The following is a 57,671-nucleotide window of genomic DNA, read 5'->3' as shown; positions in this document are numbered from 1 at the left end:
TAGCCGCCTCCAGCCACTTAATCTCGCTCTTGCAGTCCGTCATCAATCCGGGAGAAAGGACCGCAAGATTTATATCCATCGTCGACAGTAGGGACCAAAACGCTACCGGATCTCGGATCAAGTCGACCTTGATTATACGGTCTGCGTAATGAGAAAAACTATCATCCAGCGCCAAATGGCCCACGACAACAAACTCGACTTGCGGGAAGGTGTCTAATACGTGTCGAATTGCATGGCCGGCGATGTCGTGAAAATCTTGATTATGCGCTAGGGTTGCAGATCCGTAGACAATCCTAACCTTTCCGTCTCCTCGTCGCCTGGCACTACGACCGTCACCAAAGACGTTGCGCGGATCGAGACCATTGCGGACGACAAAACACTCTTTGGATACGACTTCTGCGCCCATGCGCGCAGCAAGCGTAGGCGTGGAAGCAATGCCGTATTCGCAAAGCCGCATAGCGGAACGATACAATGTCGTCCCGTATATCAATCCCTGATAAATTCCCCGATCAATCTGCCCTTGGAAGCTTTCGAATGCATCAGGGTAATTTTCCGCATCAAATATTAGATCATCAATCTCGTAGTATGTCTTCAACCCAAGTCGTTTTGCCTGCAAAATGCAGCGTATCACAGATGGGAACGCAGGAACCCTATAGAAAATACACGCCGAAGCGTCTGAAATAGAACTTAGAAAATCGCCAGATTCTGACCACTCTATTATTTCAAAATCCCAACCATTAAGATCGAAAAGGTATTTTTTCTGATCGACCCTATAGTATGTGCATTGGTCGAGGCTTTTATTAGCAAATATAATAACTTTTTTCTTTTTGCTATTAATTGCTGCCGGAAAGTCTAACCCTCGCTCAAATGCGTCAGAGATCCATTTCACAGAATCTTCCATCACCTCGTCACCTTCAGCCCGTCGCTCAACGCTGTAGAGCGCTCGCGCCTTGACTGTCGCGTACTGAAATTCTTGGGCAATGACTGAGTCTAGGGTGGAAAGCCAAGGCTGCTCGCCGCCGAATTCCGCTTTTGTGCTGAGAAGCACAGCGAGCGCGTCGGTCGTTTTTCCAGCCTTGGCCGCAGTCTCGGCGCCAAGCACTACGGACCAGAGTTTGGGATCACCCGCACTGTTCGCCTTGTTGTAATGGTCAGAGGCAGCGCCCCAAAGCCCCAGACCATGATAGGCGTCGCCCATCGCATGCGAGATCGCAGGCGTCTCGAAGCCCATAGCGATGGCGCGCTGCAGCGCGCCTACAGCAGCGGCATGATCATGCTTCGATAGCCTGAACCGCGCAATCGCCAGCAGGAAGGACTCGGCCTCCTCGCCCAGCACTGGCCATGTAGAAGCTCCCATGGGATCGTGATCGAGCAGGTGCTTAAGCGCCACCCAACGGTTCTGCCGGTCTCTGCTTTCAAGATGAGCTGCGGCATATTCTTCCCACACAAAGCCTTGCGGATAGGCAAGCAGATCCAGGCCATGCACGGCCATCCATTCCTTGGGCGAGCCAGGCTCGCCTCGCTCCATGCCCTCGAATAGCCAATGGCGATAAGCGGTCTCCGGCGGCGCGCCGGCCAGCAAGGGGTGGACTTCGCGATAGAAGTTTAGATCGAAGCGCTTCGTGAAACTGAAGTCGGCAAGCCTAGCGATACCTTCGGTTATAAAGCGGACTTTGGCCTTTGCGCCCTCAACAGATTCTCCTAGCCAATCAAAGTTCAGTAGTGAGAATGCGCGATCGGAAAAATTCTCTTGCCACGCATTATATTTGACGTTGTTTGCGCTAAGAAATTCAGGGAAGGACGCATGGAAGCCCGTCTTTTTTTCGTTCTCCCGAAAGTGCGCACCAATGTCGCTGTCGCTCCAAAAGCCTGCCCCCATATAGATTTCAGAATAAAACTTGGGGTCTAAATTCGAGAAGGGACGCTTCTCGTCACGTCCGTGACGGATGTAGTGCAAATAGACATCCCAATCGTCGTCGATCGCTTTATCGACGTCCGGGTTCAGGCGGCGATATTCACCAATTGAGAACAGCGGCGGTAGCGACGCCATGAGCGAACTGTCTTCGAATCGAGCTTTGGCGTTCGGTTTTCGACCTTCCAAACGGCCATGGCTTTCATAGTGCGCCAATGCTTGTCGATCCGACAAACCGCCAAGATCTGAATACCGCCTACGGTAGAAATCTGGGTCAAAACCGGAAGCTGCTCCGCTTTGGTTACGTTTCATCGTGTGACCCTTCGAATCTTGCCCGCACTCCTAAACCTAATCGTGAGTTGGGATGCAACCCTCCTAATTTCAGGCCATTCAGCGAAGCCTGTGCAGCTTACAACTAGCACCACGTCGCAAAAGCTCACCCTTTGCCTTGTCACCGCCATGGGCAGGCGATACCCCGGAGGAAACATGGGATATTGCAACTTGAGCATCAGTCCAGTCGTCCTTCAGCCCCGTCGGTTCGGCGATTCTCGGGGTTGGTTCATGGAAACCTATTCTGAGGTCGCAGCGCTGGCGGCAGGCATCGACGTGCGATTCGTACAAGACAATCAGTCGTTTTCGGCGACGGAAGGCACGGTCCGTGGGTTGCACTTTCAGCGTCCGCCGCATGCCCAGGCTAAGCTGGTGCGCTGCGTACGCGGGTCGATCATGGATTACGCCGTGGATGTGCGTCGAGGTTCGCCGACTTATGGTCAGTATGTCGCCGCCGAATTGACCGCCGCGGGCGGCGAGCAGTTGTTTGTACCTGTCGGGTTTGCCCACGGGTTCGTCACGCTCGAGCCTGATGTAGAAATCGCCTATAAGGTATCAGGCCTCTATGCCCCGGACTGCGACGGCGGCATCATCTGGAACGATCCTATGATCGGCATTGAATGGCCTTTACCGGGTTCGGGGGCTGTGTTGTCTGACAAGGACAAACTTCTGCCGACCCTGGCTGAGTTCGACAGCCCCTTTGAGTATGACGGCCGGCCGCTTGAGCCGCTGCCCTCGCTCTGACGGAGAAACCCTTAATGCGTATTCTGGTCACCGGCGGCGCCGGTTTTATCGGCTCGGCGCTGGTGCGGCACCTTATTGAGCACACGGACCACGAAGTTCTGGTGTTCGACAAGCTGACCTATGCGGGCGTGCTCAGTTCGCTGGAACCCGTGGCGTCCAGCAATCGCTATTCTTTCGTTCAGGCTGACATCTGCGACGCAGACGCGGTGTCCAAGGCCCTGCAAGAATTCAGGCCGGACGTGGTCGCCCACCTGGCGGCCGAGAGCCATGTCGATCGGTCGATCGACGGGCCGGGCGAGTTCATCCAGACCAATATGGTCGGCACCTTCGTCATGCTGAACCAGGCGCTGGGTTACTGGCGCGGCCTGGACGAGGACGCCAAGGCGGCGTTCCGCTTCCACCACATCTCGACCGACGAGGTGTTTGGCTCGCTGGGCGAGGACGGCTTCTTCACCGAGACCACCCCCTATGATCCGCGCTCGCCCTATTCGGCGTCCAAGGCGGGGTCGGATCATCTGGTGCGCGCCTGGGGCCACACCTACGGCCTGCCCGTGCTGGTGACCAACTGCTCCAACAACTACGGCCCCTATCATTTCCCCGAGAAGCTGATCCCGCTGATCATCATCCGCGCCCTGAACGGCGAGCCCCTGCCGGTCTATGGCGACGGGTCGAACGTGCGCGACTGGCTGTTCGTCGACGACCACGCCCGCGCGCTTCAAGCCGTGTTCGAGACCGGCGCGCCGGGCGAGACCTATAATGTTGGGGGCAATGCCGAGCGTAAGAATATCGAGGTGGTCACGGCCATCTGCTCGATCCTGGACCGGTTGCGGCCCAAGGCCGAGGGGCAATACGCTGACCAGATCACCTATGTGACCGACCGGCCGGGCCACGACCATCGCTACGCTATCGACGCCTCCAAAATTCGCTCCGATCTGGACTGGACCCCGTCGGTGACCTTCGAGGAGGGGATCGAGCGGACCGTGACCTGGTATCTGGAGAACCAGTTCTGGTGGCAAGACATTCTGGACGCCCGCTATTCGACCCAGCGTCTGGGTGTCGCCAATGGCTGATCCGATCCACATCCTGATCACGGGCGGGGCCGGTCAGGTAGGACTGGAGCTCCAGGCCGCCGCCTGGCCGGAAGGCGTCGTGCTGCACGCCCTGACTCGGGCGGAGCTGGATCTGGGCGACGCCGCCTCGGTGCGCGCCGCCTTCGCCGCCACCCCCTACGCCGCCGTGATCAACTCCGGCGCCCACACCGCCGTGGACAAGGCCGAGAGCGAGGTCGCCGCCGCCTTCGCCGCCAACGCCATGGGGCCGGCGGTCCTGGCCGACGCCACGCGCGAGGCCGGGATCCCGCTGATCCAGGTCTCGACCGACTATGTGTTCGACGGGTCCAAGGACGGTCCCTATGTCGAGACCGATCCGGTCGGCCCGCTGGGTGTCTATGGCGCATCCAAGCTGGCCGGCGAACTGGCGGTGCGCGCCGGCAATCCCCGCTCGGTCGTGCTGAGGACGGCCTGGGTGTTGAGCGTCCACCGCGCCAACTTCCTCAAGACCATGCTGCGGCTCGCAGCCGACCGGCCGGCGCTGCGGGTGGTAGGCGATCAGCACGGCTGCCCGACCTCGGCGCGCGACATCGCCCAGGCGCTGAAGACCATCGCCCTGACGATGATCGCCGACGCGGACGCCCCCACCGGCGTCTATCAGTTCGTCAATGCCGGCGAGACGACCTGGGCCGGACTGGCCAGCGAGATTTTCGCCCTCAGCGCCGCAACCGGCGGCCCGTCCGCCACGGTCGAGGCCATCCCCGCATCCGAATACCCGACACCGGCCCGGCGCCCGACCAATTCGCGCCTGTCGACCGAGAAACTGACCCGTGACTACGGTATCGCGCCCCGCCCGTGGCAGGCCGCCGTTGCCGAGATCGTCCACGAACTCCACGCCGAAAGGACCCTCCCATGAAGGGCATCATCCTGGCCGGAGGATCGGGCACCCGCCTGCATCCGATGACACTGGTCACCTCCAAGCAGCTGATGCCGGTCTACGACAAGCCGATGATCTATTATCCGCTGTCGACTTTGATGCTGGCCGGCATCCGCGAGGTGCTGATCATCTCCACACCGCGCGACGTGCCCAGCTTCCAGGCTCTGCTCGGTGACGGCTCGCAGTGGGGCATGGAGATCCAGTATGCGGTCCAGCCCAGTCCCGACGGTCTGGCCCAAGCCTACATCATCGGCGCGGACTTCGTCGGCGACAATCCCTCGGCCCTGATCCTGGGCGACAACATCTACTACGGCCACGGCATCACCGACCTGTTCACCTCGGCCATGAGCCGGTCGGGGGGGGCGACGGTGTTCGCCTATCACGTCAACGATCCGGAACGTTACGGTGTGGTCGAGTTCGACGGCAACATGCGGGCCCTGTCGATCGAGGAAAAGCCCCGGGCGCCGCGCTCGAACTGGGCCGTGACGGGCCTCTATTTCTACGACGCCGACGCCGTCAAGATCGCCCGCGACTTGAAGCCATCGCCCCGTGGCGAGCTCGAGATCACCGACGTAAACCGCATCTATCTCGAACGGGACAAGCTGTCGGTCGAGATCATGGGGCGCGGCTACGCTTGGCTCGACACGGGCACACCCGACAGTTTGCTGGAAGCCGCCGAGTTCGTCCGCGTCTTGGAAAAACGCCAAGGATTCAAGATTGCCTGTCCTGAGGAAATCGCTTTCCAGAAGGGCTTCATCGACGCAAACCAGCTGGAAAAGCTCGCTGCCAATCTCGGTAAGAGCACTTATGGTTTATATCTGCGGAGTCGACTCCAGGAGGCCAAATAGGATGCTGATTTACTCCGCAAGTAGCCGAAATATCCGATCTCTGTTTGAAATGGCGAGTTGGAAAAACGCCAACTGATCCAACTGGAGTTTCCGAAGCTCTGCGCGGTCAATAACAGTTGGAGGTTTCTCCAAACTCAAAAAGAATTCGAACTTCCCTTCGATAGTCGGATGGAAATCTCGGAGAAGATAATCAAACAGACCAAGACCACATGCCCCGGTCAACAAATTTAAGAAAGACCGTGGAGTGAAAGCCCAACAGTGGCTATCGAAGTATTCGCCATCAATGGCGCGTCGTGCCTGATCGAACGCAAGCTGTGGCGCGATTGCTCCTGAATACGGCGGCGTATTTGAGAGGTCGATATCTGAAAACCAAGGCTCTCCTGGCTCTACGGCCTTTCCGTAGTAGCAGGAATCAAAGACTTGTCTTGCACTAGGCCGAACAAACGACTGGAGATCAGCCTCGATCAACTCCCCCAAGGAACTCTCGGGACAAGCTATGTCGAAAGTGAACCTTTTGTCTGGTATAGCGAGGTTGAAGACCCCTCCAGGGATCAAGACCTCTCCAACGCCGCGAAACCAGCCAAGTGGATTTGGGACATGTTCGATTACATGACTTGCTATTGCATATTGGAATCGCTGGCTTCCCACGACAGCAGATAACGATCCAGACCCAGGCCAAACATAGTCGATGTCGACGACGCTGTCCGCGTGGGCGTACCCGGAATTTCTAAGGCGGTCTTTTATCGTATCGGTATCCGCATAATCGACAAACTTGCACCGTGCAGAACCGAGGATGGGATTATTCGCGGCCCCGATCTCTAAGCCAATTCCAAGGAGATCCGCGCCCCTCGTTAGGTGGACATCTCGATAACTGCTAGGAGCCCAAGATGGACTGTCCGCAAACGTGTTCATGCCGATCCCCCGCCATTCCGAACCAGGATAGCCGAGCCACATTCGTACGAGCTTTTCGGTCGGCCCTCAACCATAACTAGCGTCGCGCTCAACCCCGCGCGCGGCTATCTCAAATCTACAAAAGCAACTTTTGCGCCGCCGAAGCCGACTTCACCGCCCACACAACCGTGCACAACAGTGATCGTGAACTCCATTCCATCGATCTCAGGCCAGTCAGCCTCAAGCACGACTTCGTAACGACCAGACTTGTCCGGCCTAACGTTATGTATAGTAGGAGTAAGCGGCGGGCCCCACCGGAACTGAAACTCGTGCGAGGCTGCATCCTCATCGAACGATATTTCAGCAGAGATGCGCCACCGCCCTTTCGGCGCCCATAGATAGGGCCCCCTTAGCAAGGGTCGCGGCGGCCCCGTCATATCCAGTAAAGCTTCGTCGCCAGACAGGACCAAAGGCAGCCTATCGTAAATGAATAGACGCGGCCCCCACCGTGTTGGAGCCGATCCAACATCCGCACCAATGTAGGTTAGGGACTGAGCGGCTTGGATATCCCCTTCTCCGGTTCCAGAGGGGTCAAGGGAGGGCGGAGCAACCTCAAGACCCACGAACTGCAGCGGCGATCCATTACGCGCTGCATCAGCAGCAGCGCTGGTCACTACCACTCCGCCCTTCGCCCATTCCTGGGCCTCAACCGCATGTCGGGTGATTTCGATCACATGAACGCGCGCGTCGTCCGAGGGTATGAGGTCCAGACCCGAAAACCGTTCGAGGCCATCGAGTATCGAAACACGCGCACATTCTGGCGTGGTGACAAAGTTACGGTGGTCGGAGGATACAAAAATCCGATTCCTATCTCCATCACTTCGGCTGGAAGGTCTGTCCTCCAAAAACACCACCTCGGCTTGACCGGCAGCCGCAGCGATCCGCAACGCTGATGTCCAACCTTCAACCTGCCTGATCGATCCGAGAAGGACACAACGATTCATCCATCCCGCCTCTTCATCAGAACGGATCACGCTGTCCTCAACCATTTGTAGATTTCAACCGCCTCGTTGATATCCTCGAAGACTTTCGCCTTACCGCCCTCGATGAGAAGCGCACGGTCGCAGTTGGACTGGATTAGACCCGTGTCGTGGGAGGCCATGAGAAAAGCCCGATTTGCTCGTTGTTCGAACAATTCATACTGGCATTTCCGCTGGAACCGCGCGTCGCCGACGGCGACAAGCTCATCAATCAAATAACAATCGAACTCGATAGCCAGCGACAGGCCAAATGCCAACCGAGCCCTCATGCCAGAGGAGTAGTGCCGAACAGGAAGACGGAGAGATCGCCCCAGTTCGGCGAAATCATCGACACGTTCCCTCACTTCCGTGAAGTCACGACCGTATATACGCGCGAGGAAGCGAATGTTGTCCAAGCCGGATAGGCTGCCTTGGAACCCTCCGTTGAAGCCGATTGGCCATGACTGGCTCATGCCCCAGCTGATCCGGCCGCTCGACGGCGACATTATGCCGCCGAGAAGCTTGATTAGCGTCGACTTTCCCTGTCCATTGCGCCCCAACAAGGCTAACCGCCCCCCTTTCGACAAGTCGAAGGAAAGGTTTTGAAAGACGGGTCTATGGGCCGTCCGGTAGGTCAGACTGACGTCTTCAACCCTTAGCCCCGGCTGCAGAGGCGACGACATCAGTCCTGCCTATGCTCGCGAACACCGGCCCAGATCAGCCATCCTAGACCATAAAGCAGAAGGGTTGTCGCAAAGACGGCAAGGATCGACAGCCAGCGTCGCGGCTCTGTCGATGAGTCCGGCAAACTGGGAGAAACCACGCGCTCGAGATAGACCTGCTGTCTGCGCGCATCCTGTTCCGCCGCAAGCAGGGCCGTCGTCGTTGCTGCCAGCTCCCGTGTCGCCAACTCCCTGTTGAACGTCAGCTCCTCATAAGCCCCGACGCGAGGCGCAAGAGTGCCGGCTCCACCTGACATCTTGGCGCGCTCCGCTTGAACCTGCCGTTCGTAGGCGGCGATTCGCGAGTCGATGATGGAAAGCTGTGGGCTTTGAGGCGCCTGGGCGGCGAGCTGGCTGCGTTCGGCGCGCAGCTGGGCGACTGTGGCGTTCAACTGACCAATCAATTGCGCATTTTCCGCAACGGCGCTTTCAGGGTCGATGAATTCTTCCCGGTTGCGGAAGGCCGTCAGTTTTTGCTGAGTTTCCGTCAAACGCGTCATCGCAGTCTCACGGGCTAACCGCGAATCCGCGACCGCATCCTGTACCGAACGCGCATTCAGGCGGTTAACCAAGGTCTCGCCGCCGTCCAACATCGCAGATGCGAGGGCCTGGGCGTCTTTAGGACGAAATGCTTCCACTCTCAGCGTACTGATTCCCGTCGTTGAATCGTATCCGACAGTAACAAAACGCTTGAGCGCCTTCTGGAGGCCCTCCCCGCTCCGGCTCTCCCCCGGACGGGGATAGCGCGAAAGAATATCTGCTCCTGGGCGATTGAGAACCTGTGCGACATCGAACCGCCGTTGGAGATCGCTCAAACCGTCTGAGGACGTAATGTATTCGTGGACGGCGAACGCATCGGTTTGACCGGAGGATAGACCAACGCCTTGCAAGGCGACTCCAAAGGCGCTGGGCGAATGGCCGGCGGACCTAACGATAAATCGTGCCTCGGACACATAAAGCGGAGACGCGATCAGCAAGAAATAGATTGAGGCCAAGAGGGTAGGCAGCACGACAACGATAAGGAAGCCGAGTGGAATCCGACGCCACAATGGCACCTTGCGATCGTAGGTCAGCGCCTGGGGGAGTGGGCCAATGTAGTTGAGTTTGGGCTCGGTCATAAAAGGTCCATCGCCATGCTGTTGGCGTGCGGTAACAGGTTATTCCACATCAACACGGTCCCTCGCGTCAGCGAGAAGAATCAAAGCAAGGAAGTTCAAAATGCAGGCCCAAGTGAGCGCGTAGCCAACGTGGTAGTGGGTTTTGACAAACTCGCCAAACACTCCCGCCCGAACCATCTCTATGCCATGAGGAATGGGAATGAGCAGGTACATCTCCTGAAAGCGGTGCGGCAACCAGTCGACCATAAAAAACGCACCCGACAACGGAATGAGGGCGTAGGTGAGAAGTGGAACAAGCCGCTCCATAACTTCCCACCGCAGCGCCAAAGCGGCCAGAGTCATGGCAAGCCCTGAACTGATTAAGGCTAGTATCACCCATCCAACGTAAACTAAGAGAATATCATGCGGCCAAGTCACCTGGCCCAACGCAGCCAAAACGACGTAAACAATCATAAAGGCCGCCGAGGCCCCCATGAATTCTAAAAGATTTCGCGCCAAGAACACATGCAGAACTTTTATCTGCCTGTGAAAGAGAAGCCCTATATTGCCTTGAATCGCATTCTGAGAGTAGCTGATCTGGTGACGGAGTAGCAAAAGACACATGTAGCCCGTCATCACAAATGGGCCGAGACGAACGCCATGTTCATAAGCCGGCTTGATGATAGACCACATAATCAAGACGCCGAGGCAAAACAGCAGTGGCTCGCCGATTAGCCAAGCAAACCCGAGCCCCTCACGTCCGAAGCGGGTTATGGTTTCCCGCATCATTAAGGCGCCGATAATGCGGCTGTTCTTTGGAACCGAAACCGGCGTACTCATCTATTGACACCAAGGTCCACGGTTACACCAGCGCGCTGCGCCACAGATTGGAGCGACAATAGCGACGCTACGGCCTTAAACAAGAGGTTCGGTAAGCAGGCGGAGATTTTGATCAACTGCCTCTTTCGAACACAGCAACTGTCTGGCCATCGCCCGTGTGCGGCAATCCGTAATCGTAGCTGACGACCCACATATTAAGATGCCTGGCCCAAACCTCAATCTGAGACCGCTCGGTAAACATGTTCAACTGATCGTCTTTTTGTCCGGCACGCGCGCGATCCACCATCCCCCTGAAGATCGGCCAGTTGCCCTCACTCTCTAGGAACGAAAACACCACTCGTCCGCCAGGCCGAAGAACGCGCCGTGCCTGCTCAAGGTAGAGATAACTCTCCTGATGAAGCAAATGGGTCACCACACTGAAGATCGCCACCATGTCCGCAGAGGCGTCTGGGGCAGGCAGTGTCAGGTCATGATTGAGAAGAAAACGATACTCAGCCGGCGACTGACTGCGGGCGTAGTCTAAAAGCTCCTGAACGATATCAATGCCGAGATATTCTAGGTTTTCAAACTTGAGGCCAAGGTGCTTTGCCAAGCGCCCGCTTCCGCACCCAAGGTCAACCACCGACATGCCGTCTCGTAAGCCTGCTCGCTCCAGCACCTCAACCAACAGCGACCCCGTAAGATCATAGGACCCGCCAACTGCGTACGACATAGCGTCGTCAAGCGAATGACGCTCCATCAGCTCACGAACGTAAGCGGTATAATCCGTCACGAAATGCGGCTGGTCGTCCCGACGCGCTAGCGCGGCTTTCAGGTCGCGAATCTCGGCAAGAAGAGAATTTCTCTCTTGGCTGCCAAAGCCCTTGGTCTTCGTCGTACCGCGTCCAAACATACTTGATCCCATCAAAATCTTGCACTCCTTAACAACTCGGAGGGCTGCGGCAAACCCGTCAAAACCGCCAAGTGTTCGAAGACTTCACAAATTCAATAGCGCCGGGTCCCCGCCTTGGGCGGCGATGTTCACGCTGATCGCCTTTTCTGCAGCATAACGGATAAGGCTGTTGGGGCCGCCCGCCTTGGGGCCGGTGCCCGACAATCCTTCACCGCCGAACGGCTGAACCCCGACCACCGCGCCGGTGATCGAGCGGTTCACATAGACGTTGCCGGCGGGGACCAGATCGACCACTTCGGCGGCGAAGGCTTCGATGCGGCTGTGGACGCCCAGGGTCAGGCCGTAGCCGCGCGCGGCCAGCTTGCCGGCAACCGCCTTCAGGTCGGACGGGGCATAGCGGTAGATGTGCAGGATCGGGCCGAACACCTCGCGTTCCAGGAAGTCGGGCGTGGGGATTTCGGCGATGGTGGGGGCGAACAGGTCGCCTTTTTCGGCGCCGAGCGGCAGGTCGGCGCGGGCGATCATCTTCGCTTCCTTCGACAGGCGTTCGACGTGAGCTTCCAATGCGCGGCGCGATTCCGGGTCGATGACGGGGCCGATGTCGGTCTTGGGATCGGCGGGATCGCCGACGGTCTGAACGGCCAAGGCGCCCTTCAGGCCCTCGATCAAGGCGTCGGCCGAATCCTTGGGCACATAGAGGACGCGCAGGGCCGAGCAGCGCTGGCCGGCCGAGCCGAAGGCCGACTGGATCACGTCGTCGATGACCTGTTCCTTCAGCGCCGTGGTGTCGATGAACATGCCGTTCAGGCCGCCGGTCTCGGCGATGAAGGGGATGATGGCGCCGGGGCGGGCGGCGATGGAGCGGTTGATCGCGGCGGCCGTGTCGGTGCCGCCGGTGAAGGCGACGCCGTCGATCCCCGGATGCGTGACCAGGGCTGCGCCCACCGTCTCGCCGCGACCCGGGACCAGGGCCAGCAGGTCCGGGTTCAGCCCCGCCTTGTGATACAGGCGCACGGCCTCGGCGGCGATCAGCGGCGTCTGTTCGGCCGGCTTGGCCAGGACAGCGTTTCCGGCGGCCAGGGCGGCCGCGATCTGGCCGGTGAAGATGGCCAGGGGGAAGTTCCACGGCGAGATACAGGCGAAGACGCCGCGCCCGTGCAGGATCAGCTGATTGGTCTCGCCCGTGGGGCCCTTCAGCGTCTGGGGAACGGTGAAGTCGCGCTCGGCCAGCGGGGCGTAGTAGCGGCAGAAATCGGCGGCCTCGCGCACCTCGGCGACGCCGTCGTTCAGGGTCTTGCCGGCCTCGCGGCTGAGCAGGGCGACCAGGCGGTCAAGATCGGCTTCCAGCGCGTCGGCCATGGCGCGCAGGACGACGGCGCGTTTGGCGCCGCCCTGACGGTCCCACTGGATCTGGGCGCGCGCGGCAGCCTCGACGGCGGCGTCGATGTCGGCCGCCTCGGCTTCGGAGACATGGCCGAGCACCTGTGACCGGTCGAAGGGATTGGTCACGGCCTGGGCGTCGATCCCGGCGCGCAGCTTGCCGCCGACGATGGGGCCGGAGGTCAGCTTTTCGCGATCGACGAGCTCCAGCGCCTTGGCGTGGGCTTCACGGTCGGCGGCCTGGGAGTAGTCGCGGCCGAGGGAGTTCTGACGATCGCCGTACATGTCTTGCGGAACCGGAATCTTGGGGTGACGGTCGGGCGCTTGCTCGACCAGAAAAATGGGATCGGCCGCGACGGCCGAGGCGGGTACGCGCTCGTCCAGCAGGGCGTGGACGAAGGAGGAGTTGGCGCCGTTTTCCAGCAGGCGCCGCACCAGATAGGGGAGCAGTTCCTCATGCCCGCCGACCGGAGCGTAGGCGCGCACGATGACAGTCTCATCGGCCCAGGCCTCGCGCGCGGCGTCGTAGAGCGCCTCGCCCATGCCGTGCAGGCGCTGGTGTTCGACGGTGACGCCCTGGTCACGCGCCATGCGCCGCACGGCGGCCAGGGTGTGGGCGTTGTGGCTGGCGAACTGGCTGTAGATCGCCGGCGCTGCCTTGATCATGGCGCGTGCGCAGACGAGGTAGTTCAGGTCGGTCGCCGCCTTGGTCGTATAGACGGGGTAGTCCGTGCGGCCGAAGACCTGGGCGCGCTTGATCTCGGTGTCCCAATAGGCGCCCTTGACCAGGCGCACCATCAGGCGGCGGCCCGAGCGACGCGCCAGGTTGGCGACCCGTTCGATCGTCTCCAGACCCCGCTTCTGATAGGCTTGAACCGCCAGACCCAGGCCGGTCCAGCCGCCCAGGCTGGGTTCATGCGCCAGCCGGTCCAGCAGTTTCAGCGACAGAGCAAGGCGGTCCGCCTCTTCGGCGTCCATCGTGTAGTTGATGTCGTATCTGGCCGCGATCTGGGCCAGGCGCAGGATCCGGGGATAGAGGGTCGCCCAGACGTCGTCCTCATGCGCCGCCTCATAGCGGGGCGACAGGGCCGACAGTTTCACCGACACGCCATGACCGTGTTCCGGTCCCTGGCCCTTCGAGGTCTTGCCCACCGCCTCGATGGCGTCGGCGTAGATCTTCTCGTACCGGTCTGCGTCGGCGACGGTGCGGGCGCCCTCGCCCAGCATGTCGAAACTGCACAGCCAGCCCTCCTTGTTCGACCGTTTCAACGCCCCCTGGATGGTGCGGCCGACCACGAACTGTTCGCCCATGATCTTGACCGCCGTCGCCACGGCCTGGCGGATGACCGGCTCGCCCAGCCGTCCGGCGATCCGTTTCAGGAAGCCGGACAGGTCGCTGCGCGCCTCGTCGTCCACGTCCACCAGCTTGCCGGTCAACATCAGGCCCCAGGTCGAGGCGTTGACGAACAGGCTGTCGGACTGGCCCAGATGGCTGGCCCAGTCGGCCGAGCCGATCTTCTCGGCGATCAGTCGGTCGCGCGTCTCCTCGTCCGGCACGCGCAGCAGGGCCTCGGCCAGACACATCAGGGCCAACCCTTCGCGGGTGCCCAGGGAGAACTGCTGCAGGAAGCTTTCGACCACCCCCTGCTTCTTCTGACTGCGGCGGGCGTGTTCGACCAGGGCCGTCGCCTCCGCTACCACGGCGGCGCGTTCGGCGGCGTCCAGCGGCGTTCGGGCCAAGTTGGCGGCCACGGCCTCGCGCTCATCGCGGAACTTCTGCGCGTCCAGGCCGTCCCAGGCGGCCAGGCTCGAAGGCGTGAAGGCGGGCGAGGTCATGGGCGGGAAAATCCTGTGGATTTCCGCCGTATAGGCCGGAGTTCATTGAAGGTGCTTCGTATGATACGAGGCGTGACCGAAGATCGTTCGGTGCAGAGCCTCGATTTCCGATGATCGATATAGACCCCGTCGACCGCCGCATCCTGCGGGTGCTCCAGGCCGACGGCAGACTGTCCAATGCGGAGCTGGCGCGCCAGTGCAACCTGTCGCCCGCCGCCTGTTTCGAACGGGTCCGACGCCTGCGTGAGAAGAAGATCATCACCGGCTACGCCGCCATGATCGACCCCGCCAAGGTCGGGCGCGACCTGCTGATCTTCGTCGAGGTCCTGCTGGACCGCACCACCGGCGACGTCTTCGAGGCCTTCGCCGCCGCCGTGCGCAGCCAGCCCGAAGTGCTGGAATGCCACATGGTCGCCGGCGGCTTCGACTATCTGATCAAGGCCCGCGTCGGCGACATGGACGCCTATCGCGCCTTCCTGGGCGACGTGCTGGTGCGCATGCCGGGTGTGCGCGAAACACGGACCTATGCGGTTCTGGAAGAAGTGAAGTCGACGACGGTGTTGCCGCTTTAAAGCGGGACCGACGAGCTCAAAACAACCTCTGCGCGCCCCTCCGCAATGATGGATTTCGGCAACTCCGCAAACTAAAGACGCGTCCTACTGGACTTGCACGATCCAATCGGAGCAGCTTTGACCATGGCGATGATTTATCCGGTTATCATGTGCGGCGGAGCGGGCACGCGCCTCTGGCCCGCTTCTCGCCCCTCACGCCCCAAGCAGTTCATTCCGTTGGCCGGCAATCGGTCCCTGTTCCAAGACGCCGTGGAGCGCGCCCTTCCGCTGATGGAGCAGGGTGGCGAACTGATCGTCGTGGGAGGAGCGCAGCATCGCCTGGAGATTCTGGCCCAACTGGACGAGGTCGGCGCTACGGCCACCATCTTCCTGGAGCCCGAGGGCCGCGACTCCGCTGCGGCAATGGCTGTCGCAGCCCTGTGGACCGCCCGACAGCATCCGCAAGCCGTCAATCTCTTCGTCGCCTCCGACCACCACATTCCCGACCATGGCGCATTTCACGCAGCAGTGCAGGAAGCCGCCGCAGCTGCAGACAAGGGTCGCATCGTCACCTTGGGGGTCGTGCCGACAGAACCGTCCTCGGCCTATGGCTACATCGAACCGTCTGGCCCCGGCCTATCGGATGTAGCGGCCTTTGTCGAAAAGCCAGATGCGGTTACGGCGGAACGGCACATTCAAAACGGCTATCTGTGGAACAGCGGCAACTTCATCGTGCGCGCAGATGTGCTGATCGAGGAACTGTCCCAACAGGCGCCCGCCGTCATGACAGCCGCTAGGGACGCCCTTGAGCATGCGGAATTCAATGGGCGATACCGGTTGCTTGGGGCGCAGTTCTCCAACGCACCGAAGATTTCGATCGACTATGCGGTGATGGAAAAGACAAGCCGAGCGTCGGTCCTTCCCGTGCGGTTTTCCTGGTCCGACCTCGGGGCCTGGGACGCCGTACAGGCCTCCGGCGAAGGCAGCGTCGGGCTGCATCTTCTGGAAGACTCCGAGGGTTGTCTGGTGCGGTCATCCGACGGCGTCATGGTCGCAGTTATCGGCCTGCGAGACGTGGGCATCATCGTGGAACGCGATGCCGTGCTGGTCACAGACCTGAGGCGCAGCCAAGACGTCAGGAAAGTCGTGGAGCGGCTCGGGAAACTGTCACCGACGCATCTCGATTTTCCGACGCCCGCCCCGGAGTCGCTGAAAAGCGGCGCTGAGCGGCTGGCGACATGGTTGCGTCAGTCTGCGCTTCCGGTTTGGTGCACATTGGGACAGGGGACGTCCGGGGTGTTCGAAACGCTGCTGAGCATGAGCGGGCGTCGCATTGCGACATCGCCTCAGCTTCAAGTTCAGGCGGCGCAGCTGGAAGCCTACGCCGAAGCCGGTCGCCAGGACTGGTCTGGACCATGGCGGGCGGTGATCGAAAAAGGTCTGCCCCACTTGCCATTGGACAGCGATCACCCCGAACAAGGCGATCATAGCGGCTTGCCTGTCGCCTTGGCGGCTATTTTCGCAGTGACAGGCGCCCCCTCGGTGGAGCGCGACGCCATACTCTTTCGCGACCGTCTTTTACGCGACGAGAACGAACCACCCGAACAAGCGAAGTCTCTCATCCTGCTGGAAGGCGCGCTTGCTTGGGCAGGCATAAGCGCCGATCCAGGCTGGCGCCGGGCTGCAGACCAGATCGTCAGCCTGATGCAAGACGGATCGGACAGTGATCATCCGGCGTCGCCTGGCGACCTGTTCCATCGGACCTGGCTGCTGGCCCGCTACAGCCGATTGACATCCGACACCGCCGCCCTCGTGAACGCCCGCAAGTTCTTCAAGGCTGGGCTTCAAGGCATCGACTTGAAACGCGGAGTCGCCGTGGAGGCCGTGAGCGACCAAGGCCTCATCCAAAGGGGGCGCGCCCGGCTTTGGTCACAGACGCAATGGCTCAAGGCGTCGCTGATCCTTGCGTCTATGGCTGACGACGCCCCCTGCGCGGCCTCGCTGGAACAGGCAGGCTGTGCGCTGCGCGCCGTATGGCTTTTCCTTACGCCTCAGGGCCTGTGGCGCGACGCCATGCTCGAAAGCGGCGACTTTATAGACGAACCATCACCGGCCTTATCGCTCCGCTCGATCATGATGGCTCATATCCAGCTTCGAGAAACGCTGGGGGCCTTGGCTCACGATGGGGACAATGCCCTTCAACTGTCCTGAGTCGAACGACAGCCACACTGCGACGATGGAAATCGCTGTCTCGCCTTCGTCATTCGAACCGTCTAGAAGTTCCGCCCTTACTTAACGGCTCAGGGTCCGCCCGCCTCAATGCGCATCGTTCTGGCCACCGACGCCTGGGAGCCGCAGGTCAATGGCGTCGTCCGCACCCTGACCCGCACGGTCGCGGAATGCCGCGGCATGGGCCATGAGGTCGAGGTCATCGAGCCCAGCCTGTTCAAGACCATTCCCTGCCCCACATACCCGGAAATCCGGCTGGCGCTGGGGGCTGAAGAAGAGATCCGCGAGATGCTGCGCGCCTTCGAGCCGGAGGCCGTGCATATCGCCACCGAGGGTCCGATCGGCATCGCCACGCGTCGCATCTGCGTAGAATGGAAACTGCCTTTCACGACCAGCTACCACACCAAATTCCCCGAATATGTCTCGGCCAGGTTCCCGATCCCGGTCCAGGTCGGCTACGCCTATATGAAGTGGTTCCACAAGCCGTCGGGCCGGCTGATGGTGGCGACCCCGACCCTGCGCGACGAACTGGTCGAGCATGGGTTCAAGAACGTTTCCCCCTGGTCGCGCGGCGTGGATACCGACGTGTTCAACCCCGACCTGGAACGCATCTACGACGAGCTTGGGGGCAAGGACTGGCCGCGCCCCTTCTTCCTGAACGTCGGTCGCGTAGCGGTCGAAAAGAACATCGAGTCTTTCCTTCAGCTCGACCTGCCCGGCACCAAGATCGTAGTCGGCGACGGACCCGCCCGTGCGGAGCTTCAGGAGAAATATCCCGAGGCCAAGTTCCTGGGCGCCCGGTTCGGCGACGAACTGGCTCGATGCTTCCGCGACGCCGATGTCTTTGTCTTCCCCAGCTGGACCGACACCTTCGGCCTGGTGATCCTGGAAGCCATGGCCGCCGGCACGCCGGTCGCCGCCTATCCGGCCCACGGCCCGATCGACATCATTCCAGGCTCGAACGCAGGCGCGATCGACAAGGACCTCAGGACCGCCTGCCTGAAATGCCTAGAACTCGACCGCAAGGTCGTGCGCGCCTATGCGGAGAAGTTCAGCTGGCGCGCCTCAGCCGATCAGTTCGTCGAGAACCTGCAGCCCTATCCCGAGCCGGAGCGCGGCCGTTTCTGGCGCCGCCTGCGCCGCATCGCCCGCATCCGCAAGCGCGCTGCAGCCTGAGCCCCACAAAATGCTCAAGCCACGGCAGGACCTCACGCCGAACACGGCGAACTACGAAAACTTGGCCTTTGTTAAGCCCACTGGTTTCCGCGAATACGACGCGCGCTGGATTCTGGAAAAGGAGATCAATCTCCTCGGCATCCAGGCCCTGGGCCTGGGCCTGGCGAGCTACATCCACGAAATCGGCGTCGCGCCCAGGATCGTCACAGGCCATGACTTCCGCAGCTACAGCCTGAGCGTCAAACAAGCCTTGATCCTGGGACTGCTGGAAGGCGGGATGGAGGTTCTGGATGTCGGTCTGGCCCTGTCGCCCATGGCCTATTTCGGTCAGTTCGAACTGGACGCGCCCTGCGTCGCGATGGTCACCGCCAGCCACAACGAGAACGGCTGGACCGGTGTGAAGATGGGCGCAAACAAGCCCCTGACCTTCGGCCCCGAGGAGATGAGCCGACTGAAAGAGATCGTGCTGAACGGCCAAGGCGTCGCCCGCCCGGGCGGGAAGCTGGTTCGAGTCGAGGACTTCCGCGAAACCTATGTCGCCGACGTCGCCTCCAAGGTTCAGATCAAGCGGCCGCTGAAGGTGGTCTGCGCCTGCGGCAACGGGACGGCCGGCGCCTTCGCGCCCGACGCCTTGCGCCGGATGGGCGTCGATGTGATCGAGATGGACACCGCCCTCGACTACACCTTCCCCAAATACAATCCGAACCCGGAAGATCACGCCATGCTGGTGCAGATGGCCCAGCGGGTGCGCGAGACGGGCGCCGATCTGGCCCTGGGCTTTGACGGCGACGGCGACCGCTGCGGCGTGGTGGACGACACCGGCGAAGAGATCTTCGCCGACAAGATCGGTCTGATGCTGGCCCGCGACCTGTCCAAGGTCTATCCGGACAGCACCTTCGTCGTCGATGTGAAGTCGACCGGCCTCTACAAGACCGACGAGATCCTCAAGGCCAATGGCGCCGAGGTGGTCTACTGGAAGACGGGCCACTCCTACATCAAGCGCAAGACAGCCGAACTGGGCGCCCTGGCCGGGTTCGAGAAGTCGGGCCACTTCGTCATGGCCGGTGACCTGGGCCACGGCTATGACGACGGCCTGGTCGCGGCCGGCGCGGTCCTGGCCATGTTGGATCGCAATCCGGGCAAGAAACTGAGCGAGCTGAAAGCCGCCCTGCCCGACGCCTGGACCAGCCTGACCATGTCGCCCCATTGCGACGATGAGCTGAAGTACGGGGTGCTGGAGCGAATCGTGAAGGAATATTCCGACCTGGCAGAAGCCGGCGGGGAAATCCTGGGCCGCAAGATCCTTGAGGCCATCACCGTCAACGGCGTGCGGGTGCATCTGGACGACGGGTCCTGGGTGCTGGTCCGTGCCTCGTCGAACAAGCCGGAACTGGTGGTGGTGGTCGAGAGCATGCGGTCGGAAGACGACATGCGCGATCTCTTCCGCAAAGAGATCAAACCCCGCCTGGCCGCCTATCCGGAAATCGGCGCCTTCAACCAGGAAATCTGAAAGATCACAGAGGGCTGAACCAATCGGCCCCGTGACCGCTTCCTCCCTCGGCTGCTGCCAGGAGGAAAGATTGCCGCGCTACTTTTTCCATACCCAGAACGGCGATTGCATCCGCGACGACCAGGGCGAGGTGCTGAAGAGCGTCGATGCCGCCAGAGAGGAAGCCGTCGCCGTTCTGGGCGAAATCCTGCGTTATCGTGGGGCCTCCTTCTGGACGACCCGAGCCTTCAGCGTCATCGTCACGGATGCGGACGGCCAGACGGTCGTCAGCGTCACCGCAGCCGCTTCCGACGATGCGCCTGACGGCTGGAGCCTGATGGACAGCGCCAAATGAGCAGACTTCAAGCCACGCCCAAGATCACGACCCTGGTCGAGAAACTGTCCCTGCGTGACCGCATCTCTCCCGAAGAGATCGAGGCCCTGCAGAAGGCGCTGGAACCGCCCAAGACGGTCGCGGCCGGTTCGGACATCGTGCGCGAACATAGCCGACCGCTGCACAGCACGCTTCTGATCTCCGGCTTTTCCGCCCGCTATTCGACGCTGGAAGATGGCGCCCGCCAGATCACCGAGATCAATGTCGCTGGCGACTTCATCGACCTGCACAGCCTGTTGATGAAGCAGATGGATCACGGAGTCGTCGCCCTGACCGAATGCGTCATCGCCGAGGCGCCCCACAGCGGCCTGATCGACATCACGGAGCGCCATCCGCACCTGACGCGCCTGCTGTGGCTGGACACCATCATCGACGCCGCCATCCATCGCCAATGGCTGGTCGCCATGGGTCGGCGCAGCGGCCTCGGTCATATCGCCCATCTGGTGTGCGAGCTTTATCTGCGTCTTCAGGCCGTCGGCCAGGCCGGCGAAATGACCTTCGACCTGCCGCTGACACAGGCCACCCTTGGCGATGCGCTGGGCCTGTCGACGGTCCATGTCAGCCGCCTGATCTCGGAACTGCGCGGCGAGGGCGTGATCCACTGGTCGGGCGGTCGGATCGATATCCTGGACTGGCGCCGCCTGGCCGAGATCGCCGAATTCGACCCGACCTATCTGAGGCTTCAGAGCGACCCCGTCTGACCCCCCTTAACGCATGTTATCGCGCAGAACGCCGTTTGGCGGTCTATGCGATCCATGTCCATTTCGAACCTCGCGCGATCCCTGCTGTCCCTGCTGGCCGTTCAGGGCTTGGACGAAGGCGACGCCTTCAACGCCGCTCCCGGCGAACGCACCGCCCTGACGCGCGACGGCGAACCGCTGGTGACCTTCATTCTGGAAGGCGTCGCCGCACGCATCGGACCCAATGAAGCTTTGTCGCGCGGCCTGGCCTCAAGCGACGATCTGATCAACTTCGACGCGGTGCTGGGGCGAGGCGAAAAGGAAGTGGCCCTGTGGCTGACGGCGGGACGGTTCCTGACGGTGCCGGCGCGACGGCTGGTCCAACGCATTGATCGCGACACCCTGGTTGAGGCGACCCTGACCGACCTTCGTCAACGCAACGCCGCCCTTCAGGCCGAACTGGGACGTCACGCCGACCTCAAGGTGACCCAACGCTTGGCCGCCTTGGTCCTTGACGTCCACGACCAGGGCGGCGGCGATACGGTGTCTCTGCGCCAGAGCGACCTGGCGGACCTGATGGCGGTGCGGCGCGCCAGCGTCTCGAGCGCCTGCACCGAACTGTGCGCGGCCGGCGCGCTGCGCCTGCGCCGCGGCGCGATCCAGATCGCCAACGTGGAGGCTCTGCGCGAAACGGCGGCCGCGCCTCACTCCACCGTGACGGACTTGGCCAGGTTGCGGGGCTGATCAACACTAGCCGACGTCCAAGCTCATATAACGGGCTGTGGAGTTCCTATCCGTCTGGGAAGGACTTGTGAGGACTTTACGGGACTCCGCTTCGTCCAAACCCTGACGGGAGCATATATATCTATCGGCTCAACGACCGAATGGCTTGCCGGAGCCCTCGTGCTAAACAAGGGGCTAAAGTATGGGTCTGGATAAGCCAATAAATGCGCCCATCGTGATCGCATCAGCGCGGTGTCTTCAGGATGAGCTAGCTGCTTAGATAAGGAACGCGTTGCAGATTCATAGTGGTGCAGTACCGAGTGACCGTCGAATAGCACCTTGTATCCTGCCTCACGAACCCTCAGGCACAAGTCTATGTCGTTGAATCCTACAGCCAAGAGCTCATCAAATCCCCTAATCTCATTAAACAATTCAGTCCGCATCATCATGCATGCGCCAGTGACTGCCATATAGTCCCTTACCGACACTAGGCTGCTTATGTATCCGGGATTCAAATGTTTACCCAAGTCATAGGGCTCGGCCTTATGGACATGCTCCGCTGGACCGCCGACACCCAACACAACTCCTCCATGCTGAATGTGATCATCACCGTACAACAGCAGAGCCCCTACAACGCCAACATCGGCACGCTGGCAGAGACCACGCATGTGCTCTAACCAGCCCGCTTCGATTGCCTCGACGTCGTTGTTCACGAACAAGACAAACTCATAATCAGTGCCGTAGGCTTTTACGGCGTCGTTGTTCATTTTAGAGAAATTGAAAGCACCACTAAATGGTGTAACCCGCACCCGATTCGGCAAGGTCGAAAAATAGGCAAGGACATTCTCGTCACTAGAATCATGATCTACGATCATCAAATCCACTTCGTCTCCCGTCGTGCGCAGGATGGATTCAACACATGGCTTTATAAGATCTAGACGGTCTTTTGTAGGGATAACCACGAGAACACGTCCAGAATTATCTTCATAATCTGTTCTAAATGTATTGAACGTTTTCCCGTTTAAAACAGAGGCGAAATTCATCATGCGATCATGATGGCGTTGAATGGAATTTTTAGTCGCTCCCATTACTGCATTCATTTTTTTATGTCCTGCACTTTTATTGTGCGTTCTCCACCTATAAAGCGGTACGGGAACATGAACAATTTTTGACGAGCGCTCTATTATACGAATAACAAAATCAACATCCATAGAAATACTCATAGATACATCAAGTCCGCCAATTTCCTTGGCGATATCGGTACGAGTCGCAACAAAATGAACAAAATATGGGTGAGAAATATAGTAATCGTATGAAAACGCGGGTCGCGCGACGATTTCTACAATATCATCCAAATCAGACCCTACGATTATTTCATCGCTGTAGATAAGATCCGCTCCACTAACGGCGGCATCCAACATCCGATATACAGCCTCCGGCTCAAGCACGTCGTCGTGGTCCATAAAAGCGACATACTCGCCCGAGGCCATTTCCAACCCCGCATTGGTTGCCAAAGCAATTCCGCCGTTTAACTCCATGCGACGTACTTTTATTCTTTTATCTTCTGCAGCATAACGATCAAGAAGATCGATGATTTCCGGCTTTGTAGAGAAGTCATCGATACAAATCAGTTCCCACCGACTGCACAGTTGGGCGCGGACACTGTCAATTGCCTCTTCCAGCCACGAGATTGGAGGGTCGTAGACGGGCATCAAGATCGACAGCGTCAACCCTTCAGTTTCAGAATCATAAGTGGAACTGATCTCATCGAGCTGATCTGGCTTAAAACCTTCCCAACGCACCAGCCAACGCCCAATGCTGTCTTCGTCTTCCGGCTGATAGGGAGAGTTCACCAATGGTTTGCGGCTTGACGACAAACGAATAGTTATCTCGCCGCGTTCTGGCCGGTACGCGGATCCCAGGTTCGCACGAAAGCCGGCAATTGAGGTACCAAATCCCGCAGAGAGAACGTCGGCCCTAGCCAAGTTAGCGACAGCTTCGCCGATGCGTTCGTTCTCTTGCAAGAATTCGATCCGCGCTGGAATGGCCGGATTGTCAGGATCGACAGCCCAACCAGAGATCGTTCGTCCAACCATTCCATCGACAGCGCCGATTATCGCGCTAGTCATTGTCGACGATCGAGCGCCGTAGCCAAGCGCATGGATTTCTCGTCCAGCGGCAGACCCACCGTCCAACTTGAAGCTTCGCATATAATGGTCGAGCGCGTCATCGACACGGCCGTCGAGCTTGGCGAGATGCCCGCGATTCAGCCATGCATCGGCGGACGACGGCATAAGGCTGGAGGCTTTTGCATAAGCAGCCTCTGCATCTTCTGACTGGCCTGAATCCTTCAGCGCATTCGCAAGTCGCAACCAAGTCTGGCCATCGCGTGGTCGGAGTTTGAGATGACGGCGGTAGGCCGCTATCGCCTCTGGCCACTTACGCTGGGCCGCTGCAGCCTTACCTTCATCCCTGAAAATTGACCCATTCGAACGCCGGAGCCTCTGGCGGGCTTTCGTCGACCAAGCTTCCACTATTTTCTGGATATGCATTTCCGCTCACTACCAGCCCTGTCGCGCGCCTTGTAGTCCGCTCCACGACGGACACAACACTGCGTGGAAGATTGCGCAGGGCTTGAAGCTGTAACGCATGGCCGATACCTTGCCGTCGCGTTCAAAAGGTTTCCGATGTTCCATCTGCGTCAACTCACGGCCCTCTCTCCCGCGCAAACACGTCAATGGGAAGCGGATGGATATCTGCACCTTAAAAAGGCTGTAAGCTCTAGAGAACTCGCGCGCATTCGAGCTGCGGTGGACTGGCACTGGGCCAATCCTTTGGCTAATCCCCATCATGTGGATGTTATCACGGGAGAGCATGCCGGGCAGTGGTTTACCATGAGCGAAACTCCGCCGGAGGTCAGACGCGAAGTCTACAAGCTGAACAATTTGTTCCTGTACGACGATGCCATTCGATCCGTTGCCCTATCGCCCTATCTAAAGAGGGTCATGAAACGCTTGCTGTCGTCAGAACCGCTGATTTGCAACTCGCTCAATTTCGAACGGGGAAGCCAGCAAGATGCGCATATTGACAGCTGGTATATGGCGCCGCCCTCGGACGACGGCATGGTTGCTGCAAGCATTTCGCTAGACGCGGTCGATGAAACCAATGGCCCGATTTTCTTCTATCCCGGAAGCCACAAGATTCCTCCCTATCGCTTCTCCGACGGCCGGCTGAACATGATTGACGCAGAGTTTGCGGCATGCCGGAACTATCTCGATGATGAAATCGCAAAGCGAGAACTTGAGCCCGTTCGATTTGCCGGCGAGCCAGGTGACGTATTCATCTGGCATGGCCAGCTGATCCATGGCGGCTCCGCCATTCAAGATTTCAGCAAGACGCGCAACAGTTTAGTCGTCCACTACTGGCGTGCGGAAGACATCGACTCCCAATCGGTTCGCCGCGATACAGACGGTAGAGCCTATTTAGCACACACACTTCGCGGCGAACTTGAACCCGTAGCAGCGTAAGCCTCACTCAACCGTGACGGACTTGGCAAGGTTCCTAGGCTGATCGACGTCGGTGCCCTTCTGGACGGCGGTGTAATAGGCCAGCAGTTGCACCGGCACCGCATAGACCAGGGGCGCGATCAGCGGGTGGCAATCCGGGGCATGGATACGGCGGATGCCCGCACCATGTGGATCTGGCGCCTTTTCCGGTGCGATCATGATGATCGGCCCGCCGCGCGCGGCGACTTCCTGCAGGTTGGATGCCGTCTTTTCGAACACCTCGTCCAGGGGCGCCAGGGCGATGGTCGGCGTCTCTTCGTCGATCAGGGCGATGGGTCCGTGCTTCAACTCGCCGGCGGCATAGCCCTCGGCGTGGATATAGCTGATCTCCTTCAGCTTCAGCGCCCCTTCCATAGCCAGCGGGAACATGGCGCCCCGGCCTAGGAACAGGACGTCGTCGGCCTTGGCCAAGTCCTGAACGACGGCGCGGATACTGTCGCCCATCGTCAGGGCCTCGGCGATCAGGCGTGGGCTTTCGAACAGGGCCTTGACCAGTTCAGCCTCCTGGACCGTATCGATCCGGCCGCGCGCCACGCCCGCTACGACGGCCAAGGCTAGGAGGGCCGCGACTTGGGCGGTGAAGGCCTTGGTCGAGGCGACGCCGATTTCAGGGCCGGCATGGGTGGGCCACAGCACGGCCGCTTCGCGCGCCATGGACGAGGAGTGGACGTTGACGACAGCGGCGGTGTTCAACCCTTGCGCCTTGCACCAGGTCAGGCTGGCCAGGGTGTCGGCGGTCTCGCCCGACTGGCTGACGGCGACCGCCAGGGTCTTTGGCGACACCGCAGGCGAGCGATAGCGGAACTCGGACGCAATCTCGACGTCGCAGGGCAGGCCCGCCAGCTTCTCGAAGGCGTAGCGGCCGATCTGACCGGCGTAGAAGGCCGTGCCGCAGGCGACGATCTGGATGCGGTCGATGGCGGCGAAATCGACGGTGTTCGTCTTCGCCTTGCCGGTCACCAGATCGAGATATTCCGACAGGGTATGCTGGACGCTGTCGGGCTGTTCATGGATCTCCTTTTCCATGAAGTGGCGATATTCGCCCTTCTCGACCATGGCCGAGGAGGCCGAGACCTGAACTACGGCGCGATCGACCGGCTTGCCGTTCACGTCGAACATCTGAGCGCCGGCCTTGGTCACGGCGACGTAATCGCCCTCTTCCAGGTAGGAAATCTTCTGGGTGAAGGGTCCGACAGCGAGCGCGTCCGAACCCAGATACATCTCGTCCTCGCCCCAGCCGACCACCAGCGGGCTGCCCCGTCGCGCGCCCAGGATCAAGTCGTCCTGGCCGTCGATCAGCACCGCCAGAGCGTAGGCGCCGGTCAGGCGGTCCAGGGTGATCTTGAACGCCTCCAGGGGGCTGCGGCCCGTGTTCAGTTCGGCGTCCAGCAGGTGGGCGATGACCTCGGTGTCGGTCTGGCTTTCGAAGACATGGCCCTCGGCGGCCAGTTCCGCCTTCAACTCGGCGAAGTTCTCGATAATGCCGTTGTGGACCAGGGTGACGCGCCCGGCCTTGTGCGGGTGGGCGTTGGCAGTCGTGGGCGCGCCGTGCGTGGCCCAACGGGTATGGCCGATGCCGACCGTCGCCGTCATCGGCTGTTCGGCCAGGACGGCTTCCAGATTGCGGATCTTGCCCTGGGCGCGGCGACGCTCCACTGCGCCATCGACAACGGCGGCGACGCCGGCCGAATCATAGCCGCGATACTCCAGCCGTTTCAGGCTGTCGATCAGCCGGGGAACGACAGGTCCGTTGCCGGTGATGCCGATGATACCGCACATGCCAGAGACTCCGCAAAAACGTGATGCATATACAAGCCGCTTTGCACTGGCGGCTATCCGGGGCTAAGCCACACACCAAGCCCCACCGGGCCGTCTATGCAATCTTAAGGCGGGCCGCATCAAAAAAGGGGTTTCGGAACGTTACCCGAAACAAAGGACTAGGCCTTGGGCGACAGAAAATACTTTGGCACCGACGGCATTCGTGGGCGCGCCAACACCTATCCGATGACGGCCGAGGTCGCGCTGCGCGTGGGTCTGGCCGCCGGGAAACTGTTCCGCACCGGCGACGACCGCCGCCATCTGGTGGTGATCGGCAAGGACACCCGTCTGTCGGGCTATACGATCGAGCCAGCCCTGGTCGCAGGCTTCGCCTCTGTCGGCATGGACGTGCGCACCTTCGGCCCCGTCCCCACGCCAGGAGTGGCCATGCTGACCCGGTCGATGCGGGCCGACCTGGGCGTGATGATCTCGGCCTCGCACAACGACTATGCCGACAACGGGATCAAGCTGTTCGGGCCGGACGGCTACAAGCTGTCGGACGAGATCGAGCTGAAGATCGAGGCCATGATGGACCAGGGCCTGGACCAGGGCCTGGCGCCATCGAACAAGCTGGGTCGGGTCAAGCGGATCGACGACGCCCAGGCCCGCTATATCGAGATCGCCAAACAGGCCTTCCCCAAGCGGCTGACGCTGCAGGGCCTGCGCATCGCCGTCGATTGCGCCAACGGCGCCGGCTACAAGGTCGCGCCCACCACCCTGTTCGAACTGGGCGCCGAGGTCTTCCCCGTCGGCGTGACCCCGAACGGGACCAATATCAACGCCGAGTGCGGCTCGACCCATCCGGCGACCCTGGTCGATGCGGTCAAACGCTACCGTGCCGACATCGGCATCGCCCTCGACGGGGACGCCGACAGGCTGATCATCTGCGACGAGAAGGGCCAGGTCGTAGACGGGGACCAGATCATGGCCCTGGTGGGACTAGACTGGGCCAGACGCGGCCTCCTGACCGGCGGCGGGGTGGTGGCGACCGTCATGTCCAACCTGGGGCTGGAGCGCAAACTGAAGTCCGAAGGCCTGACGCTGGAGCGGACCAAGGTCGGCGACCGCTATGTCATGGAGCGGATGCGCGAGGGCGGCTTCAACATCGGCGGCGAACAGTCGGGCCACATCATCCTGCACGACCACGCCACCACCGGCGACGGCCTTATGGCGGCGCTGCAGGTGCTGGCGGTGTTGGTCGAATCCGGCAAGCCGATGAGCGAACTGGCCCGCCAGTTCGATCCGGTGCCGCAAAAGCTTGAGAACGTCCGCTTCACCGCCGAAAAGCCGCTGGAAACCGCTGCGGTCAAGGCCGCCATCGCCGACGCCGAGACGGCGCTGAACGGTCAGGGACGCCTGCTGGTGCGGCCGTCGGGTACGGAGAAACTGATCCGCGTCATGGCCGAGGGTGACGACGAGGCGCTGGTGAAGCGGGTGGTGGCCGATGTCGCCGGCGCGGTGCGCGCCGCCGGCTGAGGGTCGGTCTTCAGGGCTTGCACGCCGCCGGCGGATCGCCGTCGCGTTCCCACAGCTTGCACGACCGGTCGATCTCGCCCTGGATCAGGTCGCAAGGGCTGGCGGCGTTGCAGGGCGGGCGGGTCGCCGGGCTGACCTGGATGCAGCGCTCGACCAGACGGGCCGAGGCGGCGACCCCGATGGCTTCACGACAGGAAACTTCGCTGACCGGAACCGGCTGAGGCGCCATGTCCGGCCCCTCGAGGATGCTGGCCTGAGGCTCCTCGGCGGGCTTTGCCGGTTCCTTGGCCGGAGGATCCGCCTTGGCGGGCGGAGCGACCGGCGCGGTTTCCGACTGTAGAGGAACCGCATCGATCACCTCGGGGTTCGACGCCGAATCACTGGACGCGGGCGCTCCGGGGCCGGAGGGCTGACATCCGGCCATCAGCACGGCGCAGGCGGCAAGCGAAAGCCATTGGGATCGACGCATCGACTTGTCTCCGGTCAGGACCAACCCGGTGAGGATGCCTGCCTGCGACCGAGGGCGAAACCCCCTATCGCTTCACGGCCGCCAGCGCTGCCTTCTGCAAGGCGAACAGTTCGGTGCAGCCGGTCTCGGCCAGCGAGAACAGCCGGTCGAACTCGGCGCGCGAGAAGCCGCGCTTCTCGCCGGTGGCCTGGACCTCGACGATCTGGCCCGCGCCGGTGAGGACGAAGTTGGAGTCCGCCTCGGCCTCGGAGTCCTCTTCGTAATCCAGGTCCAGAACGGGCACGCCGTTGCAGATGCCGCACGACACGGCCGCCACCTGGTCCAGGATCGGGTCGGACTTCAGCACGCCCTCGTCGCGCAGATAGTTCAGGGCCGAGGCCATGGCGACCCAGGCGCCGGTGATCGAGGCCGTGCGGGTGCCGCCGTCGGCCTGGATCACGTCACAGTCCAGCACGACCTGACGCTCGCCCAGGGCCTTCAGATCGACCACGGCGCGCAGGCTACGGCCGATCAGGCGCTGAATCTCCTGCGTCCGGCCCGACTGTTTGCCGACGGCGGCTTCGCGGCGGCCGCGGGTGTGGGTGGCGCGGGGCAGCATGCCGTATTCCGCCGTGACCCAGCCCTGGCCCTTGCCGCGCATCCAGCCGGGAATGCTCTCCTCGACCGAGGCCGTCACGAGAACCTTCGTATGGCCGAAGGTGATCAGGCACGAGCCCTCGGCATAGCGGTTGACGCCGGTCTCGATGGTCACGGGACGCAGTTGGTCGTCGGTGCGTTTCGAATGGCGCATGATGAGTCCTTGGAAGCTGAGGCGGCGGTGCTTATCCTGAAACCGTGAGCCTGTATGCCCCCAAAACCCCGCCGTTCGATGGCGCCCAATCCCTCGCAGGGTTGGCGGGGCTGGACGCGCGCGCCCGCGACATCTTCCGCCGCATCGTCGAGAGCTATCTGGAGACGGGCGAGCCGGTCGGATCGCGCACCCTGTCGCTGGGGGGCATCGCCCTGTCGCCCGCCTCGATCCGCAACACCATGCAAGACCTGACCCTGGCGGGGCTGCTCGCCGCGCCCCATACCTCGGCGGGGCGTATCCCGACCCATGCAGGCCTGCGGCTGTTCGTCGACGGCCTCTTGGAAGTCGGCGACCTGACCAAGGAAGAGCGGCGCGAGATCGACGGACGGCTGGCGGGGCGCGGGCGCAACTTCGAATCCGCCTTGGACGAGGCGTCCAACCTGTTGTCCGGCCTGGCCGGGGGCGCGGGCGTGGTGTCCAGCCCGGTGCGCGATTCCGGGGTCAAGCACGTCGAATTCGTCGCCTTGGGCGGGGATCAGGCCCTGGCAGTCATCGTCGCCGACGACGGCACGGTCGAGAACCGGATCATGACCCTGTCGGCGGGCGTCACGCCCTCGACCCTGGTCGAGGCCTCCAACTTCCTCAACGCCCGCCTGCGCGGTCGCCCCTTCGCCGATGCCAAGCGCGAGATGACGCACGAGCTGGAAATCGCCCGGCGCGAACTGGACCAGACCGCGGCCCGCCTGGTCGAGGACGGGTTCGCCGCCTGGTCAGGGGGCCCTGACCGCGAGCGCGCCCTGATCGTGCGCGGCCGCGCCAACCTGCTGCAGGACGGCGAGGGGCTGGCGGATCTGGAGCGGGTGCGCGTCCTGTTCGACGACCTGGAGCAGAAGGAACAGCTGATCGGTCTGCTGGACGGCGTCGATGCGGCCCAGGGCGTGCGCATTTTCATCGGCGCGGAAACACGGTTGTTTTCACTTTCGGGTTCCGCCGTGATCGCGGCGCCCTATATGAGCGGCCGACAAAGGGTTCTGGGCGCCATCGGCGTCATAGGCCCTGCAAGACTGAACTACGCCCGTGTCATTCCGTTGGTGGACTATACCGCCCGGGTGCTGGGCCGGATGCTGGACGGGAACGACAAGTGAGCGACAAACCCCTTAACGACGAATTCGACGCCCTGGACGCGGCCGAGACCGACGCCGAACACGGCCTGGACGCCCATCCTTCTGAAAATCGGGGGGACGATCTTACGCCCCTGGACGCCGTCATCGCCGAGCGCGACGAGTGGAAGGACCGCGCCCTGCGCGTCGCCGCCGAGATGGAAAACCTGAAGCGCCGTTCGGAGACGCAGCAGAATGACGCCCGCGCGTTCGCCATCCAGCGCTTCGCCAAGGACCTGCTGGGCGTGGCCGACAATCTGGAACGCGCCCTGATGGCCGCGCCCAAGGACGCCGAGGGCGCCACCGCCGGCCTGGTGACCGGGCTGGAACTGACCCAGAAGGCCCTGCTGCAAGCCTTCGACAGCAACGGCCTGAAGCGTGTCGCGCCGGAAGCCGGCGAGGCCTTCAACCCGCACCTGCACCAGGCAATGATGGAACAGCCGTCGGACACGGTGCCCGGCGGATCGGTGCTCCAGACCATGCAGTCCGGCTTCGAACTGTTCGGCCGCACCGTCCGTCCCGCCATGGTCGTGGTCGCGGCCAAGGGCTCCGGCGCGCAAGCCCAGAACCCCTACGGCGCCGCGCAGGCGCCCGAGGGTCAGGCCTTCGACGGCAAGGCCTGATCCAGGGGTCAGAGTGCGGCGTCGGTCAGAACTGGCGCCGCCACGCCCCGATCAGAGCGAACTCCGGCTGTGCATCCGACACATGGCGCGGCTCGCGGCTGGCCACGGCCTGAAGCGTCATGCTGGAGCCGTCCCATAGCCGACGTTCGCCGCCCAGGATGAAGTCGATCTGGCGACCGCTGGGCGACGCCGAGAAGCTTCTGCGCGAATAGGTCAGCAGGTCGAAATATTCGACCGGGACATCGGCTAGCAGCGCCGAGAAGGTCCCGCTCTCGATCCGCAGCGGCTGCGACAGGGTGAAGCTGATCCGGTCGCAGAGCATCGTACAGCCCGTCAGCAGGCCCAGCCGCCAGTTCGAACTGATCGCCGCCTGATCCATCGACAGGAACCGTCCCTCGATCTGCGTCGACCCCATGCCCGCTTCGCCGATCAGGCGCAGACCCGGCCTCAGCGTCCAGTCCCCACCGAGCGCATAGAAGGCGGTCCGTGATGGCAGGGCGAAGTCCGACCCGCCAGGCAGGAAGGCGCCCAAGGGGCCAAGGCGTTCTTCCAGGGCGCCGACGCTGAACGACAGGCCGCCCTCGGCGCCCCGCCATCCGATCGCCGCCCGGCTATAGGTCGAGGCGTCCTGCTCGACCTGGCGCAGCGGCATTCGGCGGTCGCCGCCGCCGCTTTCCGCCGACACGGTCACGGCGCCGAATCGCATCGCGCCGCGCACCGCATGGTCGGCTTGGGCTAGGGATGCGAACCCGTCGCCGGCCGAGCCTTCGAACGGCGACGCCGCCCCGCCCTTGCCCCGCCAGACCGAGAAGTTCATCCGGCCGGTTTCCAGGTCCAGCATCGCCTCCTGGCGCGGTTCGCCGCCCATCCACGGCGCATCATAGAGGTCGTGACGCGGCGCCACAGGCTCGGGCGTCGCGCTGGGCTGGGCCGCGATCAGGTTCAGCCGTCCGCCGCCCGGCAGGGCCAGGGTGGTGGTGGCGGTGGTGTTCTGTTCGAACGGCGCCGCCTGATAGGATCGGCTGGGCGCGGTCGGATAGGCCCCACCCAACTGCACAGCAAACATCCGGTCATAGGCGTCGTACAGCACCGTGTTCAGCGCGCTCTGACGCAGGAAGGCGTCGCCGAAGGCCGCGCCGACGAAACTGCCCGGCTCGGTGATGGTGACGATGGAGCTTCCGTCTGCCATCGGCGTCGAGGTCGCGCCCACCGGCCGGAAGGCGCCGGCCATGTCCAGCAGGCCGCGGCCATAGACGATGTCCGTGCCCGGATCCCCCGCATCACGCGCCGTATCGACCAGGATGGCCAGGGCCGCACGCGCGGTCAGATTGGGGAAGGCCTGCATCAGCAGCGCCAGGGCGCCCGAAACATGCGGTGCCGAAAAAGAGGTGCCGTTGACGCGCCAGCAGGACGTGCCCTCGCAGCCGGTGATGACATCTTCACCGGGCGCGGAAATATAACCGGCCGCCGTATCGCCGGCCCGGTTCGAGAAGCTGGACATCAGGTCGGTCGCGCCATGCGAACCGACCGCGATCACACTGCCGGCGAAGCGCGGATCGATGGCGTAGCGCGCGGGCCAGCCCGGATTGGCCTCGCCGTCGTTGCCCGACGAGGCCACGATCACTGCGCCGGAGTTCACGGCGCGCAGCAGCGCCGCCTCGAAAGCCGAGCCCAGCCGACCGTCCCCGCCCAGCGACATGTTGATGATCTTGACCCCGTTGGCGACGGCGTAGTCCAGGGCGCGCACCAGGTCCGAACTGCTGAAACAGACCTCGGTGTTCTCGTCTGTGCAGTCCGAAATGTCGGTGCGGATCGATAGAATCGTCGACTGATAGGCCACGCCGATCGTGCCGAAGCCGTTGAAGTTCGAGGCGATGACGCCCGACACCCGCGTGCCGTGGCTGCTCGACGCGACATAGGGGGTGTTTCGGCCCGCGACCACGTCGGTCGAGGCGCTGGAGATCCGCCCCTCAAGCTCGGGCAGGGTGTTGGCGATGCCGGAATCGACGACGGCGACGGTGACGCCCGACCCGGTCGCCCCGGCCTGCCAAGCGACCTGGGCCTTCATATTGGCCAGGCCATAGTTCCGCAGATATTCGCTTGATGTCACCGAGGGCGGCGGCGGCGGCGGCGGGGGTGGGGGCGGAGGAGGAGGCGGGGGTGGCGGAGGAGGAGGCGGTGGAACAGGGGGCGTGATCGTGCCGCCACCACCACCGCCGCCTCCCCCGCCGCCGCATGCGGCCAGCGGAAGGAACAACAGGCTCAGGCCCAGAACGACCGCCCCGCGACGCCGCAATCCGTTCATATCCAACCCTCCACTCAGGCCGCCCTCCGCAGCCTTCCCATCAGTAACGCCCTAATTCTTTAACGCTTTATCGAAGGCCGCCAGCAGTTTGGACCAGCCGTCCCTGGCGTCAGTCTCGGAATAGCTGGCGCGGTAATCGGCATGGAAACCGTGCTGGGCGTCGGGATAGACGACGATCTGGCTGCCGGTCTGGCCGGCGCGGGCCAGGGCCTCGCGCATCCGCTCCACGCTGGCCAGCGGAATGCCCTGATCCTTGCCGCCATACAGGCCCAGCACCGGCGCCTTGAGGTCGTCGGCGATATCGACCGGCCAGGGCTGACCCGACGAGATCTGCACCGGCGTCGCATCAGCGGCGGGGGCCAGACGGCCGTACCAGGCCACGCCGGCGCCGATGGCGGCGAAGCGGGCCGCCGCCTGCCACACCACCTTGCCGCCCCAGCAATAGCCGGTGATCCCGACCTTGCCGTCCTTGGCCCACGACTGCTGGCTGGCCCATTCCAACGTCGCCGACAGGTCGCCCATCACCTGCTCATAGTTCGCGGCGCCGACGATCTGCATGATCCGCTGCATGTCCGACAGGGGGGCGGGATTTTCGACCCGGTTGAAGAAGGCGGGCGCGATGGCGGCATAGCCCTGCTTGGCCAGGCGGCGGCAAATGTCGCGGATATATTCGTGGACGCCGAAGATTTCGGACACCACGACGACGACCGGAAAGGGCCCCTCGCCCGCAGGCCGCGCCACATAGGCCGGAAGCTGGAATCCGTCCGGCGCGGCATAGGTCACGGTCTCCGCGGCCAGACCCGCCTCGTCGGTCGTGATCGGCTTGGCCTCCTTGGCCAGGGCCGCGACGGCGTATCCGGAGAACAACAGCCCCCCGAGCGCCCCCAGGCTTCGTCGGCTCAGCTTGAGATCGTCGGCGGTCTGGCCTTCGGGACGGATCAGAACGGTCATCGGCGGGGGCTCCGGTCATCTGTCAGATGAGCTGACAGTGGCCTCGGCCGTTATCCGCGTCCAGTCACGAAGACGCGCAAGGAAGGGCGCTCAAGCAGCGAGCGACCGCGTCGCGAGCGGTAGCGCCCTTCCTTCCCAGATCAGTGCCTGAAGACACGCACCCCGGTGAAGGCCATGGCGATGCCCTTTTCATCCGCGGCGGCGATGACCTCGGCGTCGCGCATGGAGCCGCCAGGCTGGATCACCGCGGTAGCGCCGGCCGCGACGGCTTCCAGCAGGCCGTCGGCGAAGGGGAAGAAGGCTTCGGAGGCGCAGGCCGAACCCTCGGCCAGGGAATGCGCCAGACCCTTCGCCTCGCCCGCCTCCTTGGCGCGGATGGCGGCGATGCGGGCGCTGTCGCGGCGGTTCATCTGGCCGGCGCCGATGCCGGCGGTCTGGCCGTCCTTGGCGTAGACGATGGCGTTGGACTTGACGTGTTTGGCCACGGTGAAGGCGAACAGCATGTCCTGGATCTCGGTCGGGGTCGGCTGGCGCTGGGTGACGATCTTCAGGTCCGACGGCTTGATCAGCGACTGGTCGCGGCTCTGGACCAGGAAGCCGCCGGCGACCGAGCGGAAGACCTCGCCCGGCCCATGCGGGTCAGGCAGGCCGTCTGTGATCAGCAGGCGAAGATTCTTCTTCGAAGCAAAGACTTCCTTGGCATCATCGTCCGCGCCGGGGGCGATGACCACCTCGGTGAAGATGCCGGTGATGGCGCGGGCGTCGTCGCCGTTCAGCGGGCGGTTGACAGCGATCACGCCCCCAAAAGCGGAGACGGCGTCGCATTCCAGCGCGCGGGCGTAGGCTTCCGAAAGATCCTTGCCCACGGCCACGCCGCAGGGGTTGGCGTGTTTGACGATGACGACGGCGGGCTGTTCGAACTCGGCGACCAGCTCATAGGCGGCGTCGGCGTCGGCGATGTTGTTGTAGCCCAGCTCCTTGCCCTGGATCTGGGTCGCATGGGCCACGCCCGGACGGGCCTCGCCGGTGCGATAGAAGGCGCCGGTCTGGTGCGGGTTCTCGCCGTAGCGCAGGGTCTGGGCCAGCGAACCGGCGATGGACTTGCGGGCCGGGGCGACGTCCTCGACCTGGCTTGCGAACCAGCCGGAGACGGCGGCGTCATAGGCGGCGGTGCGGGCGAAGGCGCGGGCGGCCAGACGTTTGCGCAGGGCCAGATCGGTCGAACCGTCCGCCTTCAACGCCTCCAGGATCAGGCCGATGGACTCGCCGTCGACGGCGACGGCGACATAGCCGTGGTTCTTGGAGCCCGAACGGATCATGGCCGGGCCGCCGATGTCGATATTCTCGACCGCCGCCTCGAACGATCCACCGGCCGCGACAGTGGATTCGAACGGATAGAGATCGATCCAGACGATATCGATGGCGCCGATGCCGTGGTCGGTCATGGCCTGGGCATGATCGGCCGCGTCGCGCACGCCCAGAAGGCCGCCGTGGACCACGGGGTGCAGGGTCTTGACTCGGCCGTCCATCATCTCGGGGAAGCCGGTCAGGTCGGCCACATCCTTGACCGGCAGGCCGAGCTTTTCGATCGCCGCGCGCGTGCCGCCTGTCGAGACCAGTTCGACGCCCAGGTCATGCAGGGTGCGGGCGGCGTCTTCCAGCCCGGCCTTGTCGGACAGGGAGATCAGGGCGCGTTGCGGCTTCACCTGATCGGGCGCGGGCGGAAAGTCGGGAGCGGCGGGCATGAGGCGGCGTCCGTGAAGGCTGGGGGAGGATGGCGCGCCCTCTAGACCCAAACCGGCGCTGCGTCACCCTTCTACGTCGGTTCGCCGCTCGCGCCCGCCGGGCTCAGCTTCCAGCGGATCTTGCTCTCGCTGTCGGTGCGGGCCGAGCCGCGCACCACGATCTGCAAGCTGCGGCGGGTCAGGCCGGCGTCGATGTGGACGCTGGGCTCGATCGCCACGTCGGGACCGTCGGTCCTGAACCACCAGCCCCGGCCCGAGGCGCCGCGCAGCAGGATCGAGCGGCGGTCGCGCGCCAGCGAGGCCTGAACCCCCGGTTCCAGATGGAAACGGATGGCGTAGGGGGCCGCGATCTGGCGCACCATCTCCTTGCGGCCCGGCGTCGGGAACAGCTTCTCCTCGGCCCGCAGTTCGTCCAGCCGCTGGTCGAGATACAGCCGACGCTGATGGTTCAGGCCGAACAGTTCGTTCCAGCCGTCGTGCTCCATCTCCAGCCAGACGGCGCCGTCGCCGTCGCGCAAGTCCGTCGTCACATGGATCGGCGGCCCGACCAGGCGCGGGCCCAAAAGATCGCCCTTCCAGCCGCCAAGCGGCTCGTTCAGCGACCGCTCGCCCAGGGTCAGGGTCGAATGGGCGGGCGTCAGCCGCAAAGCTTGGCGATCGGTCGAGGCCGGGGTCCAGCCCGAACCGGTCACCAGCCGGTCCTTGCCGCAGGCGATCTCCAGCGCCATCGGCTGGGCGCAGGCGGCGGCGCCCCAAGCCCCGCGGGCCGGCGGCGCGGCATCCGCCATGATGGTCAGCAGCGGGCTGGCGATGCGCGTCAGGCCGGCGACCGTGCCGGCGGGCGAATGGGCGGCATCGCCCTTGGCCGGGGCGGCCTCGTCGTCATGGGCGCGGGCCGCCGCGACGCGTTCGGCGCTGGAGGGGCCGCCGCCCTGGAAACTGGCCAGACGGCCGTCGGGCAGGGTCAGCAGACGCAATCCCTGCGTCAGCCGCGCGATGGCGGCCGAAACGCCGTCCGGCGTCGGCTCGGACAGTTGCGACAGGGCGTCGTCCAGCGTCAGCAGGTCGAGCAGAAGCTCCAGCCCCGCCTCGGGACTGCGCGTGGCATGACCGCCGTCGTCCTGGACCGTAGCCTTCAAGGCGCCGTCCAGCCGCCCCAGCGCGCGACGACGCAAGGCCTGTCCCGGCGCTCCGGCCAGGACGCAGCCGCCGATGGCCGCCGCCGTCAGCCGTTCGGCCCGACTGGCCAGCCCGCCGGGCGGTCGCAGCAGCTGACGCGTCTGGCGCGCCAGGCTGTCGGCCAGCTTCAAACGCTGGGCCTCGGTCGCGACGGCGCCCATCCGACGCGCGCCGCACGCCAGATTGACCACCCGCGGCCCCAGGATTTCCGGTCCCCAGGCGAAAGGCGACCAGCGGGCGAAGGCGTCGGTCCAGGCCAGGGTCAGACGCAACGCCTCGCGCGCGCCCCGCTCGCCCTGCGCCATCAAGCCCGGCAGCCAGGCGAAGGCGTGAAGTTCGACGGCGAACGGCCGCGAGGGGCTGGGCCGGTTCCACGGATCAGACGGCGGCTCGACCTCCATCGAGGCCCCCGCCAACATGAAGCGTCCGGCCAGGACATTGCGGCCCGGCGCCGGATCATGGGGCCGGAAGTCGCGCGGCGTGGCGGCGAAGGCCGTCACCTTGCCGCCGCCCAAGGTCAGTCCATAGCCGGGCAGACCATAAAGCTCGATCCACAGCTGTCGCGTCGCCACCCGCCCGGCGATGGCGGGCCACAGGCCCGGTCCCGCGATCGTATCGCCCGAGCGCACCGGCGTGCGCACCGGGGCGCCGGGCAGGCCGGGGATCTGGCCCGAGGCGACGTCCAGCGTGGTTTCCTGCCCGCGCGGGGCGAAGGGGCCGAGCGGGCTCACAGCACGTTCTGAGGGGTGGCCGGCGCGGCTTTCAGGGCGGCGATATTTGTCGCGTAATCGCCCTTGAACACGAACGACCCGGCGACCAACGCATCGGCGCCAGCGGCGACGCAGGCCCCGGCGTTGGCCGAAGTCACGCCGCCGTCCACCTGCAGGTGGGCCGCCGAACCGGCCCGGTCCAGAATGGCCCGCGCGCCGGCGATCTTGCGCAGCGAACTATCGATGAACTTCTGGCCGCCGAAGCCCGGATTGACCGACATGATCAGCACCAGATCGACTAGGTCGACCACCTCTTCCAGGATCGACAACGGCGTCGCCGGATTGAACACCACGCCCGCCTTGGCGCCCAGCTGGCGGATGCGGCCCAGGGTGCGGTGCAGGTGCGGCCCGCTCTCGGGATGGACGGTCAGGACATCGGCGCCGGCTTCGCGGAACGCTTCCAGCCACGGATCGACCGGCGCGACCATCAGGTGCACGTCGAACGGCAGGCTCGTATGCGGCCGGATCGCCTTCACGATGTCGGGGCCCAGGGTGATGTTCGGCACGAAATGCCCGTCCATCACATCGACGTGGATCCAGTCGGCGCCCGCCGCCTCCAGCACGCGGACTTCTTCACCCAGCCGCGCAAAATCGCTGGCGAGGATCGACGGACAGATCAGAGGGGTGAGGGCCATGGCCTTCCGGATAAGGCGGGTTGCGGGCGGGAGCAAGGCGCTCCCGCTCAGGAAACCCGTTCCAGTCTGGCGGCGAAGAAGCCGTCGAGGCCGCCGTGTTCGGCCCACATGGAGGGCAGGATGCGCAGCCAGCCTTCGGGCGTCCGGGCCTCGGGCGGGGCGCCCAGGGCGGCCGGATCGGCGGCGACAGTGCGGAAGGCGGGGTTGCGGCGCAGGAAGGCGATGATCTGGGTCTCGCCCTCCTCGCGCTCCAGCGAACAGGTGCAATAGACCATCCGCCCGCCGGGCTTGACCCGTTCGGCGGCGACGTCGAGCAGCCGGTGCTGGACGTCGGCCAGTTTGGCGACCTCGGCGGGCTTGGTGGCGCGCAGGACTTCCGGATTGCGGCGGAAGGTGCCGGTGGCGGTGCAGGGGGCGTCCAGCAGCACGGCGTCGAAGGTGCGGTCGTCCTCCCAGTCCTCGGCCGGAACGGCGATCACCTCGGCGGTCAGGCCGGTGCGCTCAAGGTTCTGGGTCAGGCGTTTCAGGCGCGGGGCCGAACGGTCCAGGGCCACGACCGATGCGCCGGCGGCGGCCAGTTGCAGGGTCTTGCCGCCAGGTGCGGCGCACATGTCCAGGGCGGTCTCGCCGGATTTCACGTCCAGCAGGCGACCGGGCACGGCGGCGGCGACGTCCTGGACCCACCAGTCGCCGTCGTCGAAGCCGGGCCAGGAGGCGACATCGCCGCGACGGCCGGTGCGCACGGTTCCCCCCTCAAGCGCCTCGCCCTCGACGGCGGCGGCCACGGCGGCGGGATCGACGCCGGGCTTGAGGCTGAGGTCGGTGGCCGGTTCTTCGCGGGCGGCCAGGGCCAAGCCGGTCAGGGCCGCCTCGCCATAGGTCGCCTTCCAGCGGGCGGCGATCCAGTCGGGCAGATTGCTCTCGGCCGTCGTCAGACCGGGCCCCTCACGACCCACGCCGCGCAGCACGGCGTTGACCAAGTTCTTGTAGGGCCGGGTCTTGGGATCGCGCTCGGCCAGTTTCACCGCCGTCGAGACGGCGGCGAAGGCGGGAGTTTCCAGCACCAGGGTCTGGGCCAGAGCGATGCGCATCAGGGTGCGGACGGCCTCGGGCGGGGACTTCTTCAGGCGGCGGTTCAGGATCTGGTCGATCTCACCCAGACGCCGCAGGGCCGCCATGGCCACGGCGCGGGCGAAGGCGCGATCCACGGGCTCCAGCGCGCGGGCGGCCGGTTGCGACAGGGCTTCGTCCAGGCCGTTGCGCTTTTCCAAGGCCGCGTTCAGCAGAATACCGGCGACAACGCGGGCCTCGACGCCGATGTCGTCCTGGGACGGGGCGGCGGCGGCGTCCACGGCCGGAGCGGGGCGTGGGCGACCCTTGACAGCCATGCGGCGCCCACGCGCCTGCGAACTCTGTCCGCCTCGTCCCTCAGCACTCATACGGCCACCTGCGCGCCCAGCTCGACCACGCGGCCGGGGGGAATATGGAAGAAGTCGGTCGGATTGGCGGCGTTGCGCATCAGGAAGATGAACAGTCGGTCCTGCCACAGCGGCATGCCCTGTCGCGCCGAGGGGATCAGCGAGCGCCGGCCCAGGAAGAAGCTGGTCGACATGATGTCGAACTTCAGCCCCTGCTTGCGGCACAGGCCCAGCGCACGCGGCACGTTCGGCGTCTCCATGAAGCCGTAGGTGACCGTGACCTTTTTGAAGTCGTCGTTGATCGGCTCCATCCTGACGCGGTCGGCCTCCTTGACGCGCGGCCGCTCGGAGGTGCGCACCGTCAGGATGACGTTCTTCTCGTGCAGCACCTTGTTGTGCTTGAGATTGTGCATCAGGGCGACGGGCGCGACGTCCGGATCGCTGGTCAGGAAGATGGCCATGCCGGGCGCACGGTGCGGCGGACGGGCCTGAAGCATCTCGATCAGGTCGTTCAGCGGCAGGCTGTCCTTGCGCGTCTTGGCGGTCAGTATCTGGGTGCCGCGCACCCAGGTCCACATGATCACCACCAGACAGGCGCCCAGCACCAGCGGCATCCAGGCGCCGTCGGGGATCTTCAGCAGGTTGGAGGTCAGGAAGACCCCGTCGATGAAAGCGAACGGAATGAGCGTCCCGGCCACCGCCCACATCGGCCATTTCCAGCCCTTGCGGATGACGGAGTAGGCCATCAGCGTATTGACCAGCATGGTCCCCGTCACCGCCACGCCATAGGCGGCGGTCAGATTGTGCGAGCTCTGGAACACGACCAGCAGCACCAGCACCCCGATCATCAGGAAGGTGTTCACCGCCGGCACGAAGATCTGCCCGGCCTGGGTCTCGGACGTGTTGCGAATGTCGATGCGGGGCAGAAGGCCCAGTTGCACCGCTTGCTGGGTCACCGAGAAGGCGCCGGTGATCACGGCCTGCGAGGCGATGACGGTGGCGGCGGTCGCCAGGATCAGCATGGGCCAGTAGGCGAACTGGGGCACCATGTTCCAGAACGGATTTTCCGCGGCGGCCGGATTGTCCAGGATCAGGGCGCCCTGACCCAGATAGTTCAGCGTCAGACAGGGCAGGACGAAGGCCAGCCAGCCCATGCGGATCGGCGCCTTTCCGAAATGGCCCATGTCGGCATACAGGGCCTCGGCCCCGGTCACGGCCAGGAAGACGCTGCCCAGAATGATGAAGCCCAAAAAGCCGTCATTGATCAACAGCATGACGCCGTAGTGGGGCGACAGGGCGCGCAGAACGCTGATGTCATCGAAGATATGATAAAGGCCCAGCGCGCCCAGGCACAGAAACCATACGGCGGTGATCGGCCCGAAATATTTGGCGAGGCTGGCCGTGCCGCGCGACTGGACCATGAACAGGGCGATCAGGATGCCGGCCGAGATCGGCACGATGAAGGCGTCCAGCTTGCCCGCCAGACCCGGCGCGTCCTGCAATCCCTCCACCGCCGACAGCACGGAAATGGCGGGCGTGATGATGCCGTCGCCATAGAAGAGGGCCGCGCCGCAGACGCCCAGGATGAAGATCCAGGCGCTGCGTCGACCGACGGCGACCTGGGCCAGGGCCATCAGCGACAGAGTGCCGCCCTCGCCCTTGTTGTCGGCGCGCATCAGGAAGAAGACGTATTTGAACGTCACCACCACCATGAGAGCCCAGAAGGCCAGGGAGACGACGCCGATCACGGCCAGGTCCCCGCCGACGCCCGATTGGGCATGGGCGATCGCTTCGCGCAGTGCGTAAAGCGGACTGGTGCCGATGTCGCCGAACACCACGCCGATCGCGCCCAAGGTCAGAGCCCAGAAGCCGCCGTGCTTGGCGATCTGGCCCCCTGGGGCGTGGGACTCGGGTCCCGTGGCGTGGGTGGGTTTGTCCGGCGTGTTCGACGCGGCGGGGAGAGCGCCCGCGTCGTGGGGAGTATCCCCGGCCATGCGTATCCTCCGGGTCTCCGACGCGGCGTCGGTCCCTTCAAAGCGGCGAGCCTTTAGGCTCATTCCGCGCGGTCTTCAATCGTGCCGAAGGGGATTCGGTTTCGGCGTTCTGCGGATCGATTTGTGATTCAGGCCATGAGCGCCTATTTTCACACTAGGAACAAAACCATGTCAGACAGCCAGCGCTTCCCCGTCGCCGCCCACGCCCTGGCCTATATGGCCCACAAGGGCGCCTATGGCCCTGCCCAGGCGGCGCCCAGCGGCGTGCTGGCCTCGTCGATCCCGACCAACCCCGTCGTGGTCCGGCGCGTAACCGCCCTGCTGGCCAAGGCAGGGCTGATCGCCACCCGTCCCGGCGCCACCGGCGGGTCCTGGCTGCTGCGTCGGCCAGAGGACATCCGGCTGGACGAGGTGCTGAAGGCCGTAAACGGCTGCGCCCACATCGGCTCGCCGCCTGCAGGCGCCAAGGGCTGCCCGATCAGCGAACATATCCCGCGCCAGGTCGCCAAGGCCCTGACCGCCGCCGACGAGGCCGCGACCGAAGCCCTGTCCAAGATCACCATCGCGGACCTGTTGGCCGAGAACCCGATCTCGCTGGCGGCCTATACGCCGCACAAGTCCTGCCCCGTCGCGGCCTGAGCCCCCGAGTGAAAAGCTCCGCATGAGCCGCACGGTTCTGATCACCGGCGCCTCGGCCGGCATCGGCGCAGCCCTGGCCCGGACCTATGCCGCTAAGGGCTGGAACCTGATCCTGACCGCACGTCGTGAAGGCCCGCTGCAGGCCCTGGCCGACGAACTGACCGCCGCCCACAGCGTCACCGCGACCGTCATCCCCGAAGACCTGTCCGACCCCGCCGCGCCCCAACGCCTGGTCGCCGCCGTCGCATCACGCGGCCTGATCGTCGATGGCCTGGTCAACAATGCCGGTTTCAGCCGCGTCACGGGCTTTCTTGACACGGACCTCGCTGCCCACCGGGCCATGATCCAGGTCATGCTGACCGCGCCGGTCGAGCTGTCGCGCCTGTTGCTGCCCGGCATGATCCAGCGCGGCTTCGGCCGGGTGCTGAACGTGGCCTCTCTCGCCGGCCAGATGCCCGCGACCGGCGGCGACACCCTGTATGGGCCGATCAAGAGCTTCCTGATCAAGGCGTCCCAGGGTCTGTATCTGGAAACGCTGGGCACGGGCGTCCACGTCACGGTCCTGAACCCCGGCTACACCCTGACCGAGTTTCACGACGTCAACGGCTCGCGCGACCAGGTGTCCAGCGCCTATCCGACCTGGATGTGGATGGACGCCGCCCGCGTGGCCCGGATCGGCTACGACGCCTGCGAGGCGAACCGCCCCAGCGTCACGCCCGGCGTCATGAACAACGTCATGGCCGGCCTGGCCCGTTTCCTGCCCGACGGCCTGGCGCTGCGCATGGTGGCGAACCACGCGAAGCGGCTGGAGCGGCTTTAGCCCCCATCTCATCCCCGTCATCCTCGGGCTTGTCCCGAGGACCCACTTGTTCGCCCCCCGGTTTCGGGAATGTCGCACAGCCACAACAGCTGGTGATTGATCCGCCGTGGGCCCTCGGGACAAGCCCGAGGGTGACGGATCAATATCAAATATGAATCGCGTGCCCGAGCGCCCGCAGCGACGCCTCGTGGAAGGCCTCGCCAAGGGTCGGGTGGACGTGGATCGTGCCCGCCACATCCTCCAGCACCGCCCCCATCTCCAGCATCTGGGCGAAGCTGTTGGACAGTTCCGACACATGCTGACCCACCGCCTGGAGGCCCAGAATGCGGTGATCGGCCTTGGACGCGATCACGCGCACGAAGCCGCCATCCTCGCCGGCCTCGATGGCCAGGGCCCGGCCGATGGCGGCGAAGGGGAAGACCGACTGGATCACGTCGTCGCGGCCCGCGACATCGTTCGGACCCAGGCCCGCCGAAACGATCTCCGGCTCGGTGAAACAGACGGCGGCGATGGTGACGGGATCGAACACCCGGTCGTGGCCGGCGATGATCTCCGCGACCACCTCGCCCTGGGCCGAACCCTTGTGGGCCAGCATGGGTTCGCCGGTCAGGTCGCCGACGGCCCAGACGTTTTTCATGCTGGTGGCGCAGCGGTTGTCGATCTTCACGAACGGCCCGGCCATGGCCACGCCCATGTTTTCCAGACCCCAGCCCTGGGTGCGGGGCTTGCGGCCAACCGTCACCAGCACCTTGTCGGCGTCGAGTTGCAGCGGCTCGCCGTCCCTGGTCGTGACGTTCAGCCTGCCGTTCCCGAACCCGCCGGCGCGCGCGCCCAGGTGCAGCTCGACGCCGTGCGTCTCCAGCCACTTCGCGACCGGATCGGTCAGGGCCTTGTCATAGAGCGGCAGGATCCGCTCGGCCATTTCGACGATGGCCACCTCGGCGCCCAGCTTCCTGAAGGCGATGCCCAGCTCCAGACCGATATAGCCCCCGCCGACCACGACAAGTTTCTTCGGCACCTCCGACAGGCTCAGCGCCTCGGTCGAGGAGATGACGTCGCCGCCGAACGGCAGGAAGGGCAGTTCGACCGGCTCGGACCCGGTGGCCAGGATGACGTGTTCGGCGGTGATACGGATCTCGCCGTCGTCCGTCTGGACGATGCAGGTCTTGGCGTCCTCGAACTTCGCCCAGCCCTTGATCACCTTGACCTTGGCCTTCTTCAGCAGGGCCGCGACCCCGGCGTTCAGCTTACGGACGATCCCATCCTTCCACGCGACCGTCTGTTTCAGGTCGATGGCCGGCGCCGCCGCCGTGATGCCCAGCGTCCCGCCGCCAGCGGCCTTGGCCACCGTCTCGAACTTGCCCGCCGCATGGATGATGGCCTTGGACGGAATGCAGCCGACGTTCAGGCAGGTCCCTCCCAGCCCGTCGCCGCCGTCCACCAGCACGGTATCCAGCCCCAGCTGGCCGCAACGAATGCCGGCGACGTAACCGCCGGTGCCCGCGCCGATAATCAGGACTTTGGTTTTCAGGGTCTGGGTCATTTCACGGTCGCATCTAGTGCAGGGGGCGGGGGCGGGGGCGGAGGTGAGGTGTCAGTGAAGGTGGGGATCGTTACCCTATTCAGGGCTCGCACGACCTCGGGATGGGAGATTGAGTCGATCCCATAAGAGGCGATGACTTGCCACTGCCCCCAACGAAGCCAATCTTCTGTGAATCGAACGCGGCGAGCAAAGATCACAATTCGATCATCGTCTCTGTAGTCCGCTCCATATCTGAAGGGAGATCCGTCCAACCGTCTAACAGGACCTGCCGGCAGGTTATTCTTCAGGCTAACTGCAGGAACTTGCACATACATGGCTCCACACATGCTGACACCTTCACGCCGACCGCGCGCGATATAGACACTATCCGCCCGGAAAAATTCCGCTCCCTGCCGCGCGACCTCCACTTGGTTCAGGTTTCGCGGCGCTGACATGGAGCAGGCTTCAGCACCGCCCGCCGCGACCAGCGCGGCAACCGCTAAAGCCATAGCCGCGCTGCGCCTCATCCTAGCTCATCCACAGCGTCGCGGGATGCTCTAACAGCCCCTTGATCCGCTGGACGAAGACCGCCGCATCATGCCCATCGACGATGCGGTGATCGAAGCTGGACGACAGGTTCATCATCTTGCGCACCACCATCTGGCCGTCACGGACCACCACTCGTTCGGCGATCTTGTTGGGGCCGACGATGGCGACCTCGGGGTGGTTGATGATCGGGGTGTGGACCACCCCGCCCAGGGTTCCCAGCGAGGTGATGGTGATGGTCGAGCCGGACAGTTCCTCACGCTTGGCCGTCCCGTCCTTGGCCGCGCCCGAGACGCGGGCGATCTCCAGCGCCGTGTCATAGGGATCGCGCGCCTCGGCGTGGCGGACCACCGGCACCATCAGGCCGTTCGGCGTCTGGGCGGCGATGCCCAGATGGACCGGGGCGTGCTGGGTCAGAACGCCCGCCTCGTCGTCATAGGTGGCGTTGATCTGCGGCTGGTCGCGCAGGGCGACCACGATGGCGCGGGCGATGAAGGGCAGCAGGTTCAGCTTGGGCTGGTCCTTGGCCTTCGTCGCGTTCAGGTGGGCGCGAAGCTCCTCCAGCGCCGTGACGTCGATCTCCTCCACATAGGTGATGTGGGGAATGCGGCGCACGCTCTCGGCCATCTTCTCCGCGATCTTGCGGCGCAGGCCGATGATGCGGACCTCGGTGGTTCCCTCGGCCTTGGCATAGGTCGAGGCGCCGCCGGACGGGGCGGACGCCGGCTGCGAACCACCGCGCGCGATGAACCCGTCCAGGTCCTCATGCGTGATCCGACCGGCCGGGCCGGAGCCGGGCACGAAGGTCAGGTCCACGCCCAAATCCCGCGCACGGTTGCGCACGGCGGGTGAAGCGGACGGCCGCTCGCCCGGCGCGCGGCCGGTCAGGGCGGGGACAGGCTTGGAGGGGGTCGTCGTCGAAGTCTTCGAAATCGCACTCGCAGTCGCCGAAGTCACAGCGGAATCTGTCGTCGAATTCTCTGCCGGTTTTGGGGCCGGTTTCGACGCCGCGACGGGCGTCGAAACATTGCCCCGACCCTCGACATCGAACGCCACCAGAGGCCCGCCGACCGGCACCGACTTGCCGGCTTCGCCGTACAGGGCGACGACCGTTCCGGCGACCGGCGAGGTGATCTCGACCGTCGCCTTGTCGGTCATGATGTCGGCGATGATCTGGTCTTCCTCGACCGCGTCCCCGACCTTGACGTGCCAGCCGACCAGTTCGGCCTCGGCCGTGCCTTCGCCGACGTCGGGCAGTTTGAAGACGTAGTTGCCGGCGGGGGCCGGTGCAGGCGCCTCCACCGGCGGGGCCGCGACTTTCGGGGCCACAACGGGTGCCAGCTTGGCGGCGGCCGGAGCGGGCGCGGGCGCATCCTCCGCATTCCCGCTACCCTCGACCTCGAACTCCACCAGGGGTCCGCGCACCGGCACCATGGCGCCGGGCTCGCCGTGCAGGGCGACGACCTTGCCCGACACCGGGGCGGTGATTTCCACGGTGGCTTTGTCGGTCATGATGTCGGCGACGATCTGGTCCTCGGCGACGATGTCGCCGATCTTGACGTGCCAGCCGACCAGTTCGGCCTCGGCGGTGCCTTCGCCCACGTCGGGCAGTTTGAAGACGAAACGACCCATGTCAGCGACCTCCCGTCATGACGCTCTTCAAGGCGTCTGCGACCCGTTGCGGCCCAGGGAAATATTCCCATTCGAAAGCATGGGGATAGGGCGTGTCCCAGCCGGTGACTCGCGCGATGGGCGCCTCCAGGTGATAGAAGCAGCGCTCCTGAACCAGGGCCGACAGTTCGCCGCCGAAGCCCGAGGTCTTGGGCGCCTCGTGCACGATGACGCAGCGGCCGGTCTTCTTCACGCTGGCCTCGATGGTCTCAATGTCCAGCGGGACCAGGGTGCGCAGGTCGATGACCTCGGCGTCCACGCCCGCGTGTTCGGCCCCGGCCAGCGCCACCCAGACCATGGTGCCATAGGCCAGGATGGTGACGTCGTTTCCTTCGCGCATGACGCGCGCCTTGCCGATGGGCTCGACATATTTAGCCGTAGGAACCTGGGCCAGATCCTGGGCCTTCCACGGCGAGACCGGCTTCTCGTGCCAGCCGTCGAACGGGCCGTTGTAGAGGCGTTTCGGCTCGAAGAAGACGACCGGATCATCGTCTTCGATGGCGGCGATCAACAGGCCCTTGGCGTCATAGGGATTGGATGGAATGACGACCTTCAGCCCGGCGATATGGGTGAACAGGCTTTCCGGCGACTGGCTGTGGGTCTGGCCGCCGAAGATGCCGCCGCCGTAGGGGCTGCGCACCACGATGGGGCTGGTGAACTGACCGCCCGAGCGATAGCGCATCTTGGCCGCTTCGGAGACGATCTGGTCGTAGGCCGGATAGATGTAGTCGGCGAACTGGATCTCGACGACGGGACGCAAGCCATAGGCGCCCATGCCGATGGCGGCGGCGACGATGCCGCATTCGCTGATCGGGGCGTCGAAACTGCGGGTCAGGCCGTGCTTCTGCTGCAGCTTGTCGGTGACGCGGAAGACCCCGCCGAAATAGCCCGCGTCCTCGCCGAACGACAGGACGTTGGCGTCCTCGCTCATCTTGACGTCGATGGCCGAATTCAGAGCCTGGATCATGTTCATCGGGACGACACCGGAGCCTGCAGCCTCCGAGGCGGGGGCGGCGTTCTGGTCGACCATGTCCGGCTCGACGCCGTCGTTGCGATCGGCGTCGGTGAAGGTGGTTTGCTCGCTCATGGTCAGACCCCCACCTCGCGGCGCTGTTCGATCAGCCGCCAGTCTTCGGTCGCATAGACCTCTTCAAACATCGTCTTCACGCTTGGGCGCGACTGGCCCAGGGTGCCGATGGCTTCGGATTCCTTGCCAGCGGCGCGGACCTGTTCGACCGCCTCGCGCAGGGCCGTGGCGTGGCGCTCGTCGTCCCACTCGCCGATGACGGTCAGGTGCTGGCGCAGACGCTCCAGCGGGTCGCCCAGCGGCCATTTCTCGTGCTCGTCGCCGGGGCGATAGCGGCTGGGATCGTCGGAGGTCGAGTGCGGGGCGCCGCGATAGGTGAACAGTTCGATCACCGTCGCCCCCTGGTTCGAACGGGCGCGTTCCTCGGCCCACTGGGTCGCCGCCCAAACCGCCAGGAAGTCGTTGCCGTCCACCCGCAGGGCCGGCAGGCCGTAGCCGATGGCCTTGGAGGCGAAGGTGGTCTCAAGCCCCCCGGCTATGCCCTGGAAGGACGAGATGGCCCACTGGTTGTTGACAATATTCAGGATGACCGGGGCGCGATAGACGCTGGCGAAGGTCAGGGCGTTGTGGAAGTCGCCTTCCGCCGTGGCGCCGTCGCCGATCCAGCTGATGGCGATCTTGTCGTCGCCCTTGTAGGCGCTGGCCATGGCCCAGCCGACGGCCTGCGGCACCTGAGTGCCCAGATTGCCGCTGATGGTGAAGAAGCCATAGTCCTTGGCCGAATACATGATCGGCAGCTGGCGGCCTTTGATCGGGTCCGCCGCGTTCGAATAGATCTGGTTCATCATCTCGACCAGCGGATAGCCGCGCGCGATCAGCAGACCCTGCTGGCGATAGGTCGGAAAGCCCATGTCCTCGCGCGACAGCAGCATGCCCTGGGCGACCGCAATGGCCTCCTCGCCGGTGCACTTCATATAGAAGCTGGTCTTGCCCTGGCGGTGGGCGCGGTGCATCCGGTCGTCGAAGGCGCGGGTCAGGATCATGGCCTTGAGGCCGCGACGCAGGGTCTCGGGATCCAGACGCGGGTTCCACGGACCGACGGCATTGCCCTCGTCGTCCAGCACCCGAATCAGACGGAAGGCCAGATCGCGCATCTCGTACGGCGTCGATCCGACCTCGGGCCGTTCGACCACGCCAGCGGGGTCCATCAGCAGGTGGCTGAAGTCCGGCGCATCGCCGGGTCGGCCGGACGGTTCCGGCACGCGCAATGACAGGGGCTGACTGTTCTTTTTCACGTTTTCGTCGTTCATGCGGGCGTCCATATCCATTCGGGGTCCGTCCGTGTTTCCTCTGGACGTGTGATAACACGGCCCCTAAGCAGGCGCTCGCTCAAATTGACCTTGCACAATCCCGATATCGGGTATTTTATTTCGCGATAATCATAATCGGAGAAACGCATTGGCCGACGAACTCGACCCCATCGACGCCCGCATCCTGGATATCCTGCAGCAAGACGCCGGGCTGTCGGTCGCGGAGGTCGCGGATCGCGTCGGACTGTCGGCCTCGCCCTGCTGGCGGCGGATCAAGCGGCTGGAAGATTCCGGCCTGATCACCAAGCGGGTCACCCTGCTGAACGCGCAACTGCTGGGCCTGGACTTCGAGGTCTACGCCATCGTCAAGCTGATGCTGCCCTCGGCCGATAATCTGAACCTGTTCGAAGCCGCCGTGGCCAAATGGCCGGAGGTGGTCCAGTGCGCGACCATCACCGGGCGCGAGGACTATGTGCTGCGCATCATCACCTCTGACATGCACGCCTTCGACCTGTTCCTGCGCGAGAAACTGCTGGCCCTGGGCATCGTCTCTGACTGCGAAAGCCACATCGTCACGCGCGGCGTGAAGAATGTGACCGCCCTGCCTCTTGGCATCATCACGCCTCACGTCGGATAACGTCGCTCAGGCGGGCCGATCCGCCTGAGGACCACGACCATGATCGAACTGGTGATCGACGCGCGCCGCAAGGACCTGGGCGGGTTCGAGGTCGGGCGCGTCCTGCCCTTCCATTCGCGCCGGATGGTGGGGCCCTTCATCTTCCTGGACCAAATGGGGCCGGCCGAGTTCGCAGCCGGCGCCACGGCCATCGACGTGCGGCCGCATCCGCATATCGGCCTGTCGACCCTGACCTATCTGTTCGAGGGCGAGATCATGCACCACGACAACCTCGGCTACGATCAGGCGATCCGGCCGGGCGAGGTCAACTGGATGACGGCCGGCAAGGGCATCGTCCATTCCGAACGCACAGATCCGCTGAGAAAGAGCACCGGCGGGCCGATGCACGGCATGCAGGCCTGGGTCGCCCTGCCCGACGAGGCCGAAGACATCGATCCGGCCTTCCACCACCTGGGCGAGGACGCCCAGCCCGCCTATGAGAACGGCGGCCTGTTTGCGCGTCTGGTGGCGGGCGAGGCCTATGGCACCAAGGCCGCCGTGCCGGTTTCGTCGCCGCTGTTCTATATCCATTGGGAGCTTCAGCCGGGCGTTCGCACCGCCCCGCCGTCCGGCAAGGGCGCCGGCGGCATGAGTGAGCGCGCCCTCTATGTGGCCAAGGGCGCCATCGAGGTCGGCGACCGCACCTTCCACGAAGGTCAGATGATCGTTCTGGAGCCGACGGCCGAACCCACGATCAAGGCCCTGGTCCAGTCGACCGTCATGGTGCTGGGCGGCGAGCCGGTGGGCGAGCGGCTGATCTGGTGGAACTTCGTCGCCTCCAGCCAGGCCCGTATCGATCAGGCCAAGGCCGACTGGAAGGCCGGCCGCATGAGCCTGCCCCACGCCGACGACCTGGAGTTCATTCCCCTGCCCGACGAACCCGCCAAGGCCCAGGCCGCCCCTGCGCCGGTCGAGCCCAAGCCGACCGACCCGGTCTAGCCTTCTCCCTCCCCTTCATGGGGAGGGGCGGCGCAGCGGAGCGTAGCCGGGGTGGGGCGGTCAGGACCTCGCTCACGCCCTTACAGACCCCACCCGGATCGCTGCGCGATCATCCCTCCCCATGAAGGGGAGGGAGAATAAAAGCCGCTATTTGCCCCCGCTCCCGCAACCCGCTAACGCGTCCGCATGAACTTCGATTTCGACGCCCAGGTCACCGCCGCCCTGTTCGACAACGCCGGCGCCGTCTTCGCTCTCGGCGACGGCTCTGTCCGGTTCGAGGACCGCACGCGGGTCGAGGCCCACGACGGCGCCGTGCTGTGCGCCTGCGTCCACCCGTCCGGCCACGGGATCGTCACCGGCGGAGACGACGGCAAGGTCGTCTGGAGCCGCCGCGACGAGGACCCGGCCGTCCTGGCCACGGCCAGGAATCAGTGGATCGACGCCATCGACGCCTCGCAGGCCTCGGGCCTGATCGCCTTCTCCTTCGGCCGCACCCTGTCGGTGATCGACCCCAACGATGTCGGTTTCCGTCGCGACTTCCAGCACGAACGCACCGTCTCCGGCGTCGCCTTCGAGCCCAAAGGCCGGCGCATCGCCACCTCGACCTATGGCGGGGCGGCGCTGTGGTATGCGCGGATCGAAAAGCAACAGCCGGTTAAGCTGGCCTGGGCCGGATCGCACACCGGCGTTGCCTTCTCGCCCGACGGCGCCTTCGTCGTCACCACCATGCAGGACAACCAGATGCACGGCTGGCGCATCAAGGACGCCAAGAACCTGCGGATGGGCGGCTATCCCGGCAAGGTCCGATCGATGGCCTTCCTGGCCAATGGTCAGTTGATGGCGACCTCGGGCGCACAGGGCGCGGTGCTGTGGCCCTTCATCGGATCGAACGGTCCGATGGGCCGCGAGGCGACCGAGATCGGCTATGACGACACCACCCTGGTCAATCTGGTCTCGGCCCGCGCCGACCAAGGGCTGCTGGCCGCCGGCCTGACCGACGGTCGGGTCTGGGTGGCGCATCCGGCCGCCCAGGGGCTGAACTTCGTCAAGGCCGAGAAGGGGCCGGCCATCGTCGCCCTGTCGCTCAGCCCCGCCGTCGACAAGGTCGCCTGGGCCGACGAGGACGGCGCCGCCGGCGTGATCATTCTCTGATGGCCAAGGGTCGCAAGAGCTGGCGTCGGGTCCTGCTGACCGCCCTTCTGGTTCTGGCCCTGATCCCGGTCGCCGGCGTGCTGATCGTCGCCGTCGTGCCGCCGCCGCCGACGATCCTGATGCTGCGCCAGCTCGCGCGAGGCGAGGGCATGGACTATCAGTGGCGCGGCCTGAACCAGATTTCCCCCAACCTGGTCAACGCCGCCATCGCCGCCGAGGACGCCCGCTTCTGCGGCCACCACGGCTTCGACATGGAGGCAATCCAGAAGGCGCTGGACCATAACGCGGAGGGCGGTCGCATCCGGGGCGGATCGACCATCAGCCAGCAGACGGCCAAGAACGTCTTCCTCTGGCCGGGTCGCGACTGGATCCGCAAGGGGCTGGAGGCGGGCTACACCGTCCTGATCGAAACGGTCTGGTCCAAACGCCGGATCATGGAGGTCTATCTGAACGTGGTGGAATGGGCGCCGGGCGTCTATGGCGCCCAGGCCGCCTCGCGCCATTGGTTCGGCAAGGACGCCAGGGACCTGAGCCCTCGGGAGGCTGCGCGTCTGGCCGCCATCCTGCCGGCCCCGCGCCGTTACCAGGCGGCGGCGCCTGGTCCCTATGTCCGCAGAAGGGCGTCACGCGTCCAGGCGGCCATGGGCACGGTGCGCAACGAAGGCCTGAACGCCTGCGTCGTCGGCCGAGGCTGACGCCAAAGGCTGGTTAACCGTTCCCCTTGAGACTTCCCTTAACCGCCCGATGGCAGACTGCGGCCATTCGGGCGGTATACGGGCGATCTGCGCCCTCGGGGATGGTCTTGGCGCAAGCTTCCACACTGATCGGCAAAGCGGTTCGAAGCCTGCACAATCTGGCGGCGCGCCTGTCGTCCGACCGGGGCGGGAATGTCGTCATGATCTTCGCGCTGGTGATGCCGGCCCTGATCATGATCACCTTGGGCGGGATCGACATTAGCCGCATCACGACGGTGAAGGCCCGCGTTCAGGACGCCTTGGACGCAGCCGCCCTGGCCGCTGCGCGTTCGTCCTATACGGAGGAGACGGAGCTGAAGGCCGTCGCCCTGATCGCCTTGAAGGCCAATCTGCTCAACTCTGACGCAGAATACGAAGCCGAGGATCTCAGCATCGTCTTGACCAAAGACCAGGTCGTGGTCGCAGACTTGCGGGTTCAGGTGAAGACCCTGGTCGCCAACATCGTCCTGCCGCCCTACGGTCAGCTTTTGGACGACACCCTGCCGGTCAACGTCCACTCCGAAGTCAATCGGTCGTCGAAGGACATCGAGGTCTCTCTGGTGCTGGACATCACGGGGTCGATGTCCACCAACGATCGCATCGGGGACCTGAAGAGCGCGGCGAACCAATTGATCAAACTGGTCGTCCAGCCAGAGACGAAACAGACCCCCTACTATTCGCGCATGGCCATCGTCCCCTATTCGATCGGCGTGAATCTGGGGGCCTGGGCCGACGGCGCCAGAGGCCAGTCCGTCGGGACAACGGCCATTACCGGCGCCTCTTGGGCCTCGGCAGCCTCGAAGTCGATCTCGGGCATCACGCGCGCCTCGACCGGCGTCGTGACCGCCAACGGCCACGGTTTGGCGACCAACGACTATGTCTGGATCAGCGGCGTCAGCGGGATGACCCAGATCAATAACCGCGCCTATCGCGCGGTGCGCATCGACGCCAACAAGGTCTCCTTGCAGTATCAGTCTGGCGGCAATTGGTATGCGCTGAACACGAACAGCGGCTACAGCAGCTACAGCTACGGTGGCCAGATTCGCAAATGCACGCGCTCTGACTGTTTCATCACCATCACATCGCCCAACCACGGCTTGTCGCAAGGCGAGGGCCTTCAGATCGCGGGCGTCAAAGGCATGACCGCGCTGAATACGACAAACGATGGAGGCCTCTACGAAGTCCTTGAAAGAACATCTAAAGACGCTTTCGTCATCCCGGTGGGCGGCGCCACATTCGCCGACTACTCCAGCAGTGGATCTGTTCAGTGTGGACGTGACGGATGCGCCAAGCGCGTGTTTCGCGATGCGCAGTACAATCGCTTGACGGCCTTTCAGAACACCACCTGCGTCAGCGAGCGCACAGGGTCAGAACCCTACTCCGACGCTGCGCCGGGCAGTTCGACCTATGTCGGCCGCAACTATGCTGCGCCTGAACGCACGACACCCGTTCGGTCCGCGGGCAATCCCTGCCCGGCCGCGACCATCCAGCCCCTGACGTCCAACATCGACACTCTGACCGGCCTCGTGAACGGCCTGTCTATCACGGGGTCGACCGCCGGTCAGATCGGGCTCGCTTGGGGCTGGTACACGGTATCCGATCAGTTCAACGGTCTGTGGTCTTCCAATACAGCCGCCGCCTATGCGCCAACCAAGGTGCTGAAGGCCGTAATCCTGATGACAGACGGGGAATTCAACACCCCCTATTGCGGCGGCGTCGTCGCGCGCGACGCCGGGACATTCTCCGGCAATCTCTTCGACAAGATCGCCTGCAATGCGACCAATGGCGATCCGTTCGATCAGGCGGCGCAGCTCTGCACCAACATGAAGGCGAAGGGCATCATCGTCTATACGGTCGGTTTCTCGATCACAGAGGGCAGCGAGGCCGCGAGCATCCTGAGCACCTGCGCCACCGACACGGACAAGGCCTTCCTGCCGCAATCGGGCGCCGATCTGTCCAACGACTTCCAGGCCATCGGTCGCGACATCACCCGCCTGCGGATCTCCCGCTGACACCTCAGAGCAGGCGGATTTCCCGCAGGCGTTCGGTCAGATAGTCCTCGGCCAGGATCGTCTTGCCCGCATAGCGGTCAGGGTTGTCCGGCGTGATGGCGCTGGGCAGGGTCTTGATCGGGAAGTCCGGGTTGAAGTGCAGGAAAAAGGGCGTCGAATAGCGGGCGAAGCCGCGACGCTCAGGCGCCGGATTGACCACGCGGTGGGTCGTCGAGGGCAGGACGTGGTTGGTCAGCCGCTGCAGCATGTCGCCAATATTGACGACCAGTGCGCCGGGCGGCGGTGCGATGTCCAGCCAGCTGCCGTCCTTCTCCTTGAGCTGAAGGCCGGCCTCTTCAGCGCCCAGCAAAAGGGTGATGACGTTGATGTCTTCGTGGGCGCCGGCCCGCACGCCGGGCGCATCGGCGGGCACCGGCGGATAGTGCAGCATGCGCAGGACGCTGTTGCCCATCTCGACCTTGTCCGCAAAGAAGTCGTCCCCCAGCTTCAGATACCGAGCGATGGCGCGCAGGATCTTGGCGCCCAGGGCATCCAGATCCTCGAACATGCCATAGAGGTGCGGCTTGAAGCCCTCGATCTCGGTCGGCCAGACGTTGTCGCGCATATAGCGGCGATAGGGATGCCCTTCCGGCAATTCGCGGCCGACGTGCCAGAACTCCTTCAGGTCTACGGCGTTCGCGCCCTTGGCCGCCTCGACCCCGAACGGCGTCAGGCCGCGTGCGCCGCCCGTGCCCGGCTGGTGATACTGGCGCTTCACCTCCTCAGGCAGGGCGAAGAAGGCCTTGGCGTCGTCGATGGCGGCGGTGATGCGCGCCTCGTCCAGACCGTGGTCGGCCACCACCGCAAAGCCGTATCGCGAGAAGGATGCGCCCAGGGCGTCGCTGAACGCCTGGAAGTCAGCGTCATACTGGGTCATCGAAACCGGCTGGATCGCGCGGTCGGCGGCAGGGCTGTCGTTCTGGGTCGCGCTCACGGGCGTCGTCCTCGATCTGGGGATGTGCGGCGGTTCCCATACCCCTAATCCAGCGGCTTGTCAGTTCATCGTCAAACGGGAGCACGGACACCGTTCACGCGCCATACAGCTTGGAACCTTCACAGTAAGCATACGTTTCCGCGCCAGATCATATTCATAAAGAGGACCATTCCATGCGCGCCAAGATCATCGTCGCCAGCGTCTCGATCGCCGCCCTGCTGGGCGCCGCCGCCTGCACCACGACCGACCCCTATCAATCAGGCCCCGTCCGCAACAACACCGGAACGGGCGCTCTTGCCGGCGCCGGTATCGGCGCCCTGCTGGGCTATCTGACCAACACCTCGAACGGCGAACAAGGCCGCAAGAACGCCCTGATCGGCGCCGGCGTCGGCGCCTTGGGTGGGGCGGCCGTCGGCCAGTATATGGACCGTCAGCAACGCGCGATGGAGGCCGAACTGTCCGGCTCGGGCGTCGGCGTGGCGCGTCAGGGCGATGTTCTGGTTCTTCGCATGCCGTCGGACGTGACCTTCGCCACCAATCAGTCCTCGATCGACCCGCGCTTCCTGCCCGTCCTCGACGACGTGGCGCGGGTGCTGCAGCAGTACGACCAGTCGACGGTGGATGTGATCGGTCACACCGACTCGTCGGGCGGCGACGCCATCAACCAACCCCTGTCGGAACGCCGCGCCAGCAGCGTCGCCTCCGAACTGGTGCGTCGCGGCGTGATCGCCCAGCGGCTCTATGTTGCGGGAGAGAGCGCACGCAATCCGGTGGCTTCGAACGCTACAGCGGAAGGCAAGGCCCAGAACCGTCGCGTGGAAATCCTGATCCGTCCGTTCACCGGCTGATCGACAGCGGCATTTGAAGACTAGACAGAGGGCGGCGCCACGAGGCGCCGCCCTTTCTTTGTTCAATCACAGGCTTCGTGATTTGCGCGCAATCGCACACCATGGTTCTCGATGTCATCGGATCATGGGAAGGACGCAGTGACGCCTGAGGATCGGGAGTTCGG

The 57,671-nt window shown here is 64.1% G+C and carries 47 protein-coding genes (1 of these 47 running past the window's edge); 23 read left to right on the top strand and 24 right to left on the bottom strand.

The features are described 5' to 3' along the window. Positions 1-2,224: the 5' portion of a glycosyltransferase gene (locus ACK4MH_RS09655; RefSeq protein ID WP_409717440.1), read on the bottom strand. 1,466 nt of this gene lie to the left of the window's left edge; the window shows 2,224 of its 3,690 coding nt (coding positions 1-2,224); it begins with the start codon at positions 2,222-2,224; the stop codon falls past the left edge of the window. Between the two features lie 174 nt (positions 2,225-2,398). On the opposite strand from ACK4MH_RS09655, the gene rfbC reads away from it, so the two are divergent. The 4 genes from rfbC to rfbA are packed head-to-tail and all read left to right on the top strand — an operon-like array spanning position 2,399 to position 5,820. Further along, positions 2,399-2,986 (top strand): dTDP-4-dehydrorhamnose 3,5-epimerase, encoded by a 588-nt coding sequence (gene rfbC, locus ACK4MH_RS09650; protein ID WP_409717438.1) that lies wholly within the window; start codon positions 2,399-2,401, stop codon positions 2,984-2,986. Positions 2,987-3,000: 14 nt separating this feature from the next. Next, positions 3,001-4,056: a dTDP-glucose 4,6-dehydratase gene (rfbB, locus tag ACK4MH_RS09645; RefSeq protein WP_409717436.1), complete on the top strand. Its 1,056-nt coding sequence runs from the start codon at positions 3,001-3,003 to the stop codon at positions 4,054-4,056. After that, positions 4,049-4,951 (top strand): dTDP-4-dehydrorhamnose reductase, encoded by a 903-nt coding sequence (rfbD, locus tag ACK4MH_RS09640; protein ID WP_409717434.1) that lies wholly within the window; start codon positions 4,049-4,051, stop codon positions 4,949-4,951. Before rfbB ends, rfbD begins: the two co-directional genes overlap by 8 nt. After that, a complete protein-coding gene (gene rfbA, locus ACK4MH_RS09635) occupies positions 4,948-5,820 on the top strand; it encodes a glucose-1-phosphate thymidylyltransferase RfbA (RefSeq protein ID WP_409717432.1) in 873 nt (290 codons plus the stop codon). Before rfbD ends, rfbA begins: the two co-directional genes overlap by 4 nt. A gap of 9 nt (positions 5,821-5,829) precedes the next feature. Here the strand turns inward: rfbA and ACK4MH_RS09630 are convergent, their stop codons facing one another. From ACK4MH_RS09630 to putA, 7 genes are all read right to left on the bottom strand, one after another. Then, entirely contained in the window at positions 5,830-6,774 is a 945-nt protein-coding gene (locus tag ACK4MH_RS09630; protein ID WP_409717430.1) for a methyltransferase domain-containing protein, read from the bottom strand. Positions 6,775-6,836: 62 nt separating this feature from the next. After that, positions 6,837-7,745, bottom strand: coding sequence for a hypothetical protein (locus ACK4MH_RS09625; RefSeq protein WP_409717428.1), 909 nt, complete (start codon positions 7,743-7,745; stop codon positions 6,837-6,839). Then, positions 7,742-8,413, bottom strand: a complete 672-nt coding sequence (locus ACK4MH_RS09620; protein WP_409717426.1) for an ABC transporter ATP-binding protein — start codon at positions 8,411-8,413, stop codon at positions 7,742-7,744. Before ACK4MH_RS09620 ends, ACK4MH_RS09625 begins: the two co-directional genes overlap by 4 nt. Next, complete coding sequence (locus ACK4MH_RS09615; RefSeq protein WP_409717424.1) at positions 8,413-9,570, bottom strand: chain-length determining protein; 1,158 nt, start codon at positions 9,568-9,570, stop codon at positions 8,413-8,415. The genes ACK4MH_RS09620 and ACK4MH_RS09615 overlap by 1 nt, the downstream gene beginning before the upstream one ends. A gap of 39 nt (positions 9,571-9,609) precedes the next feature. Beyond that, on the bottom strand, positions 9,610-10,389 hold the full coding sequence (locus ACK4MH_RS09610; protein WP_409717422.1) for an ABC transporter permease: 780 nt from the start codon (positions 10,387-10,389) through the stop codon (positions 9,610-9,612). 112 nt (positions 10,390-10,501) lie between these two features. After that, positions 10,502-11,281 carry a methyltransferase domain-containing protein gene (locus ACK4MH_RS09605; protein ID WP_409717420.1) on the bottom strand — a complete coding sequence of 260 codons (780 nt, stop codon included), beginning with the start codon at positions 11,279-11,281 and terminating at the stop codon, positions 10,502-10,504. An 84-nt stretch (positions 11,282-11,365) separates the two neighbouring features. Further along, positions 11,366-14,497, bottom strand: a complete 3,132-nt coding sequence (gene putA / locus ACK4MH_RS09600; protein WP_409717418.1) for a bifunctional proline dehydrogenase/L-glutamate gamma-semialdehyde dehydrogenase PutA — start codon at positions 14,495-14,497, stop codon at positions 11,366-11,368. Between the two features lie 110 nt (positions 14,498-14,607). Here putA and ACK4MH_RS09595 point away from each other — a divergent pair, with 110 nt between their 5' ends. From ACK4MH_RS09595 to ACK4MH_RS09565, 7 genes are all read left to right on the top strand, one after another. Next, complete coding sequence (locus ACK4MH_RS09595) at positions 14,608-15,069, top strand: Lrp/AsnC ligand binding domain-containing protein (RefSeq protein WP_409717416.1); 462 nt, start codon at positions 14,608-14,610, stop codon at positions 15,067-15,069. Positions 15,070-15,192: 123 nt separating this feature from the next. Further along, complete coding sequence (locus ACK4MH_RS09590) at positions 15,193-17,259, top strand: sugar phosphate nucleotidyltransferase (protein ID WP_409717414.1); 2,067 nt, start codon at positions 15,193-15,195, stop codon at positions 17,257-17,259. A 108-nt stretch (positions 17,260-17,367) separates the two neighbouring features. Further along, a complete protein-coding gene (locus ACK4MH_RS09585; protein ID WP_312491182.1) occupies positions 17,368-18,453 on the top strand; it encodes a glycosyltransferase family 4 protein in 1,086 nt (361 codons plus the stop codon). 10 nt (positions 18,454-18,463) lie between these two features. Then, a complete protein-coding gene (locus ACK4MH_RS09580) occupies positions 18,464-19,963 on the top strand; it encodes a phosphomannomutase/phosphoglucomutase (protein ID WP_409717412.1) in 1,500 nt (499 codons plus the stop codon). Between the two features lie 70 nt (positions 19,964-20,033). Beyond that, positions 20,034-20,297: a DUF6894 family protein gene (locus ACK4MH_RS09575; RefSeq protein ID WP_409717410.1), complete on the top strand. Its 264-nt coding sequence runs from the start codon at positions 20,034-20,036 to the stop codon at positions 20,295-20,297. Continuing rightward, the gene (locus ACK4MH_RS09570; RefSeq protein WP_409717408.1) at positions 20,294-21,037 is read left to right on the top strand and encodes a Crp/Fnr family transcriptional regulator; all 744 of its coding nucleotides are present in this window, start codon (positions 20,294-20,296) and stop codon (positions 21,035-21,037) included. The genes ACK4MH_RS09575 and ACK4MH_RS09570 overlap by 4 nt, the downstream gene beginning before the upstream one ends. 54 nt (positions 21,038-21,091) lie before the next feature. Then, positions 21,092-21,760 carry a Crp/Fnr family transcriptional regulator gene (locus ACK4MH_RS09565; RefSeq protein WP_409717406.1) on the top strand — a complete coding sequence of 223 codons (669 nt, stop codon included), beginning with the start codon at positions 21,092-21,094 and terminating at the stop codon, positions 21,758-21,760. A gap of 23 nt (positions 21,761-21,783) precedes the next feature. Here ACK4MH_RS09565 and ACK4MH_RS09560 read toward each other — a convergent pair whose 3' ends face one another. Continuing rightward, complete coding sequence (locus tag ACK4MH_RS09560) at positions 21,784-24,291, bottom strand: glycosyltransferase (RefSeq protein WP_409717404.1); 2,508 nt, start codon at positions 24,289-24,291, stop codon at positions 21,784-21,786. A gap of 135 nt (positions 24,292-24,426) precedes the next feature. Between ACK4MH_RS09560 and ACK4MH_RS09555 the strand changes: the two genes are divergently transcribed. Next, on the top strand, positions 24,427-25,266 hold the full coding sequence (locus ACK4MH_RS09555; protein WP_409717402.1) for a phytanoyl-CoA dioxygenase family protein: 840 nt from the start codon (positions 24,427-24,429) through the stop codon (positions 25,264-25,266). A 3-nt stretch (positions 25,267-25,269) separates the two neighbouring features. Here ACK4MH_RS09555 and glmS read toward each other — a convergent pair whose 3' ends face one another. Further along, positions 25,270-27,084: a glutamine--fructose-6-phosphate transaminase (isomerizing) gene (gene glmS, locus ACK4MH_RS09550; RefSeq protein WP_409717400.1), complete on the bottom strand. Its 1,815-nt coding sequence runs from the start codon at positions 27,082-27,084 to the stop codon at positions 25,270-25,272. Between the two features lie 165 nt (positions 27,085-27,249). Here glmS and glmM point away from each other — a divergent pair, with 165 nt between their 5' ends. Next, positions 27,250-28,599, top strand: a complete 1,350-nt coding sequence (gene glmM / locus ACK4MH_RS09545; protein WP_409717398.1) for a phosphoglucosamine mutase — start codon at positions 27,250-27,252, stop codon at positions 28,597-28,599. Positions 28,600-28,609: 10 nt separating this feature from the next. On the opposite strand, the gene ACK4MH_RS09540 is transcribed toward glmM, so the two are convergent. Together ACK4MH_RS09540 and rph are read right to left on the bottom strand one after the other, a co-directional pair. Next, positions 28,610-29,068 carry a hypothetical protein gene (locus ACK4MH_RS09540; RefSeq protein ID WP_409717396.1) on the bottom strand — a complete coding sequence of 153 codons (459 nt, stop codon included), beginning with the start codon at positions 29,066-29,068 and terminating at the stop codon, positions 28,610-28,612. Positions 29,069-29,132: 64 nt separating this feature from the next. Continuing rightward, the gene (gene rph / locus ACK4MH_RS09535; RefSeq protein WP_409717394.1) at positions 29,133-29,858 is read right to left on the bottom strand and encodes a ribonuclease PH; all 726 of its coding nucleotides are present in this window, start codon (positions 29,856-29,858) and stop codon (positions 29,133-29,135) included. Positions 29,859-29,908: 50 nt separating this feature from the next. Between rph and hrcA the strand changes: the two genes are divergently transcribed. Next, positions 29,909-31,003 carry a heat-inducible transcriptional repressor HrcA gene (gene hrcA, locus ACK4MH_RS09530; protein ID WP_409717527.1) on the top strand — a complete coding sequence of 365 codons (1,095 nt, stop codon included), beginning with the start codon at positions 29,909-29,911 and terminating at the stop codon, positions 31,001-31,003. Between the two features lie 65 nt (positions 31,004-31,068). After that, positions 31,069-31,641, top strand: a complete 573-nt coding sequence (gene grpE, locus ACK4MH_RS09525; RefSeq protein ID WP_245159469.1) for a nucleotide exchange factor GrpE — start codon at positions 31,069-31,071, stop codon at positions 31,639-31,641. A 25-nt stretch (positions 31,642-31,666) separates the two neighbouring features. Here grpE and ACK4MH_RS09520 read toward each other — a convergent pair whose 3' ends face one another. From ACK4MH_RS09520 to ACK4MH_RS09490, 7 genes are all read right to left on the bottom strand, one after another. After that, positions 31,667-33,751 (bottom strand): S8 family peptidase, encoded by a 2,085-nt coding sequence (locus ACK4MH_RS09520; protein WP_409717392.1) that lies wholly within the window; start codon positions 33,749-33,751, stop codon positions 31,667-31,669. 246 nt (positions 33,752-33,997) lie between these two features. Beyond that, positions 33,998-34,897 carry a dienelactone hydrolase family protein gene (locus tag ACK4MH_RS09515; protein ID WP_409717390.1) on the bottom strand — a complete coding sequence of 300 codons (900 nt, stop codon included), beginning with the start codon at positions 34,895-34,897 and terminating at the stop codon, positions 33,998-34,000. 140 nt (positions 34,898-35,037) lie between these two features. Next, positions 35,038-36,642, bottom strand: a complete 1,605-nt coding sequence (gene purH / locus ACK4MH_RS09510) for a bifunctional phosphoribosylaminoimidazolecarboxamide formyltransferase/IMP cyclohydrolase (protein WP_409717389.1) — start codon at positions 36,640-36,642, stop codon at positions 35,038-35,040. A gap of 71 nt (positions 36,643-36,713) precedes the next feature. Beyond that, positions 36,714-38,552, bottom strand: a complete 1,839-nt coding sequence (locus ACK4MH_RS09505) for a heparinase II/III family protein (protein ID WP_409717387.1) — start codon at positions 38,550-38,552, stop codon at positions 36,714-36,716. Continuing rightward, positions 38,549-39,226: a ribulose-phosphate 3-epimerase gene (gene rpe / locus ACK4MH_RS09500; RefSeq protein WP_409717385.1), complete on the bottom strand. Its 678-nt coding sequence runs from the start codon at positions 39,224-39,226 to the stop codon at positions 38,549-38,551. The genes ACK4MH_RS09505 and rpe overlap by 4 nt, the downstream gene beginning before the upstream one ends. 47 nt (positions 39,227-39,273) lie before the next feature. Continuing rightward, positions 39,274-40,614: an RsmB/NOP family class I SAM-dependent RNA methyltransferase gene (locus tag ACK4MH_RS09495; protein ID WP_409717383.1), complete on the bottom strand. Its 1,341-nt coding sequence runs from the start codon at positions 40,612-40,614 to the stop codon at positions 39,274-39,276. A 47-nt stretch (positions 40,615-40,661) separates the two neighbouring features. Then, positions 40,662-42,638, bottom strand: coding sequence for a potassium transporter Kup (locus tag ACK4MH_RS09490; RefSeq protein ID WP_409717381.1), 1,977 nt, complete (start codon positions 42,636-42,638; stop codon positions 40,662-40,664). Between the two features lie 168 nt (positions 42,639-42,806). Here ACK4MH_RS09490 and ACK4MH_RS09485 point away from each other — a divergent pair, with 168 nt between their 5' ends. After that, the gene (locus ACK4MH_RS09485) at positions 42,807-43,277 is read left to right on the top strand and encodes an Rrf2 family transcriptional regulator (RefSeq protein WP_372691563.1); all 471 of its coding nucleotides are present in this window, start codon (positions 42,807-42,809) and stop codon (positions 43,275-43,277) included. 22 nt (positions 43,278-43,299) lie between these two features. Continuing rightward, a complete protein-coding gene (locus tag ACK4MH_RS09480) occupies positions 43,300-44,097 on the top strand; it encodes an SDR family NAD(P)-dependent oxidoreductase (protein ID WP_409717379.1) in 798 nt (265 codons plus the stop codon). A gap of 145 nt (positions 44,098-44,242) precedes the next feature. Here ACK4MH_RS09480 and lpdA read toward each other — a convergent pair whose 3' ends face one another. The 4 genes from lpdA to ACK4MH_RS09460 all read right to left on the bottom strand — a co-directional run bounded on the left by lpdA (position 44,243) and on the right by ACK4MH_RS09460 (position 50,173). Then, the gene (lpdA, locus tag ACK4MH_RS09475; RefSeq protein ID WP_409717378.1) at positions 44,243-45,640 is read right to left on the bottom strand and encodes a dihydrolipoyl dehydrogenase; all 1,398 of its coding nucleotides are present in this window, start codon (positions 45,638-45,640) and stop codon (positions 44,243-44,245) included. A gap of 507 nt (positions 45,641-46,147) precedes the next feature. After that, complete coding sequence (locus ACK4MH_RS09470) at positions 46,148-47,797, bottom strand: 2-oxo acid dehydrogenase subunit E2 (protein ID WP_409717376.1); 1,650 nt, start codon at positions 47,795-47,797, stop codon at positions 46,148-46,150. Position 47,798: 1 nt separating this feature from the next. Then, positions 47,799-48,866, bottom strand: a complete 1,068-nt coding sequence (locus tag ACK4MH_RS09465) for an alpha-ketoacid dehydrogenase subunit beta (protein WP_409717525.1) — start codon at positions 48,864-48,866, stop codon at positions 47,799-47,801. A 59-nt stretch (positions 48,867-48,925) separates the two neighbouring features. Then, entirely contained in the window at positions 48,926-50,173 is a 1,248-nt protein-coding gene (locus tag ACK4MH_RS09460; RefSeq protein WP_409717374.1) for a thiamine pyrophosphate-dependent enzyme, read from the bottom strand. Positions 50,174-50,321: 148 nt separating this feature from the next. Between ACK4MH_RS09460 and ACK4MH_RS09455 the strand changes: the two genes are divergently transcribed. The 5 genes from ACK4MH_RS09455 (at position 50,322) to ACK4MH_RS09435 (ending at position 55,686) form a co-directional block, all read left to right on the top strand. Further along, complete coding sequence (locus ACK4MH_RS09455; protein WP_135194232.1) at positions 50,322-50,810, top strand: Lrp/AsnC family transcriptional regulator; 489 nt, start codon at positions 50,322-50,324, stop codon at positions 50,808-50,810. Positions 50,811-50,849: 39 nt separating this feature from the next. Further along, complete coding sequence (locus ACK4MH_RS09450; RefSeq protein ID WP_409717372.1) at positions 50,850-51,788, top strand: pirin family protein; 939 nt, start codon at positions 50,850-50,852, stop codon at positions 51,786-51,788. Positions 51,789-51,974: 186 nt separating this feature from the next. Then, positions 51,975-52,940, top strand: coding sequence for a WD40 repeat domain-containing protein (locus ACK4MH_RS09445; RefSeq protein WP_409717370.1), 966 nt, complete (start codon positions 51,975-51,977; stop codon positions 52,938-52,940). After that, complete coding sequence (mtgA, locus tag ACK4MH_RS09440; RefSeq protein WP_409717368.1) at positions 52,940-53,635, top strand: monofunctional biosynthetic peptidoglycan transglycosylase; 696 nt, start codon at positions 52,940-52,942, stop codon at positions 53,633-53,635. Before ACK4MH_RS09445 ends, mtgA begins: the two co-directional genes overlap by 1 nt. Before the next feature lie 107 nt (positions 53,636-53,742). Continuing rightward, the gene (locus tag ACK4MH_RS09435; protein WP_409717366.1) at positions 53,743-55,686 is read left to right on the top strand and encodes a pilus assembly protein TadG-related protein; all 1,944 of its coding nucleotides are present in this window, start codon (positions 53,743-53,745) and stop codon (positions 55,684-55,686) included. A 4-nt stretch (positions 55,687-55,690) separates the two neighbouring features. Here ACK4MH_RS09435 and ACK4MH_RS09430 read toward each other — a convergent pair whose 3' ends face one another. Next, the gene (locus ACK4MH_RS09430; protein ID WP_409717523.1) at positions 55,691-56,602 is read right to left on the bottom strand and encodes an isopenicillin N synthase family dioxygenase; all 912 of its coding nucleotides are present in this window, start codon (positions 56,600-56,602) and stop codon (positions 55,691-55,693) included. A gap of 230 nt (positions 56,603-56,832) precedes the next feature. On the opposite strand from ACK4MH_RS09430, the gene ACK4MH_RS09425 reads away from it, so the two are divergent. Further along, positions 56,833-57,507 carry an OmpA family protein gene (locus ACK4MH_RS09425; RefSeq protein ID WP_409717364.1) on the top strand — a complete coding sequence of 225 codons (675 nt, stop codon included), beginning with the start codon at positions 56,833-56,835 and terminating at the stop codon, positions 57,505-57,507. The last annotated feature ends 164 nt before the right edge of the window (positions 57,508-57,671 follow it).

The sequence above is a fragment of the Brevundimonas sp. genome (assembly GCF_046295075.1).
GTDB lineage: Bacteria > Pseudomonadota > Alphaproteobacteria > Caulobacterales > Caulobacteraceae > Brevundimonas.
The sequence above is the reverse complement of the archived record's forward strand: the minus strand, read 5'-3'. Positions and strand labels throughout refer to the sequence as shown.

What these genes read in the sequence shown, in the direction of transcription:
- rfbC (WP_409717438.1), top strand. Translation starts at nt 2,399, where the DNA reads ATGGGATATTGCAACTTGAGCATCAGTCCAGTCGTCCTTCAGCCCCGT.
- rfbB (WP_409717436.1), top strand. Translation starts at nt 3,001, where the DNA reads ATGCGTATTCTGGTCACCGGCGGCGCCGGTTTTATCGGCTCGGCGCTG.
- rfbD (WP_409717434.1), top strand. Translation starts at nt 4,049, where the DNA reads ATGGCTGATCCGATCCACATCCTGATCACGGGCGGGGCCGGTCAGGTA.
- rfbA (WP_409717432.1), top strand. Translation starts at nt 4,948, where the DNA reads ATGAAGGGCATCATCCTGGCCGGAGGATCGGGCACCCGCCTGCATCCG.
- ACK4MH_RS09630 (WP_409717430.1), bottom strand. Translation starts at nt 6,774, where the DNA reads ATGTGGCTCGGCTATCCTGGTTCGGAATGGCGGGGGATCGGCATGAAC.
- ACK4MH_RS09620 (WP_409717426.1), bottom strand. Translation starts at nt 8,413, where the DNA reads ATGTCGTCGCCTCTGCAGCCGGGGCTAAGGGTTGAAGACGTCAGTCTG.
- ACK4MH_RS09615 (WP_409717424.1), bottom strand. Translation starts at nt 9,570, where the DNA reads ATGACCGAGCCCAAACTCAACTACATTGGCCCACTCCCCCAGGCGCTG.
- ACK4MH_RS09610 (WP_409717422.1), bottom strand. Translation starts at nt 10,389, where the DNA reads ATGAGTACGCCGGTTTCGGTTCCAAAGAACAGCCGCATTATCGGCGCC.
- ACK4MH_RS09605 (WP_409717420.1), bottom strand. Translation starts at nt 11,281, where the DNA reads ATGTTTGGACGCGGTACGACGAAGACCAAGGGCTTTGGCAGCCAAGAG.
- putA (WP_409717418.1), bottom strand. Translation starts at nt 14,497, where the DNA reads ATGACCTCGCCCGCCTTCACGCCTTCGAGCCTGGCCGCCTGGGACGGC.
- ACK4MH_RS09595 (WP_409717416.1), top strand. Translation starts at nt 14,608, where the DNA reads ATGATCGATATAGACCCCGTCGACCGCCGCATCCTGCGGGTGCTCCAG.
- ACK4MH_RS09590 (WP_409717414.1), top strand. Translation starts at nt 15,193, where the DNA reads ATGGCGATGATTTATCCGGTTATCATGTGCGGCGGAGCGGGCACGCGC.
- ACK4MH_RS09585 (WP_312491182.1), top strand. Translation starts at nt 17,368, where the DNA reads ATGCGCATCGTTCTGGCCACCGACGCCTGGGAGCCGCAGGTCAATGGC.
- ACK4MH_RS09580 (WP_409717412.1), top strand. Translation starts at nt 18,464, where the DNA reads ATGCTCAAGCCACGGCAGGACCTCACGCCGAACACGGCGAACTACGAA.
- ACK4MH_RS09570 (WP_409717408.1), top strand. Translation starts at nt 20,294, where the DNA reads ATGAGCAGACTTCAAGCCACGCCCAAGATCACGACCCTGGTCGAGAAA.
- ACK4MH_RS09565 (WP_409717406.1), top strand. Translation starts at nt 21,092, where the DNA reads ATGTCCATTTCGAACCTCGCGCGATCCCTGCTGTCCCTGCTGGCCGTT.
- ACK4MH_RS09560 (WP_409717404.1), bottom strand. Translation starts at nt 24,291, where the DNA reads ATGCATATCCAGAAAATAGTGGAAGCTTGGTCGACGAAAGCCCGCCAG.
- ACK4MH_RS09555 (WP_409717402.1), top strand. Translation starts at nt 24,427, where the DNA reads ATGTTCCATCTGCGTCAACTCACGGCCCTCTCTCCCGCGCAAACACGT.
- glmS (WP_409717400.1), bottom strand. Translation starts at nt 27,084, where the DNA reads ATGTGCGGTATCATCGGCATCACCGGCAACGGACCTGTCGTTCCCCGG.
- ACK4MH_RS09540 (WP_409717396.1), bottom strand. Translation starts at nt 29,068, where the DNA reads ATGCGTCGATCCCAATGGCTTTCGCTTGCCGCCTGCGCCGTGCTGATG.
- rph (WP_409717394.1), bottom strand. Translation starts at nt 29,858, where the DNA reads ATGCGCCATTCGAAACGCACCGACGACCAACTGCGTCCCGTGACCATC.
- ACK4MH_RS09515 (WP_409717390.1), bottom strand. Translation starts at nt 34,897, where the DNA reads ATGACCGTTCTGATCCGTCCCGAAGGCCAGACCGCCGACGATCTCAAG.
- purH (WP_409717389.1), bottom strand. Translation starts at nt 36,642, where the DNA reads ATGCCCGCCGCTCCCGACTTTCCGCCCGCGCCCGATCAGGTGAAGCCG.
- rpe (WP_409717385.1), bottom strand. Translation starts at nt 39,226, where the DNA reads ATGGCCCTCACCCCTCTGATCTGTCCGTCGATCCTCGCCAGCGATTTT.
- ACK4MH_RS09495 (WP_409717383.1), bottom strand. Translation starts at nt 40,614, where the DNA reads ATGGCTGTCAAGGGTCGCCCACGCCCCGCTCCGGCCGTGGACGCCGCC.
- ACK4MH_RS09490 (WP_409717381.1), bottom strand. Translation starts at nt 42,638, where the DNA reads ATGGCCGGGGATACTCCCCACGACGCGGGCGCTCTCCCCGCCGCGTCG.
- ACK4MH_RS09485 (WP_372691563.1), top strand. Translation starts at nt 42,807, where the DNA reads ATGTCAGACAGCCAGCGCTTCCCCGTCGCCGCCCACGCCCTGGCCTAT.
- ACK4MH_RS09480 (WP_409717379.1), top strand. Translation starts at nt 43,300, where the DNA reads ATGAGCCGCACGGTTCTGATCACCGGCGCCTCGGCCGGCATCGGCGCA.
- lpdA (WP_409717378.1), bottom strand. Translation starts at nt 45,640, where the DNA reads ATGACCCAGACCCTGAAAACCAAAGTCCTGATTATCGGCGCGGGCACC.
- ACK4MH_RS09470 (WP_409717376.1), bottom strand. Translation starts at nt 47,797, where the DNA reads ATGGGTCGTTTCGTCTTCAAACTGCCCGACGTGGGCGAAGGCACCGCC.
- ACK4MH_RS09465 (WP_409717525.1), bottom strand. Translation starts at nt 48,866, where the DNA reads ATGGTCGACCAGAACGCCGCCCCCGCCTCGGAGGCTGCAGGCTCCGGT.
- ACK4MH_RS09460 (WP_409717374.1), bottom strand. Translation starts at nt 50,173, where the DNA reads ATGAACGACGAAAACGTGAAAAAGAACAGTCAGCCCCTGTCATTGCGC.
- ACK4MH_RS09450 (WP_409717372.1), top strand. Translation starts at nt 50,850, where the DNA reads ATGATCGAACTGGTGATCGACGCGCGCCGCAAGGACCTGGGCGGGTTC.
- ACK4MH_RS09445 (WP_409717370.1), top strand. Translation starts at nt 51,975, where the DNA reads ATGAACTTCGATTTCGACGCCCAGGTCACCGCCGCCCTGTTCGACAAC.
- mtgA (WP_409717368.1), top strand. Translation starts at nt 52,940, where the DNA reads ATGGCCAAGGGTCGCAAGAGCTGGCGTCGGGTCCTGCTGACCGCCCTT.
- ACK4MH_RS09430 (WP_409717523.1), bottom strand. Translation starts at nt 56,602, where the DNA reads ATGACCCAGTATGACGCTGACTTCCAGGCGTTCAGCGACGCCCTGGGC.
- ACK4MH_RS09425 (WP_409717364.1), top strand. Translation starts at nt 56,833, where the DNA reads ATGCGCGCCAAGATCATCGTCGCCAGCGTCTCGATCGCCGCCCTGCTG.